The sequence below is a fragment of the Anaerocolumna jejuensis DSM 15929 genome (assembly GCF_900142215.1).
In the GTDB taxonomy this organism is placed as follows: domain Bacteria; phylum Bacillota; class Clostridia; order Lachnospirales; family Lachnospiraceae; genus Anaerocolumna; species Anaerocolumna jejuensis.
Genome location: NZ_FRAC01000023.1, coordinates 57672 through 115342, shown reverse-complemented (window position 1 = coordinate 115342; position 57671 = coordinate 57672). Strand labels below are relative to the sequence as shown.

Annotated in this window: 50 protein-coding genes (1 of these 50 only partly in view); 14 read left to right on the top strand and 36 right to left on the bottom strand. The window is 40.1% G+C overall.

The features are described from left to right. Window positions 1-556 precede the first annotated feature (556 nt). From BUB77_RS20655 to BUB77_RS20630, 6 genes are all read left to right on the top strand, one after another. Entirely contained in the window at window positions 557-1864 is a 1308-nt protein-coding gene (locus BUB77_RS20655; RefSeq protein WP_073278775.1) for a YcxB family protein, read from the top strand. A 202-nt stretch (window positions 1865-2066) separates the two neighbouring features. Beyond that, window positions 2067-2894, top strand: coding sequence for a polysaccharide deacetylase family protein (locus BUB77_RS20650; protein WP_073278773.1), 828 nt, complete (start codon window positions 2067-2069; stop codon window positions 2892-2894). A gap of 165 nt (window positions 2895-3059) precedes the next feature. Further along, entirely contained in the window at window positions 3060-3746 is a 687-nt protein-coding gene (locus BUB77_RS20645) for a response regulator transcription factor (protein WP_073278772.1), read from the top strand. Between the two features lie 13 nt (window positions 3747-3759). Beyond that, on the top strand, window positions 3760-4923 hold the full coding sequence (locus BUB77_RS20640; protein ID WP_073278770.1) for a HAMP domain-containing sensor histidine kinase: 1164 nt from the start codon (window positions 3760-3762) through the stop codon (window positions 4921-4923). Between the two features lie 70 nt (window positions 4924-4993). Next, on the top strand, window positions 4994-5755 hold the full coding sequence (locus BUB77_RS20635; protein ID WP_073278768.1) for an ABC transporter ATP-binding protein: 762 nt from the start codon (window positions 4994-4996) through the stop codon (window positions 5753-5755). Window positions 5756-5763: 8 nt separating this feature from the next. After that, window positions 5764-8121 (top strand): FtsX-like permease family protein, encoded by a 2358-nt coding sequence (locus tag BUB77_RS20630; protein ID WP_073278767.1) that lies wholly within the window; start codon window positions 5764-5766, stop codon window positions 8119-8121. Between the two features lie 7 nt (window positions 8122-8128). Here BUB77_RS20630 and BUB77_RS20625 read toward each other — a convergent pair whose 3' ends face one another. After that, on the bottom strand, window positions 8129-8722 hold the full coding sequence (locus BUB77_RS20625) for a TetR/AcrR family transcriptional regulator (protein ID WP_073278766.1): 594 nt from the start codon (window positions 8720-8722) through the stop codon (window positions 8129-8131). Window positions 8723-8842: 120 nt separating this feature from the next. Here BUB77_RS20625 and BUB77_RS20620 point away from each other — a divergent pair, with 120 nt between their 5' ends. Together BUB77_RS20620 and BUB77_RS20615 are read left to right on the top strand one after the other, a co-directional pair. Then, the gene (locus tag BUB77_RS20620) at window positions 8843-9571 is read left to right on the top strand and encodes an ABC transporter ATP-binding protein (protein ID WP_073278765.1); all 729 of its coding nucleotides are present in this window, start codon (window positions 8843-8845) and stop codon (window positions 9569-9571) included. Further along, on the top strand, window positions 9568-10590 hold the full coding sequence (locus BUB77_RS20615) for an ABC transporter permease (RefSeq protein WP_073278764.1): 1023 nt from the start codon (window positions 9568-9570) through the stop codon (window positions 10588-10590). The genes BUB77_RS20620 and BUB77_RS20615 overlap by 4 nt, the downstream gene beginning before the upstream one ends. 147 nt (window positions 10591-10737) lie before the next feature. Here BUB77_RS20615 and rhaM read toward each other — a convergent pair whose 3' ends face one another. The 14 genes from rhaM to BUB77_RS20535 all read right to left on the bottom strand — a co-directional run bounded on the left by rhaM (window position 10738) and on the right by BUB77_RS20535 (window position 26268). Then, window positions 10738-11049, bottom strand: coding sequence for an L-rhamnose mutarotase (rhaM, locus tag BUB77_RS20610; RefSeq protein ID WP_073278763.1), 312 nt, complete (start codon window positions 11047-11049; stop codon window positions 10738-10740). Window positions 11050-11249: 200 nt separating this feature from the next. Beyond that, window positions 11250-12197: a glycoside hydrolase family protein gene (locus tag BUB77_RS20605; RefSeq protein ID WP_073278762.1), complete on the bottom strand. Its 948-nt coding sequence runs from the start codon at window positions 12195-12197 to the stop codon at window positions 11250-11252. Continuing rightward, window positions 12194-14278, bottom strand: coding sequence for a beta-galactosidase (locus tag BUB77_RS20600; protein WP_073278761.1), 2085 nt, complete (start codon window positions 14276-14278; stop codon window positions 12194-12196). Before BUB77_RS20600 ends, BUB77_RS20605 begins: the two co-directional genes overlap by 4 nt. A 221-nt stretch (window positions 14279-14499) precedes the next feature. Next, window positions 14500-15129 (bottom strand): CatA-like O-acetyltransferase, encoded by a 630-nt coding sequence (locus BUB77_RS20595; protein ID WP_073278754.1) that lies wholly within the window; start codon window positions 15127-15129, stop codon window positions 14500-14502. Window positions 15130-15429: 300 nt separating this feature from the next. Beyond that, window positions 15430-15921, bottom strand: coding sequence for a pyridoxamine 5'-phosphate oxidase family protein (locus BUB77_RS20590; RefSeq protein ID WP_073278752.1), 492 nt, complete (start codon window positions 15919-15921; stop codon window positions 15430-15432). A 25-nt stretch (window positions 15922-15946) separates the two neighbouring features. Then, a complete protein-coding gene (locus BUB77_RS20585) occupies window positions 15947-16855 on the bottom strand; it encodes an AraC family transcriptional regulator (protein WP_073278750.1) in 909 nt (302 codons plus the stop codon). A gap of 1363 nt (window positions 16856-18218) precedes the next feature. Beyond that, a complete protein-coding gene (locus BUB77_RS20575; protein ID WP_073278746.1) occupies window positions 18219-19478 on the bottom strand; it encodes an HD-GYP domain-containing protein in 1260 nt (419 codons plus the stop codon). Window positions 19479-19849: 371 nt separating this feature from the next. Further along, window positions 19850-20494, bottom strand: coding sequence for a hypothetical protein (locus BUB77_RS20570; protein ID WP_073278744.1), 645 nt, complete (start codon window positions 20492-20494; stop codon window positions 19850-19852). A gap of 323 nt (window positions 20495-20817) precedes the next feature. After that, window positions 20818-22392, bottom strand: coding sequence for a DUF5050 domain-containing protein (locus BUB77_RS20565; protein WP_073278742.1), 1575 nt, complete (start codon window positions 22390-22392; stop codon window positions 20818-20820). Window positions 22393-22447: 55 nt separating this feature from the next. Continuing rightward, window positions 22448-23044, bottom strand: coding sequence for a recombination mediator RecR (gene recR, locus BUB77_RS20560; RefSeq protein WP_073278740.1), 597 nt, complete (start codon window positions 23042-23044; stop codon window positions 22448-22450). 277 nt (window positions 23045-23321) lie between these two features. Then, on the bottom strand, window positions 23322-23678 hold the full coding sequence (locus BUB77_RS20550) for a YbaB/EbfC family nucleoid-associated protein (RefSeq protein ID WP_073278736.1): 357 nt from the start codon (window positions 23676-23678) through the stop codon (window positions 23322-23324). Window positions 23679-23698: 20 nt separating this feature from the next. Then, window positions 23699-25261 (bottom strand): DNA polymerase III subunit gamma/tau, encoded by a 1563-nt coding sequence (gene dnaX / locus BUB77_RS20545; protein ID WP_073278735.1) that lies wholly within the window; start codon window positions 25259-25261, stop codon window positions 23699-23701. Window positions 25262-25361: 100 nt separating this feature from the next. Beyond that, a complete protein-coding gene (locus BUB77_RS20540) occupies window positions 25362-25895 on the bottom strand; it encodes a transcription repressor NadR (protein ID WP_073278733.1) in 534 nt (177 codons plus the stop codon). Between the two features lie 169 nt (window positions 25896-26064). Then, entirely contained in the window at window positions 26065-26268 is a 204-nt protein-coding gene (locus tag BUB77_RS20535; RefSeq protein WP_139241258.1) for a hypothetical protein, read from the bottom strand. A 439-nt stretch (window positions 26269-26707) separates the two neighbouring features. On the opposite strand from BUB77_RS20535, the gene BUB77_RS20530 reads away from it, so the two are divergent. Then, entirely contained in the window at window positions 26708-26977 is a 270-nt protein-coding gene (locus BUB77_RS20530) for a hypothetical protein (protein ID WP_073278730.1), read from the top strand. Window positions 26978-26996: 19 nt separating this feature from the next. Further along, window positions 26997-27794, top strand: coding sequence for a M15 family metallopeptidase (locus BUB77_RS20525; protein ID WP_084124522.1), 798 nt, complete (start codon window positions 26997-26999; stop codon window positions 27792-27794). A gap of 253 nt (window positions 27795-28047) precedes the next feature. Here BUB77_RS20525 and BUB77_RS20520 read toward each other — a convergent pair whose 3' ends face one another. From BUB77_RS20520 to BUB77_RS20500, 5 genes are all read right to left on the bottom strand, one after another. Then, window positions 28048-29397 carry a glucose-6-phosphate isomerase gene (locus BUB77_RS20520; protein ID WP_073278728.1) on the bottom strand — a complete coding sequence of 450 codons (1350 nt, stop codon included), beginning with the start codon at window positions 29395-29397 and terminating at the stop codon, window positions 28048-28050. Between the two features lie 252 nt (window positions 29398-29649). Next, window positions 29650-32904: a DUF5704 domain-containing protein gene (locus tag BUB77_RS20515; protein WP_073278720.1), complete on the bottom strand. Its 3255-nt coding sequence runs from the start codon at window positions 32902-32904 to the stop codon at window positions 29650-29652. A gap of 2 nt (window positions 32905-32906) precedes the next feature. Continuing rightward, a complete protein-coding gene (locus tag BUB77_RS20510; RefSeq protein ID WP_073278719.1) occupies window positions 32907-34157 on the bottom strand; it encodes a hypothetical protein in 1251 nt (416 codons plus the stop codon). A 727-nt stretch (window positions 34158-34884) separates the two neighbouring features. Next, window positions 34885-36480, bottom strand: a complete 1596-nt coding sequence (locus BUB77_RS20505) for a hypothetical protein (RefSeq protein ID WP_073278718.1) — start codon at window positions 36478-36480, stop codon at window positions 34885-34887. A gap of 214 nt (window positions 36481-36694) precedes the next feature. Then, on the bottom strand, window positions 36695-37393 hold the full coding sequence (locus BUB77_RS20500) for a 5'-methylthioadenosine/adenosylhomocysteine nucleosidase (RefSeq protein ID WP_073278797.1): 699 nt from the start codon (window positions 37391-37393) through the stop codon (window positions 36695-36697). 344 nt (window positions 37394-37737) lie between these two features. On the opposite strand from BUB77_RS20500, the gene BUB77_RS20495 reads away from it, so the two are divergent. Next, window positions 37738-37977 (top strand): TIGR03905 family TSCPD domain-containing protein, encoded by a 240-nt coding sequence (locus BUB77_RS20495; protein ID WP_073278717.1) that lies wholly within the window; start codon window positions 37738-37740, stop codon window positions 37975-37977. Window positions 37978-37979: 2 nt separating this feature from the next. Beyond that, window positions 37980-39053: an undecaprenyldiphospho-muramoylpentapeptide beta-N-acetylglucosaminyltransferase gene (locus BUB77_RS20490; protein ID WP_073278716.1), complete on the top strand. Its 1074-nt coding sequence runs from the start codon at window positions 37980-37982 to the stop codon at window positions 39051-39053. A gap of 114 nt (window positions 39054-39167) precedes the next feature. Here the strand turns inward: BUB77_RS20490 and BUB77_RS20485 are convergent, their stop codons facing one another. Then, entirely contained in the window at window positions 39168-39590 is a 423-nt protein-coding gene (locus BUB77_RS20485) for an HIT family protein (RefSeq protein WP_330392647.1), read from the bottom strand. A 163-nt stretch (window positions 39591-39753) separates the two neighbouring features. Here BUB77_RS20485 and BUB77_RS20480 point away from each other — a divergent pair, with 163 nt between their 5' ends. Beyond that, window positions 39754-40494 carry a sensor histidine kinase gene (locus BUB77_RS20480; protein ID WP_073278715.1) on the top strand — a complete coding sequence of 247 codons (741 nt, stop codon included), beginning with the start codon at window positions 39754-39756 and terminating at the stop codon, window positions 40492-40494. A 117-nt stretch (window positions 40495-40611) separates the two neighbouring features. On the opposite strand, the gene BUB77_RS20475 is transcribed toward BUB77_RS20480, so the two are convergent. The 15 genes from BUB77_RS20475 to BUB77_RS20405 form a co-directional block, all read right to left on the bottom strand. Continuing rightward, window positions 40612-41613, bottom strand: coding sequence for an SCP2 sterol-binding domain-containing protein (locus BUB77_RS20475; protein ID WP_073278714.1), 1002 nt, complete (start codon window positions 41611-41613; stop codon window positions 40612-40614). Window positions 41614-41788: 175 nt separating this feature from the next. Continuing rightward, window positions 41789-42853 carry a rhomboid family intramembrane serine protease gene (locus BUB77_RS30530; protein ID WP_242962556.1) on the bottom strand — a complete coding sequence of 355 codons (1065 nt, stop codon included), beginning with the start codon at window positions 42851-42853 and terminating at the stop codon, window positions 41789-41791. A 197-nt stretch (window positions 42854-43050) separates the two neighbouring features. Continuing rightward, window positions 43051-44544 (bottom strand): glycerol kinase GlpK, encoded by a 1494-nt coding sequence (gene glpK / locus BUB77_RS20465; RefSeq protein ID WP_073278713.1) that lies wholly within the window; start codon window positions 44542-44544, stop codon window positions 43051-43053. A 113-nt stretch (window positions 44545-44657) separates the two neighbouring features. Continuing rightward, on the bottom strand, window positions 44658-46589 hold the full coding sequence (locus BUB77_RS20460) for a DUF6382 domain-containing protein (RefSeq protein WP_139241257.1): 1932 nt from the start codon (window positions 46587-46589) through the stop codon (window positions 44658-44660). A 16-nt stretch (window positions 46590-46605) separates the two neighbouring features. Then, window positions 46606-47181 (bottom strand): TadE/TadG family type IV pilus assembly protein, encoded by a 576-nt coding sequence (locus BUB77_RS20455; protein ID WP_073278711.1) that lies wholly within the window; start codon window positions 47179-47181, stop codon window positions 46606-46608. After that, complete coding sequence (locus BUB77_RS20450; protein WP_073278709.1) at window positions 47178-47600, bottom strand: prepilin peptidase; 423 nt, start codon at window positions 47598-47600, stop codon at window positions 47178-47180. The genes BUB77_RS20455 and BUB77_RS20450 overlap by 4 nt, the downstream gene beginning before the upstream one ends. A 43-nt stretch (window positions 47601-47643) precedes the next feature. Continuing rightward, window positions 47644-48585 (bottom strand): TadE/TadG family type IV pilus assembly protein, encoded by a 942-nt coding sequence (locus BUB77_RS20445; RefSeq protein WP_170866701.1) that lies wholly within the window; start codon window positions 48583-48585, stop codon window positions 47644-47646. A 294-nt stretch (window positions 48586-48879) separates the two neighbouring features. Further along, entirely contained in the window at window positions 48880-51297 is a 2418-nt protein-coding gene (locus BUB77_RS20440) for a DUF5702 domain-containing protein (protein WP_073278706.1), read from the bottom strand. Between the two features lie 262 nt (window positions 51298-51559). Continuing rightward, the gene (locus tag BUB77_RS20435; RefSeq protein WP_073278793.1) at window positions 51560-51727 is read right to left on the bottom strand and encodes a Flp1 family type IVb pilin; all 168 of its coding nucleotides are present in this window, start codon (window positions 51725-51727) and stop codon (window positions 51560-51562) included. Between the two features lie 37 nt (window positions 51728-51764). After that, window positions 51765-53264, bottom strand: a complete 1500-nt coding sequence (locus BUB77_RS20430) for a type II secretion system F family protein (protein WP_073278704.1) — start codon at window positions 53262-53264, stop codon at window positions 51765-51767. Window positions 53265-53286: 22 nt separating this feature from the next. Then, window positions 53287-54030 carry a type II secretion system F family protein gene (locus BUB77_RS20425; protein WP_084124520.1) on the bottom strand — a complete coding sequence of 248 codons (744 nt, stop codon included), beginning with the start codon at window positions 54028-54030 and terminating at the stop codon, window positions 53287-53289. Between the two features lie 217 nt (window positions 54031-54247). Beyond that, the gene (locus BUB77_RS20420) at window positions 54248-55480 is read right to left on the bottom strand and encodes a TadA family conjugal transfer-associated ATPase (RefSeq protein WP_073278700.1); all 1233 of its coding nucleotides are present in this window, start codon (window positions 55478-55480) and stop codon (window positions 54248-54250) included. Further along, window positions 55477-56433, bottom strand: coding sequence for a P-loop NTPase family protein (locus BUB77_RS20415; RefSeq protein WP_073278698.1), 957 nt, complete (start codon window positions 56431-56433; stop codon window positions 55477-55479). The genes BUB77_RS20420 and BUB77_RS20415 overlap by 4 nt, the downstream gene beginning before the upstream one ends. A gap of 24 nt (window positions 56434-56457) precedes the next feature. Beyond that, window positions 56458-57039, bottom strand: a complete 582-nt coding sequence (locus tag BUB77_RS20410) for an A24 family peptidase (protein WP_073278697.1) — start codon at window positions 57037-57039, stop codon at window positions 56458-56460. Between the two features lie 177 nt (window positions 57040-57216). Next, on the bottom strand, window positions 57217-57495 hold the full coding sequence (locus tag BUB77_RS20405; protein WP_073278696.1) for a pro-sigmaK processing inhibitor BofA family protein: 279 nt from the start codon (window positions 57493-57495) through the stop codon (window positions 57217-57219). Between the two features lie 123 nt (window positions 57496-57618). On the opposite strand from BUB77_RS20405, the gene BUB77_RS20400 reads away from it, so the two are divergent. Further along, window positions 57619-57671: the 5' end (the start) of a YaaL family protein gene (locus BUB77_RS20400; RefSeq protein WP_073278695.1), read on the top strand. The gene runs 169 nt beyond the window's last position; only the first 53 of its 222 coding nucleotides appear in the window; it begins with the start codon at window positions 57619-57621; its stop codon lies off the right edge, out of view.

The following is a 57671-nucleotide window of genomic DNA, read 5'->3' as shown; positions in this document are numbered from 1 at the left end:
AGCATTGCTTTTCTACATTTTAACAGTTCATTACATGAAATACCATGTTAATCCTGCTTAATTTCCGTATAAATCCTGCTTTTTTATCCTTTTCAACTGAACATTGGGATGGAATTTTTAAACATAATTGGTTACCTATTTTTTGATATTATTAATAATTTTTCTAATCTCTTAAGTATTTTTCACTTATTCTTAATAGTTTATCCAAATTTAAGACACATTTATCCTTTATGATATATACAGAAGTCAAGGGAATCCCTCTCCCTTGTTCATATAGATAATGCTTTTTCATTAAGCCACAGTTTACTGTCCTTCCCCTCAAGCAGCAAACCTGTGGCTTTCCCCCTTTTTATGGGACATTCATTTATTTTTTATTTCGGTTCCTTTATCAGTTCCAAATATCCTGGCAGTCTGTTATGTCAGGTTTTTTTTGCAGCGGGCAGAAGGCTTATACATATCTTAAGAAGTTTATCCGCATATTAGTAAAAACCATAGAACTTTACATGGAATCGTGGTAAGATATTGATACAGATTTCTTCACAAGGAGATAAATTTCATGAAAAATAAGATTGTTAGTGCTCTTCTGATAGCAATTGTTTTTACCCTGGCTGTCATTCCATCCTCACAAGTCCAGGCAAAAGTACAGGATTTCTCTGATGTCAATATAGAGTTAACTCTTCCTGATGACACCATTGTGCTGACAAAGAATACCCCTGATACGGACAAGGGCTGGGTAAGTGCAGGTATTGCAGACATTAAAAGCGAAAAAGATAACATGAGTAAAATGGGGGTAAAGGCAGTTTTCTATGATCCTAAAACAAAATCTTTAATCAGGTTCCTCCAGAAACAGTCAAGCCAGACAAGCAAAATATTTAACCTGTCTTTGCTTTCGGAGAAAGAAAAGACGGATTTTTTTAACAGCCTTTTGGCTACAAAAGATGAAAATACAAAGACAGCAATTGAAGAATATCCGCAAAAGGAAGCTGTTTTTTTCCGTTATAGCCTTGAAGTGAATAAAGATAACAGCAATATGACGGAGTTAGTCTATGGAACAATCGTAAACGGATATACCTTTTCATTTGATATCTACCAGAGTACGAAATCCGCTCCCATTGACGAGACTTTTATGAAAACGCTGGTTGACGGCACTCATTTCACAAAATTTCTTGATAAAGCGGAAGTAGAAAAAGAAGTTAAAAATAGTATTATCCGTGCCTTGGTGGAATTTGCCGTATTTATCGTTCTGATTGTCATATGGATCATATACCGGAAAAGGAAGAATAAAAAGCAAAAGCTGCTAAAGGATGTAAAGGGAGCGGCTCTTTCCAAATTCTATGCTGCTAAAAAGGAAAGAGAAGAACAAAACATGAAAGAAGAAATTCTTTTTACCAACCGTACCAAATATACAGAACAGATTATTAAAGATTTTTGCTACTACAACCGGTTTTTAAAGAGAATCGTTACCTGGGCTATCATGGCGGTGCTCTCCCTGGTCGTTCTGGTACTGTTATCCCAGTCAAAAGTCGGATTTTTAGGCTGTATAATAGCAATCATCCTTATTTTTATCTTTGTATATTATCAGGGCGTCAGTGTTGAGAAAGTAGTTGAACGTACAGTGAAATCCTATGATAAAAGCAAGGGAATGGAGGCTGTATATACCTTTTATGAGGACTATTTCACCATATCCGGCATACAGTATATCTCTGCTTTCCCCTATCTGCAGATTACTGAAATGAAGCAATATAAGGACCTGATCTATATTTATCTCGGACCGGATAAAGCCTTCTATCTGAAAAAGGACGGCTTTGACAAGGGTTCAGAGGACTTTATAAAATTTATGGATACTGCTATAAAAGCAAATTAACCGGAAGGGAGTCTTGAGGCTCCCTTTTTTATTACTGATTCCATGCAGGAAGCTGTTCTGAAAGACACTCACTCCTATGAACAGATACCAGATATTGAAGCCAAAAATTCATTGCATTTTTCAAACCATACCTGCCATATTGTGGTATAATAAAAGGAACATTATTTAAGAGAAAGAAATTTTTATTAATCGAGGTTATCCTATGACAACAGCCAATAAATTACTATCACTGTTACTAGCCATTATTCTGCTGTTTACTGCTTTTCCTGGTAAAATCTATGCAGGTAATCTCAGTACGACAGCCAGGGACTGGTATTATACGAAAAGCCAAAACCGTAAAACCCCCGCTGTTTCTGATGAAGTCAAGGATTTGCTGAAGAAATACGATGCTTACTATGTTGGCAATACCAAAAAGAAGATAATATACCTGACCTTTGATCTTGGATATGAAAACGGATATACTGCTGATATTCTTGATGTGCTGAAGAAGCATGATATTAAAGCCTCTTTCTTTGTCTGTAAGGCATTTATCGACCAGAACCCAAAAGGCCTTAAGCGGATGATTAAGGAAGGGCATGTTGTAGGAAATCATACTGTTAACCATATTTCCTTCTATAAGCTGTCGGACAGTAAATTGAAAAGTGAACTAAACGGTGTGGAACAGGCTTATGAAAAGGTCATGGGAGAAAAGATGACTAAAATTGTACGGCCTCCTTCCGGCAGTTACAGTGAGAAATCCCTGGCAGCCCTCCAGAAGCTGGGATATAAGACCTTCTTTTGGAGCATTGCCCTGCCAAATGACTGGAACCTCTCCAATCAGCCTACCAGGGAAGCCACCCTGCAGCTATTTAAAGTACAGCGCCATAAAGGAGCCATTGTATTGCTTCATGGTGTATCTCCCGCGGTAGCCGGTAATCTGGATACCATGCTGTCCCAGCTGGAGGATGCCGGGTACCAGTTCGGACTTGTTACGGACATACCCGCAGCAGCTGATACTACTAAATCTGATACCACAGTATCTAAACCATAACATCTGACACCACAGCCTCTGTGCCCTTTCTGCTTATATTCTTTCTTCATAAAAGTGTCATGGTTTACTGCCTCTGCATACCATGACACTTTTATACCTTGTCGACTTCCATTCTGATATCTGATAAAATAGGTTTCATAAAAATCACATGAAGGATGGAGAAGGATGCAGAAAAAACAAATACTTGTTATTGATGATGACACCGATTTGTCCTATATTATCAGTGATATGCTGGAGGACTACGGATACAGCGTTACCTGTGCGGAGGATAGTGATACCGCCTTTTCCCTGCTTACAGACCACACCTATCATATCATTCTTATGGATATCAATCTGCCTGGAATGTCAGGCTTCGAGATATTAAGAGAGCTTCGGAAAGTGTCAAAGGTTCCGGTTCTCTTTGCCAGTGCCAGGACCAATGAAAGTGACCGGATTACCGGTTTTGACATGGGAGGGGATGACTATCTCCCAAAGCCCTATTCCTTAAAAGAGCTTTTAGTCCGGGTAAATGCCCTTATCCGGCGTACCTATGACTATAAAGAAGAAGAAAAAGTCTTGCAGTTCGGAACTGTTAAGGTCCATACTGCTGCCAGGCAGGTTAAGAAAAAGGAGGAAATCATATCCCTTTCCCTTAAGGAATTTGACCTCCTTGCTTTTCTACTAGAAAATAAGAACACCTCCCTGTCCAAGGAACGGCTGCTGTCAGAGGTATGGGGCGCTTTTACGGAGGTAGAACCCTCGACCTTAACAGTACATATCAGATGGCTCAGAGAAAAGCTGGAGGATGACCCGAAAAACCCTCAGTTTATCAAAACCGTCTGGGGATACGGCTATATGCTCCAAACACGTTGAAAGGAAAGATAGCATGAAAGGAAGATTATTGGCTGTCACCGCCTGCTTTGCAGGTGTTATACTCGTAATTTCTCTGCTGCTTGCATATACGATGAAAAAAGAATACGGCGTGGATAAAAAAGCAGAGAATATTGTTGCATTGAATGAAATCTCACAGTTGTCTCAAATGGCCGTCTCAAATAAGGATACCTCTTCCCAGAAGCTGCTTCAGGAAAAAATCGCTGCCCTGGACAGGGAACTCCGCCTGGAAACCTCCCCTGATAAAAACAGCCTTTATCAAACAATTCTAATTATCGGAGCAGGTGCCATCCTGTACCTGTTACTGATATTCCTTTATATTTACTTTTCCATTCTTCGCCCCTTTGATAAATTAAAGGGCTATGCCGAGAATATTTCCAGCGGTAACTTTGATGTTTCTCTTGATTATGAGCGTTCCAATTATTTTGGTGCCTTTACCTGGGCCTTTGACCAAATGCGCAGGGAAATTACCAGAGCCAGGGTCTGTGAGCAGGAAGCAATCGATAACAATAAAACCGTTATTGCAACTCTCTCCCATGATATCAAGACTCCTATTGCCTCCATCCGGGCCTATGCGGAGGGACTTGAAGCCAACATGGATACTACAGCCGAAAAACGTGTCCGGTACTTAAGTGTAATTATGAAAAAATGCGATGAGGTCACAAAGCTTACCAACGATTTATTTCTTCATTCCATCTCAGATCTGGTCAAGCTTAAGGTCGTTACGGAGAAGGCAGAGCTGGGCAGCTATCTTTCCGCTGTCCTGGATGAAATAAATGCAGGGCAGGGAGACGTGTTCTTTCCTATGCCATCCTTTGAGGTGTATGTGAACATTGACAAAAACAGATTCCTCCAACTGACAGAGAACCTGATCAATAACGCCAGGAAATATGCAAAAACAAAAATTGAAGTCACTTTGAAAAAAGAGGCTCACAACGTATCTGTCAGCTTCCGGGATTACGGAAGCGGCGTTGCCGGTGAAGATATTCCCTTCCTTTTTGAGAAGTTCTACCGGGGAAAAAATTGCGGAAAGGAACAGGGTTCAGGACTTGGCCTTTATATTGTCCGTTATATTGCAGAGCAGATGAAAGGAGAAGCAAGGCTAATCAACCACCGGGACGGATTGGAAGTGGTGGTAAGCCTGCCTCTTCTCTCTTAAATCCTTTAAGGATTTCTTAATAACTCCTCTGATAAAATGCTTTCATAACGAAAAGAAAGGACTTGAAGGTATGAAGGATAGTATTCTGTCTGCCAGGGGCCTGTGCAAAAGCTATGCCCACAACGGCGGACAAAACCACATATTAAACCATATTGACCTGGATATCTACCGGGGAGACTTTACTATAGTAATGGGAGCTTCCGGCTCCGGTAAATCGACCCTTTTGTACACAATGAGCGGTATGGACTCTGCTACGGCAGGAAAGGTAATTTATCAGGGAAACACCATAACAGACTTTAAGGAAGATAAGCTTGCCAAATTACGACGGGGGGATTTCGGGTTCGTATTCCAGCAGATGCATCTGGTTGGTAACTTAAGCTTATTCGAAAACGTCGCTGTGACCGGCTATCTGAATAAATCCCTCACTGCCTCAGAAGTTGATAAAAGAGCCAATGGACTCCTGGAAGAAATGGGCCTTTCCGGCATGTCAAAGCGGCTGCCCTCCCAGGTCTCAGGAGGAGAACAGCAAAGAGCTGCCATTGCAAGGGCCGTTATAAATAAACCCTGCCTTTTATTTGCCGATGAACCTACCGGTGCTCTTAACCGCAAAAATACCGTTGAGGTTCTGAATCTGCTGACCGGCCTTAACAGAGAGGGCCAAAGCATTCTTATGGTGACTCATGATATAAGGGCAGCCCTTAGAGCCACCCGATTATTGTATCTGGAGGATGGCAGGATTATTGGCGAGCTTACTCTTCCCCCCTATGAGCCCGAAGAAGAGAAAGCCCGTGAAACACAGGTGGATGTCTGGCTTTCCTCCATGGAATGGTGAGGCGGCCTATGGAAATCTTAACATTGTTAAAGGCAAATATCCGGTACAAAAAAGGAGCCTTAATCAGCGTTGCAGTTCTGATGCTTATTGTGACAGCAAGCCTTACGGCCGTTATTAGCGCCAATGATAACTTCGGCAGAAATTTAAGAGATGCCCAAAAGGAAGTTGATGCCGGTGACCTTATGCTTATGATTGAAGATAAATATACCACCAAGGAACTCCTTGATAAAATTAAAAATGACCCTGATGTAGGGCGGGTACGGGATGTGGAAGCTCTTACTTCCGTAGATTCAGCAATAAACGGAAAGGAGGTAACAAACCATATAATCTGTATACCCTTTCAGGAAAAGGAGCGGCAATTTTTCCTGTTCAATGGAAAGGGAAGCGAATTTGTTACCAAAATAGAAGCTCTCGGGCAGGGAGAAATATATGTTCCCTCCAGTTTTCAGCAATTATACGACTGTAAGACCGGCAGTACCGTTACATTAAAAACAAATCATGGGGATATGGAATTTCGCATTAAGGGGTTTATTGAAGAGCCTTTCCTGGGCGGTTATTTTATTGGAATGAAGCAGGTCTTCCTCTCAGGAACTGATTATAATAAGATGCTTGCCGGGAATGCAGATACGGTATCCGATACGGAGCCCAGGCTCACAAAGGACCATATGCTGCACATTTACCGGAAGGATGGCAGTTCTTTATCCCTCGGAGAATTCAAGAGGCAATTAAGTAAAAGCACCGGTATCTCCGATTATGGTACCACTCTTTCAAAAGAGGAGGCTATTGGGTATACTCTTATTTTCAATAACATAGGAGGGGGAATTCTCTATGTTTTCATCCTGCTTCTGTTCTTTATTGTATTAATTGTGATGGGACACAGTATCAGTACCAGTATCGAAATGGATTACGTCAATCTGGGCGTTTTAAAGTCCCAGGGCTTCACCAGCAAAAAGCTGCGGCTTTTGTTCCTGCTCCAATACCTGTTAGCAGAGGGCCTTGGTGCGGCAGCCGGCATATTCGTTTCCATCCCCTTTGTCAGGCTTCTTGGAAGAATCTTTCAACCCATTACCGGCATCCTTGCAACTGCAGAGCTTTCCCTTTTCAAATGCCTGCTTTTAATAGCCGGAATACTTTTAATTGAGGTCCTGTTCCTTCTGGTAAAAACCATACGGATCGGAAGGATATCACCGGTAAGGGCGATATCCGGCGGCCTGGCCAGCATCTACTTTGACAGCAGGTTAAGGTATCCGCTTGGAAAGCGGGCATTGACTTTACGAATTGCTCTCAGGCAGTTTACCTCTAATAAAAGGCAATATGCCGGTACCATTGCCATCGTTTCCATCCTTGCTTATTTTATGATATCCATGACCATACTTGCCAACTGCATGCTGCCGGAAACCGTACAGGAGAGCCTGGGAGGTATCGTTACTGATATAAATTTATCCTTAAACAATTCCTTTCAGATGGATAAAACAAAGGAAATCGAAACGGAAATTGAAAAGCTTTCCCCCATTAAGGAATTACTTTATGCGGATTACAAGTACATTGCCATAGACGGCAACGAATATAACTGTGTAATATACAATGACCCGGAGCAGTTTAAGAGTATTCTAAAGGGAAGAGCTCCCCTTTATCAGAATGAGATTATTATTACGAAAATACTGTCCGATGAAATCGGAAAGAACATCGGTGTTACCGTAACCTTATCCTACCACGGAAAAAAGGGAGAATACCTGATATCCGGGCTGTACCAATCCATGCGGGATGTGGGAAAATGCTTCTCCATGAGCCTTGCCGCAGAGCAGCAGCTAACAGACGAGCAGCCAAGTGACGGCTTTGTTAAGCTTGTAAAGAAAGAAAAAACAGCGGATGTGGTCTCCATGCTGAATGAAAAATTCCCTGCTCTTTTAAAAGCCAGGGCATCCGAGGAGGATAAAGGAATCGATAATATGATACAGCTTGCTTTAAATATGATTGCAATTACGATTTATACCGTATCCATCCTGGTTATCCTTGTTGTTGTAAATATGGTCTGCGGTAAGGTCTTCCTGAAGGAAAAGAAGGATATCGGAATTTACAAGGCTTTAGGCTTTACCACCAGAAGGCTGCGTCTGCAATTCTCCCTTCGGTTTCTCCTTGTTTCCGCCCTGGGAAGTGCCGCCGGTGTCTTACTATGTATACTGCTTAATAACCGGATGCTGAGTCTGCTTCTGCGTACTGTGGGTATCACGAATTTCATAACGGAATACAGTGCTTTCACCCTTCTGGTACCAATTGCATTAATCTGTTCCTGCTTCTTTCTCTTCTCCTACTTCACTTCAAAAAAGGTAAAAAATGTGGAGATAAGAGAACTTATAACAGAATAACCTGCTGTTACTCCGAGGACTTCAGCAGATTTTTCGGGGCACTTTCAAATAGGGCAGCAATTAAATTTGCCAGCTCCTCCGGTGTTTCCTTCATACCGCCCCTCAGCCATTCGCCTATGATACTTGTCTGGATACCGGCAATAATGGCGACCATATAGCGCTGAGGGGTCCTGAGATGTGTCTCCATATTATTTTGATTCATTAAATCCTTCATCATCTCAGTCATTTTATGAAGAAACCTGGGGTCTCCGCCTTCCTTTATCATAAGTGAAAAAAAGCGGGAATTGTCACTGATATACTGGTACACCGCAATAAGAATTGAAATTGGCTTGCTGTCGGCAAGCCCTTTTGTTCTCATAATTTCAAAGGGCATTTCCTTTACAATATCCTTTACTCCGAGTAAGGTTTCATCTTCGATACTATTGAGCAAATCAAATTTATCGGTATAATGCAGGTAAAAGGTATTTCTGCTGATAAATGCCTTCTTCGTAATTCCCTCTACGGTTATCTTTGCAAAACCAACCTCTTCCATCAGTTCTAAAAAGGCATTCTTAATCATCTGCCTGGTCCGTACTACTCTTAAATCCGTATGGTTACCCAAAATAATCACCTCCTGTAAATAATGAACAGATTCAATTAAAATGACTATTGCCAATTAATATACAGGTGTATTATAATTTGCCCAGAAAGAAAAATCAAATACTTTTGAAAAGAGGCGCTTATGGACATTACAGGCACAAATATTTGTAAAAGCTTTCACAATAAACCTATCATCAAAAATATATCTATCTCCATTTCATCAGGAGAGATTATCTGCCTGCTAGGTCCCAGCGGAGCGGGAAAGACCACTTTAATCCGCCTGCTTATCGGGGCCATACCGGCGGATGAAGGAGAAATCCGCTATGGAGAAACCTTAATACCCAGTCTGAAGCTCTTAAAGAAAATCGGTTTTATGCCTCAGAATGATGCAATTTATGACGATTTATCCGGCAAGGATAACCTTTCCTTCTTTGCCGAGCTTTATGGTATGGGAAAAAAGGAATATGCCGGACGCATTGAAGAGGTGTTACAGCTTGTCGACCTGAAGGGGGATTCCAATAAACCGGTCAGGGAATATTCCGGAGGGATGAAGAAAAGATTATCCCTGGCTGCCGCGCTGCTCCATGAGCCGAAAGTGCTTCTGTTGGACGAACCTACGGTAGGCATTGACCCAGTGCTGCGAAAGGCTGTCTGGATACAGCTTAAGAAGTTAAAGGAACAGGGGAAAACAATCATTGTGTCCACCCATGTCATGGACGAGGTGACAGAATGTGATAAGGCCGCACTTATCTATCAGGGAGAGCTTATACAGTATGACGCAGTCGCAAATCTTTTATCCCTGACTGAGTCCCATAAAATAGAGGAATTGTTCTTTATGGCGGCAGAAAAGAAAGGCGGTGAAGCATTATGATAAGCCTTGCCAAACGAGTGATACGCCAAATCCTGGGGGATAAGCGTACCTTGATGCTGATGATATTTGCCCCTTTATTGATTTTCACCCTTATTTACCTGCTGCTTGGAGATTCTGCCTATAAACCGACTATTGCTGTCAATGAAGATAAGCTGCCGAAAGCTCTGGTAACTGCCTTAAAGGAGCAGGATGCTGATATTATCAATGTAACAGACGCCGACTCCGACCCGGATAGCTATCTGAAAGAAAACAAAGAGGTGGATGCCCTGTTTACCATGTCAAAGTCCGGTTCAAGCATCACAATGTACGAAGCTTCCAGCAAGAGCGGAGAAGCAATGCTAGCCATCCGTTCGGCTCTGGAGACCCTTAACCCTGCTATGAAAATGGATACCCGTTATATTTACGGCGCAGAAAATGCATCCACCTTCCAGACCATGGGCTATATATTCCTGGGCGTGATTTCCTTTTTCTTTATTTTTATTATATCCGGCATGGCACTGGTAAGGGAGCGCAACAGCGGAACCCTGGAGCGGATGCTCATGACACCAATTAAGAGAAAAAGCATAATTTATGGTTATACCATGGGATACGGATTATTTGCCATCCTGCAAACGGTAATACTGGTCCTGTTCAGCCTTTATGTCCTTGGCCTGAACAGTGAAGGTAATACCCTTTGGGTAATTTCCATCATGCTGCTTCTTGCCATAGCGGCAGTGGCCTCCGGTGAATTTATCTCCATATTTGCCAATTCCGAATTCCAGGTAGTACAGTTTATTCCCATTATCATTATTCCCCAGATATTCTTTTCGGGGCTGATACCACTGGATACACTGCCTTACCATCTTGGTGTCCTAAGCTATATCATGCCTATATATTATGGCTGCTCTGCTATTAAAAAAGTAATGATATACGGAAGCGGATTAAGCGGAATCTGGCTGTTCCTGCTTGCTCTTATACTATATATCCTTCTGCTGAGTACCTTTAATACGATAGTATTGAAGAAATACAGACGGTTATAATAAAGGCTCTGGCAAATATCTACCGCTTAAGTGTAAGCCATTTCCGTAGAATATTTTATGAAAGAATAGGCTCAACGCTTTTTATATTAACTCCAGCAAAAAAACTGCCGCCAACAGCTCTTGTTTCAGACTGTTGGCGGCAGTTTTTTAATCCAAATGAAAAACCATATCTAAATCCGTGGTCACGGGGCTGTTATCTTCATTGGTTTCCATGATATCCGCCATGTAATCCCACCATTTACGGACTACTTCCGTATTTGCACTTTCATTCCATAAATCCTCGTTCTCGATTTCAAGCGTTCCGAATAGAGTTCCGGTTTCCCTGTCCAGAAATATCGTATAATTTTTGCCGCCATAAGCATGTATTGTTTCTACCATTTCCGGCCAGATTTCATTATGCCGTCTTTCATATTCCGCTTCCTGTCCCGGATATAATTTCATTTTAAATCCTTTTATCATCTAATTCTCCTCCTTTCGTTGCTTCTTTCGTGGATATCCAGTCTTTGATTTGATATCCTGCATCAGCCAACGTTTATAATTATTCCAATACTATCTGTTCAGGATATGCTTTGATTACTTCTTTCATGCTCTGACGAAGAGCATACTTTCATTGTCACTTGCAGAAACGGCTAACAGCTCTTTCAATTCTGCCTGTTCTGCTAACTGGATGTCAGCTTCCATTCAAAAAGCTCATTTCGGTCACAGTAGAGCCTTTCTCCGTCCGTCGTAAGCCTGGCGGCCTGGATTGCCGTGAGCATCTGCCTGGAATCCGGTGCCTCTCCTCTTATCTCATTTATCTCATTTTCATAAGGATGGCAGAAATAAAAAATATATGCTTCCTCTCCTGCTACCAAAACATCCCCATGATGTCCCAGTGCATGGTCACAGGCTCTGTTTCCCGGGGTATCCAGAAGGGTGCCGCATCTTGTCCATTCAGTAAAATCATCAGAGGAATATACGCCTAAGCCACTCCAAAAGTCGGTTATCATCCACTTCTTCCCGCCCAGCTCAAAAACATTGGGCCCCTCATGAGGGCAGTCTGAAACTTCACACCCTGCTGCTTCCCAGTCATATAAATTGGTGCTGAGTGCCGAGTAAGAGGCAGAGTTATTATTTTCATCCTTATACCACATCTTATATAATCCAGGTGCGATTTCATAAACACAGGCATCTATGACACGGTTGGAGGAAAGCTTTATCTCACCTTCATAATTCCAGTTCCACAGATTTTCTGAGGTGTAGTGCAGTATTTTACGCTCATATTCCCAATCGGTTGGTATTCCGGTTATATAGGATACATACATATGATAGCAGTCTCTGGCATAGATTACTTCAGGCGCCCAGAAGGTATTATGTCCGGGCTCAAAATCCAGATTGGAAAGAGTCCCTCGGTATAACCATTTCGTCCCATCCACGGAGGAAGCAATGCCTATTTTGGAGCCATGGATGGAGGAAACTCCAATCTGTACGGAGGTTGCCCTTCTTTGTGTATAAAACATATAATAGCAATGCTCCGCCCGGTTCCATATAACTGTGGGGTCAGATGCCCCGTCGTATATAGGATCCCGAAACAGGGGTGCCTCTACTGTTTTTGTATTTTCTCTCACAGGCCGGCCTCCTGGATGCTGGATTTTAAACACTCAAATACCCTGACCTCATAGGCTGCCAGGCTCATCTCACCCTTTGCCTCCGCCCCTCCCTTTAGATCAAGCATGGGCTGCTTAAGGACTATATTTACAGGGTTTTTTGAATAATTCAATACGAATAAAAATGCTTTTTCACCTTTTGTGCGTACAGATAATTCACATTCCTCCGGCAAATCGATTATGTTTCCATAAGGGGAAATGACTCCGGTATATTCTAATAAAGCCTTCACATTTTCTCTTGAAAAGGCCGCTCCATAATAAATTACCTTTCCTTTTCCAAAGGGATGCTCCACGACAGCCGGCCGGCCCTTGTAATAATTCCCAAGGTAGGTGCCAAGTACCCTGCTATTCTCTGCATTGACCTCAAGAATGTCATTAAATATAGGTGCCTCCTGACGTTTCCCTAAAAACTCCATATACACGTCCTCATCATTTGGCCCTACAAAGGTATGTTCCTCAACTGTCATACCGGCTAAATCCGATACCTTCCCCGGCATTACTGTCATCGGGCATTGTCCCGTTTCATCCTTCAAGCCGGTCCTGCAATTCAGTATCAGACAGCCTCCCTGCCTTACATACTCCTCTAACAGCTGTACGTTCCTGTCTGTTAAAATGAAAGCATGGGGGTAAAACAGTACCGGATATTTCAGCAGCTCCTCTGCCAGAGTATCCTCCTGAAGATAGAGATAATCCATTGGAGTATGGGTCAATTGGCAGGCCGCAAAAATCTCCATGCCGCTGTTTTTATCCAGACGCTGATGCCATTTATCCAGCTGGGAATCAAAGATATTATTGTAATCCCTCAGAACACCAATATTGGCACAGTATTCTGCTCCTGTTACCTTTGCAAGCTTTTCCGTCCATTCACTGATACCCTTTATTTCCTCCAGTTTACGGTTGTCCCGGTTATCGTAATCAAGGATACCATGCCAGTATATCTCCGTACCCATGGTACAGGTCCTCCATCGGAAAAAGCTGACATAATCAGCCCCATGGGAAATACTTTGCATTGCCCAAAGTGTCATCTGCCCTGGTTTCGGAGCCGGTGCTTCCATGCCGGTATTCCATCCGTTGGCCCCGCTCTGCTGCTCCATAATCCCGAAATGCGGACAGATGGAGCGTACCTCTGACAGATTATTGCTCCATTTCCGGTCATTTAAGTCAATACTGTTCTTGGGGTCAGCTCCCATTCCAAAAGCAAAGTTTGGGTAGGAATCATAGGTATACACATCCAGGCAATCCTTTTCCAGCCTGTGGTTATCCAAATTTCCGAACATGCCGTTTGTCGTTATAAATGCATCGGGGCGGATGTACCTGCGCAGAATACTGCTCTGTATTTTGCAGAAATTGATTGCGCTGTCAGAGATAAATCTATAATAATCCAATACTTCATGGGGATTTGTAGAATCACTGATGGTATGCCGGGGAACATAGATCTCCTCCCAGGCTGTATAGGTCTGATTCCAGAAGGTAGTCCCCCATGCCTTATTCAGCTTTTCCAAAGTGTGATATTTTACCTGCAGAAACCTGCGGAAGGACAGGGTGTCACTTTCCGAATAAAATTCGTTCATTTCACAGTTCAGCTCATTATCAACCTGCCAGCCAATTATATTAGGGTGCATGCCATAATGTATGGCCAGCTGCTCCACAATTCGGGAGCATAGCTCCTGGTACTTTGGTGAATTGTAATTATAGTGTCTTCTTGCACCATGACGGAGCAATATTTCATCCTTCGTACGGTTTAATACCTCCGGATATTTTTCTGTCAGCCAGATTGGCGGTGTAGCGGTGGGAGTGCCGAATATAACCTTCATTTCCGTTTCCTCCGCTGCTTTTAAAAAGCTGTCAAAAAAATCAAAGGTAAAATTACCTTCTGTTGGTTCAAACTTGCTCCACGCAAATTCTGCAATCCTGATGGTTCCGATACCAGCGGACTGCATCCTTTTTAAATCCTCCCGCCACAGCTTTTCATCCCAGTGTTCCGGATAATAGCACACTCCGAGAGATAACTTATCCCAATTATAGTTTTGCTTTTTCCCCATATTTACCTCGTTTCTGCTGATTTTGCCCTGTCATACTTGCACGCTCAAGGCTGGATTGACATGTCCTCTATAGTTTAAGACCATATTAATACCAAGTAAATGTCATTTCCAATCAATTATCATAGATTATTTTTCATTTTCAACTTAAATTGAAAAGGATGGCAGTAAAAATGATGTGCTTTCTTCGAAATTCAGGAAAAGGCCGGACTGCCGTTTATAGCTTAGAACTTGTCCAAATGGTTTTGTAAGGAATCTACCAATTTTCCGATATGTACTCCATCTACAAAGGAATGATGTACCTGAACGGAAAATGGAAGTATCTTCCTGACGTCCCTGTCAAAATATTTTCCCCAGTCAAATAAAGGCGTGGCATTATCTTTTTTGCCGGAGTTGGTGTGTGAAATATGCGTATACGATACCCACGGCATGGGCGAAAACTGAAATATGTCATTACCCAACGGTCCGGTAAAATACTCTTTTTGAGCTGCAGCCTTTTGAGTTGCCGCAGAAACATAACTTTCCAATGTATCTTGTAGCTCAACATTAACAACTTTAAAGAGTTCTGTATTCTTGTCCAGATAGGTAAAAGCTGTGTTTATTTTATCATAAAGTACAATCTGACCGTCAAGAAAGCGGTACCTGAATTCTTCAATATCATTTGCACATTTTGTGGTAATGAAGATAAGAGAAAAGGTAAAAGATAATTTCGCTGCTTTAATTTTTTCCAAGAAATTGGTTATATCCAATTCGAAGGTAACACAATAGGCAGGTTCTATACTATTTCTAAATATTTGACAGTGCAAAGCCCTTTTCCATTTGGTTTCATCAATTACCCTATATTTATTTTCCATAAAATTTATCGCCCTTTCTTGACCAGCTATATCAAGTAACCTGCACTATATTTCATAATTACATTATACAATATTTTCCTTGCTTTACAATCTAAATGCACTTCGGACCAACTTGAAGGCTGTTGACAAAGTCCACCTGCTAAAAACTAATGAATATCGGTGATTATTTATACAAAACAAAGAAGCAAGGCGTATGTCCTGCTTCTTTGTTAGTAGATTAATATTATATAGATAATGCGTTGCATAGATTAAATCTCATAGGGCCGCATTAATGGCGGATAGTTTGAAAGGTTTTACTGATTAAAAAATGCCCCCATTTTCCATATCAGTCTTATTCACAAAATCCATATGGTATAGTTTTTCCCAATGATTAATGTTTAATGTTCCTTTCGTGAGACGGATTGCTAAAATGCAACAGTTTTCATCCTTTTCATTATTTGCCATATCGTACCATTCGGCAAAAGCTGTACGGAGTTTGGACCTTATTTCGGCATTATTTGGAGCAAGCACCCAACCGAGGTTTTCACCTACTCCATTAGCGGTGAACATCTCTAAACAACCCGCGATGGAAACTTCCGAATTTTGTGAGATTTGCTGCATTTTGTTTGATTTTCCATGTGTTACAACATAAAATATGCCCTCTTCATAATAGGCGTCTACACTACGGACAACCGGGCGGGGCATTCCGTTAGCGCCCGGCTCCCGCGCAATCGTCGCGAGGGAAATAACATTGTCTTTGCCGTTTCCGAACTTTTCTTCGATTAATTTTAATCCTTCTTCGTAATTGCTCATTTGTTTTTCCTCCAGCATACATTATTTATTTTTCTCGTTTCTTAAAAGGAATCCACAATTCTACATAAGAGATGTCGGACGTACTTTTATAGTACATCTCAGGGAAGAAGCCATCGGCAATTAGATTGTGCTTTTTAAGCCAAAACCGAGTGTATTTCATTGCCTTACCCAAATCAATTATCATCTGTTCGTGATTTTCTGATTCAAAGCCACAGACGACATATTCTCGTATGGGCAGTTGCCAATCTGCAAATCCGGGGTTTTCCCCGCCTTTTTTCACTTCTGCACCAACAAAATAACTCGAATAACCGTCCGGTGCATCGCCGTGATAAGAAACACCAACCCAGCGCCCCTCTGAGATATGCGAGATATTCGGAAGAATCCTATAAAACCTGTCCCAAATCTCACCAACCGTGTCAACACCGGTTCTTTCGCCGACCATTTTACCATATTTGAATGGATAATATCCTGTAACACCAAGAAAGTTAATTGGTTCTTCAAGAAATTTACGGTTCATTTCCAAAACCAATCCATCACTAATCAGTGGTACACCTTCATCAATCACAATATAACCAAGCAATAAATCGGGTTTGTCAAAATTCTGTAAGCCAATCGGTTTATCCCGGTACTGCGAAGGGGTAATCCCATAGGTTTCTTCAAAAGCTCGCGTAAAGGTTACGTGACTGCCAAAACCGTATTCCATTGCAATGTCGATAATGCGGTTTTCTTTATCACGCAGCATCGTGAGAGACTTTGCCAATCGGCGTAGTTTAATATAATCTCGAACCGATGTTTTTACCAATCGTGTGAATAATCTCTGATAATAAAACAGTGAAAGTACGGCAATTTCTGCCAGTTCTTCTATTTGGATATCTTCACCAAGATGTTCTTCGATGTGGTTCAGAGTTTTTTGTATGGCTTCCCATGCGTGCATATAGATTCCTCTCTCTAAAACAATATACCATGGATGAAAAACAAATGCTTAACCGTGTCTGCTCTTTTTTATCTAATGTATAAGTATAAAATAATGTGCACCTGTTCATACCGAACTTCTATACAAGTTATAGCAATAATTGTCTATTGCAAATATTATATCAAGATTTATGACTTTTTGAAATAATGAAAAATTAATAGACAATATCCAATTGGAAAATATTTGATGGACTTTGTCAACACCTCGAACTTGGCCCGAAGTCCCGGAAAGGATTTTTCTATGGAAGAAATTATTAAATACGAAAATATTTCTACTCTCGCCGTTTCGGCCGCGGCTATCTGAAGTCGGTTTCTAACGGAAATCCTATTTTCCTAGAAAGGTATGTATTAATTGCGGTCAATGACGATGCGGACACCGGGTGCGGAGAAAATGATTTTTGCTGAAAATTACCGTAAGCAGGAAAAGGGAGCATGAAGGGATGAAGAAAATTCGATTGAGGAGAAATTATAATAAAATAGAGGAGTGGCCAGCAGGCTAGCCTGCTGGCCGATTTATGAAAAAGTTTATGTCAGCAAGGTGGGGAACCTTGTTGTTATCTTATGAACTAAGTATACCGTTCATATGTGTCCTGGATATGAAGGGTTATTGAAAAGATTGTGAACAGTGACAAAAGGAAGTTATTCCATTTTTTTAAATTTTAGGCGTCACTCGGGGTGCTTTTTCTATAAGTTAGGTTGCAGCCTATTTAAAATCATGATACTATATGGACATACAGGACATACTATTAGAGGGAGAGCCGATATGAATAAGTCAGTATTGCAGCAAATTACATTACAGATTTTTAGTGTGCTGCTGTTTTTTGGATTGATATACTTCTGGGTAGAAGATAAAGATCTCGGAAAGTCAATACATTCGACCATTGTTTATTTCATAATTGTTATCATAATCAATGCAGTCAGATATTTGAGAAAAAACAAAATATAAATTAACAGATAACTTTAAGGTACTTGTTCAAGTGCCTTTTTTTTATACATAAAATTACGCCAGCTAGGAAGGTGGGCGATTTGTATTTAAATCCAACTAAATACAACCTAAAAGGGTAAGGTTTTGATGGCTTTTCAGCTTTTGGTGAGTAATGTCAGGGCGCCTGATTGCTAAAATAAAAAATCAACCTGAGAAGGGATAATTCTCAGCCCATCCAGGTTTTTATTTTTGTGTTAGACACCAATTTCTCTATCAGCAGAGATAAAATTAAAATTTAGCAGAAAACAAGGCTTGGAATAAACAAGCCTTACCTCAGTCCCCAAACATTGCTCATTGACATGCCCTATTTATTCCAAGCCTTATTACAAATGGAGAAGCACTATATAATTTTACTGTAATTATCAGCTGATTTCTGGGCAGATTCCCTGCGTGCCTGGGAAATTGACTCATAGTTATCAATCAGCAAAGCACATATTTCCGGGGAAATTCCGCCATTTGCCGCCATCCCCTGAAGGACTGTTACTGCCCGTTCCTTGGGCATGCCCTTGCGGTAAGGCCTGTCCTCCGATATTGCCGCAAAAATATCCGCAACAGCCATAATCCTGGCTCCAAGCGAAAGGCTGTTTGCCTTAAGGTGAAAAGGATAACCCCGGCCATTTAATTTCTCATGATGATATGCTGCCCATTGGGCTATGGACTCAAATCCCTTTACCGGTTTTAAAAGGCGGTATGTATAAAAAGTATGGGCTCTGATAATATCAAACTCCCAAGGCTCCAGCTTATCCTGCTTTTCCAGTATTTCCTTGGGAATTGCCAGTTTTCCGATATCGTGGAGGTTACCGGCTATATTCATCATCTTACATTCATCCTCAGACAGTCCGGACAGTTCGGCAAGCTTGATTGCAACAGCGGCTACTCCGGCCGAGTGCATGGCAGTAAAGGGGCTTCGAAAGTCAATGATCTGTGAAAATATTTTTGTCAGACTGACCACTTCATCCAAAGTAAGCTTTATTGCTTCAAGGGATAAATCATTGGGAATATTGGAAATCATCGGCTGATAGTCAAAATCCAGCCACAGAGCCTCTTTATCACATATCTGCAGAAAAGCATCCACAAATTCCGGGACAAATGCCGAATCCTTCCTGCTCTTAATATATTCTTTGATTGAATTAGTCTGACTTAGTATAAACACATCCCTGTTTATATGAACAGCAATCCTGTCTGCCAGATGGATGATATGTGACAGTAACGGCACACTTTCTCCTTCATAGTATTTGCCTTCTCCATTGTTCCAGGGAATATGGTGAAATTTAATTATTGTTGCAATATTAGAAAGAATGGGCGAATCTGAAAACAGCCTTGCTCCCAGAAACGCATGTTCATTTATATTAGTATGCTCCTCTTCATTAAAGTCCAGCCTGTCCTGTAATGCAATGGCACCAACATCATGTAAAAGTGCGGCAATAACCAAGGAGCGCTTCTGTTCCAGTGGAAGCCGGAGCGCATCTGCTATATTATATGACAGATATGCAACCTGCTGATGGTGATCGGTAACGTTAGGGTTGACCAAATCAATTGCTTTCGTTATACAAACCAATAAATCGTTTAAATTAGAAAAATACTGATTGCCGTAGGGCATATTCTACCTCCATGCCATTCATTCGTACTAAAATTCCTAACATTTACCTGAAACTGCTGTAAGCCAATTGCTGGGATATTGCAAAGGGGAATATGTACTGGTCCTCTTTTATTGATATCCCTGTAAAGGCAGTAATAGACTATTGTGGATGGCAGTCTTGCCATGTATTATGATTGTTCGTCCAAAGGGAATCTCTTCCACCCAGCAGTTCATTTAACGAAATATTATTATACAGTAGAAATAGAAAAATGGCAATTTATCGTAGAAAACTTATTATTTTGTCTATAATAGTCGCAGGCGATTCTCTGAACCTGACTTTCTGGAATTCTTTCATTTCAAAGCTTTAGAAAAACCGGAGCACCTTTGACATTTCAATTACAATATTTTTGAATGTTATTACTGCTAATTACATGTAAATCCAATGTATCCTCATTACCATATTTTTTTATTAAATTTTTATATTTCAGCTTTGAGGTTACTTTCTTGTTGATATAGTATATATCTTTTTTTCCATTAAAGTCTTTACTTTCATAATAGCAGCTTTCAATTTTTTTCAACTTACCGTTTTTGATTTTATAATATGTCGTTCCATATGCTTTGGAATTGTCATCAAATACCATAATTCCAATTGCATTCTTTTTAGAATATGTGTTTAACATTAATATGACTCCGTAAGAAGCTGTCACCAATTTTACTTTTTTATTATAATAGGTGTATACTTCATATGCATCAAACCTCACATTCATATCCCGAACAATTAATTCCTTTATGCCGTCTCCATTTAAGTCCAGTAAGCAAAAGCGAATTGATTTATTCCCACTATAATCAATTCCTTCATCACCGTATTTTTCATACCATTCTTTTTCGATAGAATTAAGCTTTTTTGCATATAGTTTGATGTAGTCGGTTTTATATGCTGCGTATACATTTGATTCTGAGAATAATGTTATGAATATTACCATTACCATAAATAATGCTATCCCGGATCTTTTTCTCATTTTATTTGATATTCCCATAATGAAATCTCCTGTTTTTTATTTAATTTTAGCGAAATATCTGTTAAAAATCAACGTGCATTACTAAACCGTTAAAAACTATTCTCAGACAAAATGTGTAAAAAAACAGACCTGAGGCGGTGCACTTCACACTGTCTATGTCTGATTTCTTAATTATATTCGTATTTTCTTTTATATCTGTCTATGAGGATAATGTGGCTGGCACAACGATAAGATGGAGTGCCTTGGTACACAGTAGTATTGGACTAAAAATATCATATTAAGTCAAACAAGCTTTTGCAATAAAAATCAAAAATCATTCATTGTATCTTATCATATCTTTATTAAGATATATATCTTTCCGCTATCTTCTTTTTCATGGTCCCATCAAGGTTCATAATATACTCTTCTATCTTAAGTGTGTTTTCAACCCAAACAGAATAATATATACAGTTTTTATAAACACTTATGTTCGAAACATTCTTTTCAATTTTACAAACTGCTGAAGTTTTCTGCGTTTTTAAATTAATCCTGTATAAATTGTTATTGTTTATATAATACAAATATCCATCATAGATTGAAAAAGCAGTTGAAGACATTTTATCTACAACCTTTGACTTGTCTTTTCCTGTACTTTTCTGCCTGTAAATATAGTAGCTATCCTTCCCCGTATTGCCCACATAATAAAAATAATTATCATAAATAGCATCATAGCCGGAAACTATAATATCTGTAACTTTATAATATGGCTCTTGAGTTACGTAATCATTTTTACGATAGACCGATGAGCTACTGACTGTAAGTATTGCCTTCCCCACTTCAACAGCCTGGCTTTCTAAAGTATTTAAATTCAACTTACATTCTTGATTATTATCATAATCATAATAGTACATAATATCACCTACTATATATGTACCATTCCCTTTCAGTAATTCTTTTTTATTTGTACCATCTTTTTTAACCCTATAAATATAGGCATCCAATTCATCGGAACCATATGCTTTATCCCATACATAATAGATATAATCGCCTCTCTTGCTTATGCAATATATTCCATTACTTTGGTTTACTGATACAATTTTTTCTGTCTTATGAGTTTTTATATTTGTCTTATAAATTCCATCTTGACTGGCAATAAATAGATAAGTTCCATCACTACAGGAGAAGGGGCCGCCATCTCTGCTTAAATAGTTATTTGTTGTATTGCCCAACTCGACAGTCATTCCAAAAGCTTTTTTCAAATTATTTTTTGAATCAACATTATCCATTACAATTTTTGTCTTAAATTTTGTTATAGCCTTGTACACATCTTTATAATTTGCTGCTTTGCCATATAATCTGTTACCGGAGCTGGGTCCTCCATTTATTTTTTCATATTCTTTTATCTGACTGGCAGATAACGGAACCAATTCTCCTGTTTTATCATAGTCAAAATAGTATTTGTCATAACTAATGTAGCTTTCTTCTAAACCCTTGTCTAATGAAATTCTATCATACATTTGAGGAATACCCATCGTATCAGTACCTTGAACCGAATAAATACAATTGTTTCCTTTATAAAGACTATGAGATACTTCATCATCATCTTTGCAGACCAAATAAGCTTTCCCATTTTTATAGGAATATACTTTAGTCATGCCTCCTATATACGATATGGAATCCCTTTTGTTTATTACCAGTTCAGGTGCACCTGCTGAATCAATATTTACAATACTGTAATATGTCGATTGAGTATTATAGTCATGAGATTTATTATATTTCTCGTCCTCATTGTGCTCATTATTTATCAATTTCTCGTAGGCAGTATAAACATCCTTCTCATTATAAGCTTTTGCATGTATTGTTGTAAAAGGGAAGCCTAAAATACATATTAAGCTAATCAGGCAAAAATGTTTCATTTTATTTTTTCCATAGTACATTCCCATATTCTCCTTAATGTAATGATAACTCCCAATGACACAAAATTCACTTCAATTACAGCTCCACTCTGCCCTCTAAAGCTCGCAGCAACGTCACCTCGTCAATATACTCCAGGTCTCCGCCAACAGGCACTCCGCTGGCGATACGGCTTACCTTAATACCGGTAGGCTTAATCAGTTTACTGATATACATTGCGGTGGTTTCCCCTTCCAGGCTGGAATTGGTGGCAATGATAACCTCTTTGATATCCCCTTCCAGTCTGACAATCAGCTCTTTTAGCTTAATCTCGTCAGGTCCGATACCGAGCATGGGAGAAATAGCTCCGTGAAGGACATGGTATACTCCGTCATATCTTCCGGTTTTCTCATAGGCCGCCAAATCCCTTGGATTTTCAACCACCATTATGGTGTGGTGATCTCTTTTATCACTGGCGCAAATGGGGCAATATTCACTATCCGTCAGGGTATAGCACTCCTTGCAGTATCTTACATTGGCTTTGGCTGAGGTAATGGCCTGGGATAGGTTATTTACCTGATCCTGGGGCATATTTATGATGTAAAAGGCAAGCCTTTGGGCTGTTTTTGCTCCAATTCCGGGCAGCCTTGATAATTCTTCTATTAATTTGCTGATTTGACTGCTGTAATAATTCATATATCCTCTTTCTGGAAATTTTTCTTTTTTCTGCAGCTGATCTGCATACTATTATCATCATACTTGATTATTTTTCTGTTTTCAAGAATAAACTTCAAAGTAAAAATTAACCAAATAAAATGGCTGTTCAGGAAGCTTTTGGGTACAGTCTCTGCACCCCATGTGAAAAACCTTCTGTAACAGCCATTTTTTCTTTTCATTGTTTATTTCATAAAATAGATTGGAAATTTTGCAGGAAATTACTTTCTATAAAAGCAATGTGATTGAAAACCGCTCCTTAGAAAGGAAAACCGCCGCCAAGACCTCCCAGGCCTCCTGTTATCTGTCCCATTACTGACTGGGATTCTTCTTCCATCTTACGAAAAGCTTCGTTGGCAGCCGCCATAATTAGGTCCTGAAGCATTTCGATATCATCGGGGTCTACTACTTCCTTTGACAGGGTAACAGCTGTTATTTCCTTCTTACCGGATACCTTTACTGTTACTGCTCCGCCGCCGGCAGAGGCTTCCCACTCTTTTTCCTCTATTTCTTTGGTCTTTTCCTCCATCTGCTTTTGCATTCTCTGAGCCTGTTTCATTAAATTATTCATGTTGCCGGGCATTGCTCCTCCCGGAAATCCTCCGCGTTTTGCCATGTTAATGTTCTCCTTTTCTATTAATCTTCATATTCTATGTCAATGTTTTTTATAATCCTTCGTAAGTCAAAGGCTTCTTCTGCCGATTCCTTTTCAGCAGTTATGAGCTTTGTTGTAACCTCTACATCCTTTGGAACAAACCTTGCTATGGCACTTTTGAGCTCCTGCATATGGGCTTCCTTCTTCAGAGCTTCCAGGTCCCACTCATCGGTAAATACCAGAAGGAGTGTATTATTATTTCCCATACTTGGCCTGGCATTTCCCAAAGAAACCTTCGTGATGCCAGTGGTCGTGGCCACAATATTACTCCAGTTTTTTGCTACCAGCTTTAAGTCCTCCGGTATGGCCTTGGGTAATTCCACAGGAATTTCCTCCCTTTTTGCCGGCTCCCTTTCGGTTGTTTCTTTTTCTCTAACTGTTACTGTGACACCATTTTCAAGCTTTGCCTCTAACTGCCTTATCCTCTCTAAGATATCCTCGTAGCTCTTTTCCATCTGAGGCCTGCACAGCTTAATCAATGCTACCTCCACCATAACTCTTTTCTGGGAGGCATAACGGATCTGATTGGATAAATCAGAAAATATCCGTATATAGCGTATTAAGGTGTCCGTATTCCATACCTTTGCCTGCTCTTCCAACAAAGCGAGATTTTCTGTGGACACTTCAACGGCTTCACTGGCATCCTCCGAGGTCTTTACCAAAAGCAGATTCCTTAAATACCAGGTGAAATCCACCGTGAACTGGGTAAGCTCCCTGCCGCTTATAATCAATTCCTCCAGGATAGCCATGCATTGTCCTACATCATTTTGTGCAATAGCCTTTAGAAGTCTTGCAAATACTTCCACATCAACTGCGCCAAGTACCTCAAGTACCTTGTCGTAAGTTAAAAGCTGTCCATAATAAAAGGCAATACACTGGTCTAAGAGGCTTAAGGCATCTCTTAAGGAACCGTCACCCATCCTTGCAATGTAGCGGATGGCCTTTTCCTCTGCCTCAACCCCTTCTGCCTTTATCAGCTCTTTCAGCCTGTCTGAAATAGTGTCTATGGTTATCCGTTTAAAGTCATATCGCTGACATCTGGACAGGATGGTAATGGGAATCTTCTGGGCTTCTGTGGTCGCCAGTATAAAAATTACATAGGAGGGCGGCTCTTCCAGGGTTTTTAACAGTGCATTAAATGCTCCTGTGGAAAGCATATGGACCTCATCTATAATATAGACCTTATACTTTCCCTCCGTCGGAGAATACCTCACTTCCTCCACGATTTCTCTGATATTATCCACACCGTTATTGGATGCGGCATCTATTTCAATTACATTCATAGAGGTGCCGTTTTGAATGGAGCGGCATGTCTCACATTCATTGCAGGGATTACCGTCTATGGGATGTTCGCAGTTAACTGCTTTGCCAAGAATTTTGGCGATGGTTGTCTTTCCGGTTCCTCTGGTTCCGCAAAATAAATAGGCATGCCCTATCCGGTCTGATTTTATCTGATTTTTCAGAGTTGTAACAATGTGGTCCTGACCCTTTACATCATGAAAATCAGTGGGGCGGAATTTTCTGTAAAGCGCTGTATATGACATGCTTACACTTCCTCTTTTTATGTTTCTTTCAGCTTACATTCTGTTCCTTATCTGCTTCCTATCTATTTTACCAATGGTTAGAATAGTTGTCAAAGTATTCTTACTCTTTCCCAAAAGATGTGGTGCTCACAAGATAATTCTTTTCCCTGAGAGCCCGCTCTATCTGATCCAGAATCTCCTCTGAGTCAGCCTCCACCGTATGTAAATGGGTTCCATTGGTCAGGTCCTTTAAAGGTACCGTTCTTTTTGCTTTTACCTTTTCTACAAAGTCTGCAACATCTCTGCGGTTTTTAATTATTAAATCAACCGATATTTCACCATAAAGGTCATGCATAACGATAACATCCAGCACCTTGCCGCCGTTATCCACTATTGTATTTAACTCATCTTCTATTTCTTCCGTAGTGTGCCTTGTAGCAAAGCAACGGTTTACCTTCTGCTTTTCCTGTTTATAGATCAGATACCCCTTGGTTGTAGACAGGATATTCTTATTAACCGCCCTTAAAAGTGCAATATCCTGTACAATTACCTGGCGGCTGACCCCTAATCTTTTTGCTAATTCCGTACCGGATACCGGTTCCTTCGTCTCCTCCAGTATCCTAGTCAGTTCATTCCTTCTGTCCTGCCCCTCCATAAAAACACCTCACTTTTATAACCTTTCTCTGTTATTCATTTACAACAGCCCTTTTATACCGCTCCCTACTATATTTCTATTGTATTATAATAAAAGAACAAAAGCAACGGCAAACAGATGGGTTTGCCGTAACTTATGCCCTTTCAGCTTTCGTCTTTCCTTGATTTTACTAAAATTCTTTCACGTTGTTGTCACCAAATTCCGAAGGCTTGTCAATGGGAAGTGGTTCCTGATAGGACGGATACTCGTCTCCATCCGGAATATTATCTATATTGTCATAGCCTGGTTCAGGAATGAAGGAAGGATTGATAACCGGGAGCTCTTCCTTCATATAAGGTATCTTAGATTCGTCATTCTTATTCATTTTACTCATTTCAACACCATTTGCCATAGTGAAAACAGGCTGAAAGAATCACCATTGGGCATCCTTTCTTTTATTCATTTTTCCTTCAGCCTAAGGTTCATACATATCCCAGGCAAACCTGCGATACTGCCAAAAAAAGAATAGCTCTCTTTTTTATCTGATAGGATTTCCTATTTTTTAAGTTTTATGTAATGTCTGAAACCCGGCAAGTTTATGTTATAAAAATACACTCCGCTCCGTAAAAGTTACTTGGCCGCATTTTTATGCCACAAAGATGCATAGAGGAAAGCTTAGACCAACTTATGGCACACGAATCAATTTTAGGGATTTCAAAAAGCAAATGACCATGGTATACTTAAAACTAATCTTTCAGGGCACATTATAGTCCTATAGATATTTTATTCAATACTATCAAATTGAAAATTTGATAGCCGCGAAAGGGGTTATTATGTTTCGTTTATGGGCAAAAATATTCAAAGAAAACAGAATGCTATCCGATATGGTCATTGAAAATGATGATGCTTCCTTAAACCGCACAAGGAAGGTCTTTGCTGCGGTAGATGAAATATGCTATCAATTTGATTTATCCAAGCCGATATGGCTGGATTCCACAGTGGCTGAATTTAAAAAGCATGATAAGGCAAGATTCCATCAGGATAATTTCATTGACCCCATTGACTTTGATTATCTTGAAATTCATGTAATAGAGGAAGATTAAGAAAGAAGGAGGGATTCTTATGCTTTCCGGAACAAAACCCGGTAAAGGAAAATACTCTGGCAGACGGTTGTCCTATTTCACAGGCTTCCTGCTTCTTGCCCTTCTGATTTCCTTGGGCATCAAAACCTATGCCAAAAGCAGTGCAGAAGCTTCCGCCCTGTTAAACAGAAAATCCCTGGATACTTTAACAGCCGGCTCGATTCTGGACCCTGCCAGGGTAAAAGGCGGAACAGACAGCTGCTTCTATGCACAGCCAATTAAAGCTTCCGTGAAAAATAGAATTATGGATAAATCTTATAAGAAAGATGGGAAGGTGGCTCTTTCAGAATTACGGTATGTCAGGGTTTTATATTATGGATTTGATAAGGAAACCCACATAGGGGAGCTGATTGTGAACAAGAAGATCGCAAAGGATATTTTAGCCGTCTTCAAAGAACTTTACAATGCTAACTATCCCATCGAAAAAATGGTGCTGGTGGATGAATATGAGGCCGATGATGAAGCTTCCATGAAGGATGACAATACCTCCGCTTTTAATTACCGCACCATTGCAGGCTCTAATAATTTATCAAAGCATGCTCTGGGCCTTGCAATTGATATCAACCCTCTTTATAACCCCAGCGTTCAGAAATCAAATGGTAAAACTGTGGTTTCTCCGGCAGAGGGAAAGAAATATGCCAACAGAAGCCTTGAAAATCCCTATTATATTAAAAAGGATGACATCTGTTACCAGGCATTTATAAAGAGAGGCTTTACCTGGGGCGGCTCCTGGTCCTCTCTGAAGGACTATCAGCATTTTCAAAAGAGTATTAGGTGATAGCAATTCCGCTTAAGATACCTTATATCTACTTACATACCAGATAAAATACGGCCTGCTGCATAAACCTAAGCAGCAGGCCGTATTTTATTGACTTATTTATAAGTAAGTAATTGATTTGGATGTCTTTAGTCAATGTCAATTTTATTGAATGTATACTTAGAGTATAAAAATACATAGATAAAGCTAAGGTTAACTTATGACATCTTAATTATTTATTCCTGGAGTTCTCCCGGGGATTCTCTTAACTGTCTTAGAGTCTCTTTAAGAGTTCTTCTCTCTGCTTTTCAAAGCCAGGTTTTCCAAGGAGGGCGAACATATTCTTCTTATAGCTTTCAACACCCGGCTGGTCAAAAGGATTTACTCCTAAGAGATATCCGCTGATTCCACAGGCAAATTCAAAGAAATAGAACAGCTCTCCTAAAGATTCCTCATTCTGTTCCGGAAGGTTCACGATTAAGTTGGGAACATTTCCGTCCGTATGAGCTAAAAGAGTACCCTTCATAGCGCTCTTATTGATGAAATCCATGCTCTTTCCTGCCAGATAGTTAAGTCCATCCAAGTCCACTTCTTCTTCCTCTATATAAATTTCACAGGAAGGTGTCTCAAGGTTAATAACTGTCTCAAACATGGTTCTCTGGCCGTCCTGGATGAATTGCCCCATGGAATGAAGGTCAGTGGTCAAATCTACGGCTGCAGGGAAGATACCTTTCTTATCCTTTCCTTCACTTTCACCAAAGAGCTGTTTCCACCATTCTGATACATAGTGAAGGGAGGGCTCATAGTTGGCAAGAATTTCAATACTCTTGCCTTTTCTAAGAAGGATATTACGAATGGCGGCATAATGCAGGGAGTCATTGGTAGCGAAAGGCTGATTTAAGCATCTTTCTCTCATGGCTGCTGCTCCCTCCATAAGCTTTGTAATATCCGCACCGCTTACGGCTATGGGTAAAAGACCTACTGCTGTTAATACGGAGAAACGTCCTCCGATATCATCAGGAACTACAAAGCTTTCATAGCCTTCCTCGGTAGCAAGGTTCTTTAAAGCACCTTTTGCTTTATCCGTGGTAGCATAAATACGCTTTGCGGCTTCACCCTTTCCGTATTTCTCTATCAGAAGCTTTTTAAATACACGGAAGGCAATAGCAGGCTCTGTGGTCGTACCGGATTTACTGATAATGTTGATGGAAAAATTCCTGTCCCCAATTACTTCAATCAGATTGCTGATATAAGTACTGCTGATATTATTTCCCACATAATAGATTTCAGGTGTCTTTCTGATTTCCTTGGAAACAGAATTATAAAAGCTATGTCTTAAAAATTCAACTGCTGCACGGGCTCCAAGATAGGAACCGCCAATACCGATAACTAAAAGAACCTCGGAATCACTCTGGATTTTCTTTGCTGCATCTTTAATTCTTGCAAATTCCTCTTTGTCATAGTTAACCGGAAGGTCAATCCAGCCCAAGAAATCATTCCCGGCACCAGTTTTGCTTAATAAGGTCTCTTTTGCACCCTCTATTGCTTTTTCAATCATTTCTATTTCCGTATCTGCAATAAAGCTTTTCGCTGCTGAATAGTCAAATGTTACTTTAGCACTCATTTTTTTTACACTCCTTTTCATTGTTGTAAGGATAATAGATACCTTTTTATTCGCTCTTATTTTATCAAAGTAAGGAGTGTTATTCAATATGCATTTTCCATAGAATCAGGGTTAATCGTGTAAAAAATTTATTTTCTGACCCTCTTTTTCTGCATTTATCTTCCTATTCTGTTATTAACTACAATTTCTTTTACTGATATATCTTCAAAAAGGGCAACTGCAAGATTTTATTTGTAATATTAACAGCCGTACTTAATGGGTTCCGGAGGAAATGTAATCTTCCTGGACGCTGTGATTGGCATAATAGATTACATAATCTCCATCCTGGAAGTTAAAGCTGATTCCATGATAACTGGTCTTCCGGTATTGGTAGCCTTCCCTTTTCCACATATTGCAGTAGCCATTTTCACTGTTGGCAGCGTTGATGTAGCTTAGGTTCAACTCCCCGTCTTTTACGGTGGTGATATCAAAGTTCACAATAATATAGCCTTCCTTCAGCCAGAATTTCTCATGATAATCAAGTCCTCCGTGATGAAGTGCATAGTTTGATACATCATACCCCTTTGGTACGATATGGACCTCCGCCGGCAGATAATATTCTCCATACCAATGCTGGACGCTGGTGGCCGCCTGTTTTTCTGTAACTGTCTGCGGTATAGGGTCTACAAAGCCGATAAAGGTACGAAGGGTAAAGGGCAGCATGATATTCATGTAGTTATAGATCTTCTTTGTCTGGGATTTCCACTTTCTTAAGGGAACTCCTTCATAATAAGCCGTTCTTTGCAATTCACTTTCCGGTATTCCAAGATAGGGGTCTCCGGTCTTTATGGACTTATCGTTTTCCAGGTCAAGGTTCCCGCCCATTTTTACAAGGATATGTTCCTTTCCGTTAAAGCTTTCGGTATAATAGATGTCTGCCTCCCGGCGGTTCTTTCCGTCTTTGTCTGCGAAGTAGAACTTTGGCTTAATCCTGACATAATCATCACTATCTGCCATACTTCCTACTGTGGTGAGAGAAAATCTTGTCATATAACCGGTTTTTAGAATACCCTGGTTTTTGTAATTGGGATGACTGCCATTTACCATAGTGATTGTAAATTGAGGATTCTGTCCGCTGCTTTCTCCGTTCTGATTCTTCACCCCTACGGTATAATGAAAGCCTGTTAATTTCAGAGAATTGGGAAGACGAAATACTTTTTCCCATATTGGATAGTCTGTTACATCATAGATGTTTAGACCATAGATTCTTCCAGATATTTGTACGATTGAACTGTCTTCTGCCACATAGTTGGCAAGACTGATATTGGCTATATCTTCGCTCTTGCCGTATCCGTCATTGGCCGCCGCATTGATGGCGGTACTTCGGAATCTTATTTCATATCTTCCTTCCGTGACCCAGGCAGGAACATAAAAGAGAGTGTTTTCAGCCACGCCGGTCCAGGTATCCTTGGGGATAAAGGTTCCGGCAGTGGAACTGCCTTTATATGTATCAAAGGCAAACTTGACTTGCCTGCTTGCAATATATTTTCCATAATCCCGGTAGCCATAGCCCTGTATATCCCGATGCATTCCCGTTGTCGGCAATGTCACATAGAAAGGCCTGTCCAACACCAAGGAAGCCCTTCCGGCATCCGGGGTTATCATCTGATTGTCACTGCGGTTATCCTGCACCATACCGTCACAAACCACCGGGGTATGTACTACTACCGGATTAACATCATTTATTTCATAATCCGTATCCACCTCCAGGGCTTCCCTGTTGCAGATATTCACAATAGGCTTATAGGTAATAATTCCTGTGCTTTCATATGCCTCATTTGCCCTCGTACCCGGTATCACCAGATTTGACTTATATAATACGTTTTCCCCGATTTCCTCTGTACCTTCCGGGATGGCAATGGGCATATCTGCTGCTTCTTCTTTTCTGGTATCTGACATCATGGTTTGCCCATTGAAAAGAAGCTTATCATTCTTACAAAGTATTTTATCAACAGCAGCTTCTGCATAAGATTTCAAATTATCGTCCGGAACGGAAGGTTCTGAATATCCTCCATTAATGGATTGAGACAAAGCCGCAGGTGTCTTTATTTTAGGTTCTGTAATATGGTCCGATTCCGAAGTGGAATTGGTGTAGCTTACCGTTGGGGCCTTATATCCGGATGGTGTGAGGGTGATGCTTTTACCGGGTAAGGCGTCATTTTCTATAATTGCCTTGTCCAGCCCATATACCCCGAGAAAATCAATATACCAATAAGAATACTTTCGCTCGATGTAATAGGTTTTGGGAACCGTCCTGGTATCTGAATGAGGAAGGTCCGGCTTCCCCACCTCCCCTTTGTCCTTCCAGGTAAGAGTATACGTCTTTGTTACAGTTACCGGATATAATTTGGTTCCCTCTACTTTTTTGAAACGGTATCCGGATAGATATTTGCTTGTGATAGCATTGGCATAAAGGCTTTCTGTTCCCGGTATCCCCTCCAGGACATCATATGCTTCATTCCCTCTGGTATCCGCTTTGATAACAGCCGTAGGGTCTATGGTCTCAAATTCCCTCTCCATACTGTCTCCGCTTTCCGTTGGTTTCTCCGTAAATCTGCGGTACATGGCTGTTATTTTGAGCCCCTTATCTTTTATTGTATATTCACGGTCCCTTAAGTAACTAAGTGCATCCTTATATTCTGTTGGAGAAAGGTATGGATTTACACTGGTCTTACGGTTTCCTACGATTTTTTTCGGGTCGCGGAGGTTGGTATAATACAGACGGTAGAGATAGTATTCCTTTCCGTTGGTGTTAATCTTATTTGTTACATTATGCCAGGATGTTGAGAACGTGGTATTCTTTTTCTGTTTTGGGTAATCTGTATTGTCGTATAAGGTACTTGTACTATTACTGTAAATTCTGCGTTCTATTGTTATTGGGTATTTATTGTCACCATCATGAAATAGTACTGATAAATCAAAACGATCATCAAAGTCTTTCGTATCATTCCAGGGAGCAGCAGTAGCAATTCCGTAAGGTTTGCCCGAGAGATTATAGTATATATGTTCTTTATCTTCTGTACCATTATAAATAATATCAAAGACACCATTAAAATAAATAATGTCATTATCTTTAATTTCATCTAACTTAGTATTTTTAAATGCAGCATTTACCTGGTCTTTATCAAATTTAAAAGTTACTTTTACGTGTACACCATCTCCGTAAGGATATTGGTCTTTTTGCCCCTTTTTTATGTCAAAGTATGCCCAATCCTGTGTTTTGGAGTCTCCATCGGTATCTTTTCTGGGATATCCTTGTGTAGGTTCACGGCATACAGTAAAGCCTATGGTATTCCATCTAATATTAGTTGTTGCCTTTGTGTCTATCGTAGTAAAGGTAAACTCACCCGTTATTTTATCAAACGTTACTTCCGGCTTTTCTGCATGAGCTGCCCTTCCAGGTGCTATTAGACCAATTATCAAAAAAAAAGCTAAGAGAAATCCCTTTATTCTTCTTTTGCACTTCATCCTTACCATTTCCCCTTATAAAAATAATCATTTAATGAATCATCAAATACTGCATAATCACTACCATTACTATTTCCATTAGCTGTGGCAAGCTCTATATCGTAAACCCCTTCAAACCATTTATCTTTAGAGATATTCTTAAGTCTTATAAACTGTTGTACAAAGAAAAGTTTATCTTGAGGTTTTTTCTCTCCTTTAAAAGATATCTTAAATTTTACATAGACCCTTACACGATATGCATTATCAAAATATAATGTAGAAGGTTCCACTGATATCACTGAACTTTTGATGACAATATGATTCTTTTTTACATATGGCATATATTCTTTGATATCATCCGTAGTTTTTTTATCAGCTGATGCAATATCATATAAAAAATAGGTATTTCGCAGACCATTTAACCAATTATTATCTATAGCACGATAATCAACGTTCAGACGATATTTTAAATTATTTTCCACCTTTTTCATCCAATCATCTACATAAATGCATCTTCCATTTTTATCGGTTTCAAATATCTTCATTCTTTCATTTACTTTTATAGGCCTTGCATAATCTTTCCCTTCAACTCTTGTATAATTCGATTCTGCCCACTGATACATAAACTTCATTTCATAAAAAGAGTTAGGAAAAGCCGCCAGTATATAGGGATAATCCTTTGCATTCTTCGGAAGATTAGTTGTTCGAATCAACTGACCGTCAGGGCTCATTTTGGCTCTGCCTTTTGTATTCTTAAGCAATGCTATTAACTTCTTTGCATCGCCAGTCGTTAGAAGATCATATCCATTAAAGGAACGATTTTGTATGTACAAGCCATTGCTTTTTCCTACTATGAAGCCTTTTGTATATATCTTAGCAACAGCATTTCTTTTTCCTTCCGGTATCTTATTGATATCAGAAATGCGCTGCTCTAACACAATCTTTAAGAGCTTCCCATCCACTGTATCTCCATGCAGATATTCATCTGCTCTGTTAAGAAGTACAGCTGCATCCATTCGGGTTATATAGGCCTCATCATCCTTAAAATCCACCTCCTTTACAATACCTGCATCCATAGCGGCTTTCATATAGGGACTGGCTTGTGCCTTATCAATCTCAAGTTCTGTGGCTGATACCAGGATTTTAATAAAATTATAAATTTTAATATTACTGCTGGTTGCTGCTTCTGCGGATTTGGCAGGTATCATGCCACTTAATACCATAACAATAACCAGCAATAGGCTAATTCCTTTGCACATTATGTTTCTTCTCATTTTAGTGCTCCCTTCATCTTCTCTTTATTTTATTGTGTTACTATTTTCAGACTGCCTTATGTATGGTTTTTAACGTCACTAATACTATTATTCTATTTTTTATTGTAAGCCTGCTGCTATGAAAACAATACTATGACTGCCTTCAATAGCAGGATTCAACCTGATTATATCTGTTACAAGGTAACGGTTTATTTAATTTTATATACATGGATTTTTAATAGAAGATTGTTTACGAATTTTAATGGTGAATTGATCTTCATGAAATGAATTAAGACTAGCTATGAATCACTGTTTTGAATTTTTATTATAACGTTTTCTTTGATAATTATAAGATGAAATATGTAACTAAAGAATATTATCCCAATATAAACAGCCAGATAAAATAGGATAATCCTATGACTATGCATGAAAGCTCAGATACAAGCTCATTATATAACTTCCCCCTTGAAATACTTATTCCTCTTTCCCCCGATAAAATTCCTGCTCTTGCTCCCCTATTTAATCCAAACTATAACATGTTTTTCAGGAAAAATCAAGAATGTATTTCCTCTTAATTCCATCTTGTTTTTTATTTCTCATAAGGTTAGATAAAATTAATACCCTTTTCACACACATAAGAAGATACTATACCCTGTTCTATACAACCCAAATACAAACATAAATATAAGGTACCGTTTTAATTCAGGCAAATGCTATCAAATGCCTCAATTAAAACAGTACCTTCTTTTTAAGCGAATATATCTTTTAAGATGTCCTCAATAATCTTTTCTTCCTCTTCCGAGGTAGGTTTAACAATCTCGTACTCTTTATAATTGTAACCTCTTCCATCCTCAAGGGCAGCAGCAGTCCTATCATCGTGGTAAGTTATGTCTTGTTTTGCTGTTACCGGCTTTGTCGACACTGGTTTTGCTGCTACCGATTTTGCTGCTACGGGCTTTGTCTTGATATCCCGTACTTTTGCTGCACTGACCTCAGCCACCTTAACCTCAGCGGCATTTGCCTCCACGATCTTAATTTCTTTGCCTGTTTCTACCTGAACTTTTACCTCTTTTACCTCCTCTTTTTTATAGGACTTTGTCTCCTCTGCTTTCTTTGGCTCTCCCTCTTTAGCGGACACATGCTCTATTCTTTCCTTGCCTGAAGGATTCTCTTGACTGCTTTCTGCTTTACTTTCAGTTACTTCTTTTGAATTATCAACCTTTCTGCCAGAGAAATGGTTTGATGAAGCATTTACTGACTCCTGTTCATTCTCTGCTTCTCCAACCGTTTCAGCTGTTTTAGTCTCCCTATCTCTTCTGTTCTGGATTTCCTTCAGAAGATTCTCCTTCTTCTCCTGTGCCGTTGTCCTGGCACTATACCCCCTATGCTTCTTTTCCAGCTTTAATACCCTTTTCAATTCCTTTTGCTGCTGCTTTTCTTCCTTCTTTTTCTGCTCTATCTCTAAGGCCTCTGCCTTAAGCCTTGCTGCCTCCTGCTTTTTGGCTTCCTTTTGCTTCCTCGCATTTAGTTCTTTTTCCGTCCTTTCATTCTGCTTTGCTTCCTTTTCAATAGTTCTTTGTTTCTGCGATTCTGCTTTTTTATTTAGCTTTGAAAGCTTCTTATTCTCCTGCCTTTTTGCTGCTTCATCCTTCTGTCTGGCTTTCTGGTTCAGCTTTTCAAGGCGTTTTGCTTCCCTGCTCTTGTTTTTCTTTCTTTTTTGAAAGGGTCTGAGCTTGTCCCTTTCCTGCTGCTCTTTTGATACTGCTGTAAAGGAGGAAGGCTGATATGCCTTTTTATACTGCTCCATTAATTCCGGTTGGCTTTCTTCCTGTACCAGCCTGACTTTCAGCACATTCTCCAGATAATCTTTCATATTGAGCCTGATCATTTCCTTTTTTCCGGTGGGATTTACAACTCCCTCAAAAAATATCAACAGACCGCAGGATAAAATACCCACAGTAAATGTGGTTAATATCTGATTTTTTCCACATTCATAAATAAGCCCTAAAATAGTACTTATTGCACCTACTAAAAGGGACAGGACCAGAACTTGTCCACATAGGGTTTCCCAGGTTGATAAAAAAATTCCACAGAATTTATAGTGAAAAAAGTGTTTATCCACAAAGATATCCACATTATTCACACCCAGCTTAAGTTTATAGTAAGCTTCAAATTTTTTCTTCATGTTTTTTGCCAGTTTATTTTTTGAGGTACTCATGGTTTCAGAAGCCTTTAGCAGTCTGGCATACAGCACCTGTACCACAAGCTTCATAAGGATACCGCAGCCTGTCAGCGCCAGTAATATGTAGATAAAAACATGGTTATCAAATAAAGTCCGTATCACAAAACTCCCCGCCTTTCCATTTATTAACAGTTATTATACTTGATAATAACGGCTTTGAAAAGGCGGGGAAGCTTATATTTCATTGACACGGAAATCCTATCTTTGGTAAAAAGGCTAAAGTTTCCCGAAATAATTTATGAAATTCCCTTGTATTTTATTTTTATAAGGTGTTTCTTGTCGTCCCATGTATATCAAAAATTGGACAAGCACTCTGCTATAAAGCTGTTATCAAAGCCTTTACAAGCTTTACCGTATGCTCTATGGCTTTTGCCTCAAAGGCACCATAGTCCATATGGGCACTGTCATCGGCCTTATCGGAAATTGCACGTATGATAAGGAACGGCGTATTATTTAAATGTGCCGCCTGGGCAATTGCACCACCCTCCATCTCCGTGCACAGCCCGTGAAAATGCTCCGTAATCCATATTTTCTTTTCCCTGCCACTGATGAATTGGTCTCCGCTTACTACCCTGCCCGGAAAAACTCCGATATCCGGATTTACTTCCTTACATACCTTTACAGCCAGAGCGGTAAGGCTTTCCTCTGTCTGAAATACGGAGGTCTCCATTCTGGGTATCACACCAAAATCGTAGCCAAAACCCGTAGCATCCACATCATGCTGGAGAGCATCACTGGAAATTACCATGTCTCCAATATTGATTTCTGCCTTTAGTGAGCCTGCAACACCAGTATTGACAACTAAATCAACGCTGTAATCATCAATCAGTATTTGCGTGCAGACAGCCCCATTGACCTTACCGATACCGGAACGAACCACTACGCAGGGTCTTCCTTCAAGGGTGCCTTCCAGGAATTCCATGCCAGCCTTCTTCCTGCTGCTGACCCCTTCCATAATATTCTTTAGCTGATTTACCTCTTCTTCCATGGCTCCGATAATACCTGTTTTTTTCATTTCCTGCACCAATCCCCTCTGCTGCACTTGGGGGTATCCTTTCTACATTTAATCTGTTGTTATAACTCTGCCGAAGCATCATAAATAATACCAATTAAAATTATTATATCGGACTGTACCTTTTCCTGCAAGCTATAAAGAATTTTTGCTTCGGCTTAAAGAATTTTTTCTCCAGCAAAGCCGTAGCAAATACCTGGGAGCAATTTTATGGAATTGCTGCTTGCACTGCCTTAAAAAGATGCTATAATAAAAAAGTATGTTATTATTCATACCAGCTCAATGCTTATTGCAAATAACTTTTTAAATATCTAACGTAATGTTTTATTGAAAGGATTGGTGTACATATGATATATAAGACCAGCGGTGTATGCTGCAGCGATATAGATATCGAAATTGAAAATGATATTGTTAAAAAAGTAGTATTTAACGGAGGCTGTGCCGGAAATGCGGCGGGCCTGTCCAAACTGGTTGCAGGAATGAAAGTTGAGGACGTAATTGAAAAACTTGAAGGAACGAAATGCGGACGCAAGGCTACCTCATGTCCCGACCAGTTATCAAAAGCGTTAAAAGAATGGAGGAAATAGAAATGAAGCGCATTGTCTTAACCGGAGGCGGTACAGCAGGGCATGTTACACCTAATATTGCTCTTATGCCGGCATTAAAGGAAGCAGGTTACGATATTCAATATATCGGCTCCCATCAGGGAATAGAGCGTTCCCTGATAGAAGAACTTAAGATTCCCTATTATGGAATTTCCTCTGGAAAACTAAGGCGCTACTTTGACCCTAAAAATTTCAGTGACCCCTTTAAGGTATTAAAGGGTTATTTTGAAGCTTCCCAGCTAATGAAACAGCTAAAGCCGGATGTGGTGTTTTCAAAAGGCGGTTTTGTTTCCGTTCCTGTTGTATTTGCTGCCAAGAAAAGAGGCATTCCGGTAATTATCCATGAATCTGATATAACCCCAGGCCTGGCCAATAAGCTTAGTATTTCCTCCGCCAGTAAAGTATGTGCTAATTTTCCTGAGACAGTCAAATACCTTCCTGAGGGAAAGGCAATCCTTACCGGTACCCCCATCCGCCAGGAACTCTTTGCAGGCAATAAGCTGCTAGGCCTTGATTTCTGCGGCTTTACCAGGGAGAAGCCTGTTCTTTTGGTTGTAGGAGGAAGTACCGGGTCCGCAGCAGTCAACGGAGCCGTGCGGCAGGCATTACCGGAGCTGTTAAAGAAATACCAGGTTGTGCACCTGTGCGGCAAAGATAAGACGGATGAAAGCTTAAACGGTACAAAGGGATATGTCCAATTTGAATACATCAAGAAAGAGCTAAGTGATTTACTCGCTGCTGCCGACGTTGTTATCTCCAGAGCCGGTGCCAATGCTATCTGTGAGCTTCTCTCACTTAGAAAGCCCAATTTACTGATACCCCTTTCGGCTGCTTCCAGCAGAGGAGATCAGATATTAAATGCGGAATCCTTTAAAAAACAGGGCTTCAGCTATGTGATAAAGGAAGAGGAGCTTACTACGGATACCTTGTTAAAGGGCGTAGAGAACGTCTACGATACGCGCAGTGAATATATAAAAGCTATGAGCCAAAGTAAACTTAATGACTCTATTGATACGATCGTTAAATTAATCAAGGAATTGACAAAGCAGGGAAAGTAAACCGGAAAAATAAAGAAAGAATGTCATAAAAAGAAGGTTGCTGCAAAATAGCTTTATACGTAAATCAGCTATTTTGCAGCAGCCTTTTATATTTTTCACCATCCGCTTTCCGACTTAAAATTCTTTTACCTTCCTGGCCAGCGTCTCTGCTAAACCTTGCATCTCGCCCTCTTTATATTCTCCGGGAGTCCAGGTAAGCTTTATAGTATCATTATCATATCTGGGAATGATGTGGACATGAAGGTGAAACACTGTCTGGCCAGCCGCCTTGCCATTATTCTGCAGGATATTGATACCGTCACATTGAAGCTCTTCCTTTAAAACACCGGCAATCTTCTTTGCGACAGTAAAAATGTGAGCTGCATCTTCCTCCGGCAATTCAAAAATATCCTTACTGTGCTTTTTAGGTATCAATACCGTATGTCCTTTTGCAGAGGGCGCTATATCCAGTATGGCTATCACTTTTTCATCCTCATATATAGTAGCAGAAGGAATTTCGTGCCCAATAATACTACAAAATACACAATTATTAATCATAATTCTCTCTCCTTTTCCTTTCTTCCTACAGCTGTAGGACAAAAATGCATGCAATCCTTGATTTTACAAGGAATTTCTATGAATTAACTGTCGTTTCCTGTAAATTAGATTTTATTGTAAAAAAAAACATATTCTGATAATATAATCTCAGGAGGTGGACAATATGTTATTTTCCAACGAAGAGCAACATAAATTACAGGATTTAATGAGTTCCAATGATGATTTTGCTTATTTTATGACCAAAAGCCTTGATGGGTATAAAAGCATCTCCTCACAGATTTGTCATGAGCTGCGCAATCCCCTGACATTGATAAAAAGCACTTCCCAGCTTATTGAAGCCAATAATCCGGAAGTAATAAATATCAAATATTGGGAGCAGCTAAAAGATGATATCCATGAATTAGAGCTTTTATTGGAGGATTTTAGTACATATAATCACAGCAATGCTGTGAACCGGCAAGATCAAAATATCCTTCTACTATTAAAGTCCATACTAGCCAGTTTCCAGGCTGCTGCCAGTCAGAAGGGTGTGGAAGTATTACTTTCCATTGATAATGAAAATATCCCCTGCTACACCTTGTATTCTTTTGACCGCATTAAAATGAAACAGGTAATTATCAATATTCTTAAAAATGCTTTGGAAGCTACTGAAAAGGGCGATTACATCCGCATTGCCTGTAAATCAGAGGACCCATCCAATCTTCTGATTACCATAAGCAACAATGGAAGCCCAATTCCAGAGGATGTCCTCCCTACTATTTTTACTCCTTTTGTAACATATAAAGCGAACGGTACCGGGTTAGGCCTGGCTATATCATCCAATATAATCAATGCCCACGGCGGCTCCCTGACCGTAAAATCTGAAAGGGAAGAAACCTCCTTTTATATCAACCTTCCCTTGTAAGAGAGTAACTCCCTGTTAAAATAAACCTCCCCTTAAGGTTTATTTTCCACGGAACTTGAATGTATTTTATCCACTTTGTCTCAAAGGATTACCTGCCCCGGTAATCCTTTGACTCTCTTATGAAGCCTTTTTAAAGGGAAAAGCCTGGTCGAAGATCCGAAGCAGGCTGAAATTGCCTTTCGCCGTCAGCTCTCCTGACATAAAAGCCATCTGCATAGTAATATTCCCTGCTATGACTTTTTTCATAACACCTAAAGGCAGTTTTACTTCTACGTCCGCACTGCCGCTTCCCTTGCCATAATAACAGTTAAGTTTCCCGTTCTTTATCTCTGCCGTAATAATTTTATCGGAATCAGAAAATGTGATTTCATAAATTACGTCCGTATCCTTTATACTGTGGTAATTTTCAATAAGCTTTGGCAGAATCTCCTCATTTTCCTCGTCCTTGCCGCTTAACATTCCTTTAAATATCTGGGCCAATTCTTCAATATCTTCCTTTTGCTTCTTCACATAGGTATCATCCGACACATATACGGAAAGCTGCTCACTCTCCTGGGGTGTCAGGTCATTAATACTGCCCTTTAGTAATTGCCTGTTCAAGAGGAAATTGCTTCCCGGCAGCATCTTGGCTTTTTGATTTACAGCTTTATAAAGCTGTTCCGCATATTTTTCTATCATAAGTCCGTATGCCTTGTTGGTCTCAAAATCCACATGATCCTCCACATAAGCCCTTATGCCATCCAGAACATTGCCTTCCAATACTTCCCAGGCTTTAATAAGATAGCTTTCCGCTTCTCTTTCTCCCCCGGCAGTAGCTATAACCACAGGGAGCATGTAAAGCTTTCCGATATGCTCCTTGTCTGCATACAGCCAGCAGGCATCCAGGAATTGCTGCATAAAGCCGCCGATTCCAAACCATTCCACATTCACAGCAAGAATAATCCCGTCTGCCTCCTTTAATGTCTTTGGAAGCATGGCGATTCCATTCTTTTCTTCATAAAGGTTATATCTTGTTACATTGACCCTGAGCTCTTCCAATACTTCGGTCAACTTGTGGATTACATATATGGTAGAGTCTTCAATCAGTCCTCTTCCTCCGTAATAAATATTAATATTCATATTTACCTCTCATTCTGCCGCCCCTGGCGGCATATAATCTGATGAATGAAACCGCATGGCGGAATCTTTTAGAGTGAAAATGACATCTTCAACACTTATTCCATTGATTAGCGAAGGCTTGTCTTAGATTCCGCTATAAATAATGGGGTGAGAAAGTGCCTTTCTTTCACGTCTTTCATCCAATATGATTTTTCTTTTGTTTTCTATAAAGAAGTGCCGCCAGTAGAAAACCGCTTAAAAGCCCTCCGATATGGGCGGCATTGTCAACTCCCTGACTGGTCAGCCCTCCATAAAGACTGAATATTACAAACCATACAAGCTGCCTGGTGCTGATATTTTCAAGCCTTCCCCGGTTAACAGCTACAACATATGCCATTCCGCCTACTACTCCAAAAATGGCTCCCGAGGCACCAATTGATATAATATTATTAAATTTTATCATATTATAAAAAATAGAGACAGCCCCGGCTAAAATTCCGGAAGCCAAATATGCCGTCAGGTATCTCCACTTTCCCATGGCCCTTTCCAGATTATCTCCGATAAACAGCAGCACTATCATATTATTTGTCAAATGGCTTAATCCGGAATGTAAAAACATATAGGTGATCAACCGGTAATATTCCCCGTTCTCCAATATATCCCGCCAGGAGAGGGCTCCCTTATTTACATATATATCTCCTGTACTTTCAGGCAGCAGATTGTTTACAATAAGAAATACCAGTATATTTGAAAGAACAATCGCTGTATTAACCGGAGAAAAATACCTCGAAAGGTTACTTTTTTCCTTGTACCTTAAAGGTTCATGGGGCATCTCTTCCTCTTTTCCAGTCTCAAAGGGACTATACTCCCTTAATATGAAATCCTCCAGTCCTCTTCTTATACCGATAAAATTATAATTTTGGTTTTCATAAATAATCAGCCTGTAATTCCCTGTATCAATAATCCAGGATTCCGCTTCCTTGCCTGTAATCTGGCAGGCCCTGCTGACATCCCCGGTTACCAGAATCGTATGCATATAGACTCTTTTGGGGCTGCCTTGTGCCAGGCTGTCATAAATCTGCCTTTTGATATTTTGGTATTGCGAAGCAGTAAATTCTGCTCCCTCCGGGCAATCAAAAACTATAAGTGCATAACAGCCCTCTTCCCTATCCTGATAATAGAGAGAAATTCTGTCTGCATTTACCGCTATTGGTTTTAAATTACTTTCCGCAAAAAAACTTCTGATATCGTCAATAAACATACTAGCTCCCATTGCATGCCGCATCTGCCTGCAGCTGCGGCAATGTTATAAATCAGAGTGAGAAATATCTTTTATTTCACACTAAGCGCCATGCCTTCCCAACGCACCGCAAGACTGTGCTGAGGATTTCGCAGGCACTTGTGTGATAATTGCTTTTCAAATTTTCACACTGACTCTCATGCATAACCTATTTTACGCTACTCTTCTTCCCAGCCAAAGGATCTTCTTACGGCTCGGTTCCATCCATGAAGCTTTTTCTTTCTTAATTCCTCTTCCATGTCCGGTGAAAATACCCTTGACCCATCTCCGTGTTGTTTAATTTCCTCTTTGTTATTCCAATATCCCATAGCCAGGCCGGCAAGATAGGCTGCGCCCAGCGCAGTCGTTTCCACACAGGAAGGCCTTGACACCTCTATGTCAAGGATGTCCGCCTGAAACTGCATCAGAAAATTATTGGAGGAGGCTCCTCCGTCTACCTTTAAACTTTTAATTTCTACCTTTGCGTCCTGCTCCATTGCCTTTAAAACCTCATAGGTCTGATAGGCAATAGCTTCCAGGGTTGCTCTGATTAAATGATTCTTATGAAAGCCTCTTGTGATACCTACAATGGTCCCTCTGGCATACTGGTCCCAGTAAGGCGCCCCTAGCCCCGAAAAGGCCGGAACCACATAAACACCGTTGGTATCTTCTACTTCCATAGCCGCTTCTTCTGTTTCGGCAGCATTTCTGATTATCTGCAATTCGTCTCTTAACCATTGAACTGCTGCTCCGGCAACAAATACGCTTCCTTCCAGGGCATATTGTATTTTCCCTTTTTCCGAGGCTGCTATTGTAGTAAGCAGCCCGTTATTAGATGCTATCGGCATATTTCCGGTATTCATTAAGAGAAAGCATCCTGTGCCGTAGGTATTCTTAACATCACCCTTTTCAAAGCAGCATTGTCCAAATAGGGCTGCCTGCTGATCTCCTGCTACTCCGCAGATAGGAATCTTACCGCCAAGAAGTCCCTTTTCCGTATATCCAAATACATGGCTGGAGGGCTTTACCTCCGGCAGGATTTGTTTGGGTATATCAAGTGCCCTAAGAATTTCATCATCCCAACATAACTTATGGATATCATAGAGCATGGTTCTGGAAGCATTGGTGTAATCCGTAGCAAATACCTTTCCGCCGGTTAATTTCCACATAAGCCAGGTATCTACTGTCCCGAAGAGAATATTACCCTTTTCTGCCTCTTCCCTTACTCCCTTAACATTGTCAAGAATCCATTTAATCTTGGTGGCAGAAAAATAAGCATCCGGAATAAGCCCTGTGCGCATCTTTATCACCTGGTCTAATCCGTTTGCTTTTATTGTCTGTACCATATCCGAAGTTCTTCTGCACTGCCATACAATGGCATTATAAACCGGTTCCCCTGTATGTTTGTTCCACAAAACGGTCGTTTCTCTTTGATTTGTTATCCCAATGGCAGAGATATCCTCTGCTCCTACTCCCAGCTTTGCCATGGCTTCTGCTGCCACACTAATCTGAGAGGACCAGATTGCCATAGGATCCTGTTCTACCCAGCCTGCTGCCGGGTAAATCTGCTCAAATTCTTTTTGTGCTTTGCTTACAGCTTCTCCCTGATTATTAAATAGAATACATCTTGAACTGGTAGTTCCCTGATCAAGAGCCATGATATAGTCCTTCATACACCCTCCAAAATGACACTTACATTATAGTATACTCTGTCTGTGCCACCCTATAATGGTAGATTATACTATTAATCCATGACTTATACAAGCTTTCTGCATTTTTGATCAGCTTAAAATTCTTTTACCTTAAATAGAAAAACCTCTCTGGAAAAAGCCAGCTCATCGGAATTATTTATCAGGGCCGGATGATTCTTTTCCAGTTTCTGTCCATTCACAAAGGTTCCGTTGGTAGAACCAATGTCTGTTAAAAATACCTCTTCCTCTCTTATAGTCACTACTGCATGGAGCCTGCTTACACTGCTTTCCTTCAAAATCAGTTGGTTACGGTTCTTATCCTTTCCTATGTAGAAGGGAAAGCTTTTAATGGGAATATCAATGGGATTCTCTTTATTCTTAGCTACCAGACAGTAGGACGGTTTTGCAGCCTTGGCATATAAAATTTCTGTCTTGTCCTCCTCTGCTAAAATCTGTGTAACGTACTCTCCTTCTTCATCAATCATTTCATTTTCTTTCATTCCATTTTCCTTGATACTGTTTTCTTTTACAGCGTATCCTCTTTCGCAGTTTTCTCTTACATAGTTTTCCCTTCTATAGTTTTCTCTAACATAGTTTTTTCCAGTATAGTTTTCACCTGTATTGTTCTCTTCCGCATGGTTTTCTCTTCTATAGTTTTCACTAGTATTGTTTTCTCCTGCATAGTTTTCTTCTAAATAGCTTTCTCTTCTATCTGCTTTGTTAAAACGCTCTTCCTTCCCTGGATTGAATGGTCTATTTTCCCTAAGGCTATTTCCTTCCCCCTTTTTCTCCTGCTCTTCTTCATATACCACCTTTGTAACCATCCTGGTGCTCTTCATTTTAGGATCAAATAATTTGGAAAATACATATCCCACCAAACATACTATTACTGCAATTCCTGCTGCCACCTTTACTATATCCGGTTCTCCCATCTGGTTTGATAGTACACCGCTTTTATAAAGTATTATTGAAACACCTATTCCAACAGCCGCAACAGCTCCTGCTATTATATAGGTCTGTATTTCATAGTAGCTGATTTCTTCCTGTTTTTCATATTCGCCGGAAAGATTTACTTCGGCTTCGGCTTTTTCTTTTCCTTCTTTTAATTGGCTATCAGTTTCTCTTTTTAGGATGTTCGTTTTAAATAAAGTATTAGACTTCAGCAAGGCATTGGACTTTGAAAAAGCATTTGACTTAGATAAAGAATCGGACTTTTGGAAAGCATTTGGCTTTGATAAAGAATTGGACTTTGGAAAGATATTTGACTTCATTATGGTATTGGGCTTAAGTAAGTTATTGGACTTTAGTAAGTTATCAGACTTTGCTAAGATATTGGACTTGTCCCAAATATTGGTTTTTTGTAAAACACTGGGCTTTACAAAATTGTTTACTTCTTGTCCTACCGCTGCTTCGCTTTCAAGACTTTTTACCTCCTGGGGCGAAATCTTTTTAACTTTAATTTCCGGATGATTGTATGCCTTTAATATTTCCTTCAGCTTATAAAGGGTGGTATTATTCTCCCTGCTTTCTTTATAAAGGGCATATATTAAAAGCACCAGCGGCTCTTCCTTATAGTCTGCCTTATTCATTATAACCTCAAACAAAACTGCCAGCTGGTTCACGATATTTTCCCCATAGCCCGGGAAATAGCACAACTGAAGACTTTTCAGACCTTCTTTCACAAACAGATATTCCGGATGGAGGATAAAATCATCCTGCTCTAAAAAATATTCCTGACCGCTGTCAATTGTTTGAAAGATTCCTTCCAGAAGGTCCTTTACCTCTGAAAAATGAAAAATTCTATCTTTGCATATGGCTTCAACTGTTTTTAAATCCGTTATGTCATAATAAAAAAGCTCAATATTATCAATGCTTCTGATTTCTGTCCTTAATAGGCCTGGAATGGTATACTGTGCCAGCATTTTATTCTTATAACTTCTTTCAGAGCCCTCTCCCTTTAGAACCAGATAGTTGCTTTTCATATCCTTTATAAATTCTTTTTTCAGTCTGATGTCTGCACCTTCCATAAGCACCTCATTTCTCCTATTGCAGTACCTTAATTGATTTTTGCAGCATATTTAAAATGCTGTCCGCCCCCGGCAGTTCCTCCCCCGAATCCCTTGCTATCTGAAAAACTCTGATAAATTCCTCATTATTATCAAAGCTCTTTATCTCTTTATAACTAAATTCCGTACCTCCGCTTTTAAAGAATTCCCATATTCCTCTTATTGGCATATCAAATCCATAATTTACACAGACATTAGCTTCGTTTTTCTTTATTTCAACTGTAACATTTGATATATGGGCAATCCATACTTTTCCTGTTATGATATTTTGAAGCAATGTTTTCAGGGAAGCTTCCTCTTCCCTGTTGTCATATAACAGCCGAAGGATTCCTTCCTTTATATAACTTTCATAATTTATGGCCTCAGAAACCGGGTCCATACTCTTTTTGACCGTTTTTTCTCCCTCAAGAACAGTATGGTGTACAGCGCCTTCTATTGCCGCCTTATCATGGAAAAGAAAGCAGGTGTATAGAAGTGCGGTTATTATAAATAGAATCATCGGAAATAGAATTGCTGCTTCCAGGGTATAGCTGCCCTCCTGTTTCTTTTTCATAATAGGAATAGCCCTCCAAGATAGGAAAGAAAAATAAAAGGAATAAAGGGTATGGTATCCTTCTTCCCTGCCTTTTTAAGAAGCAGCAGTACTAATGACATAAAGGCTGCAATAGTCAGGCTGAAGACAAAAAGGCCCAAATTATCCCGAAAGCCAAGGCATAGTCCGGTTATACATATTACAATTCCGTCCCCTAAACCTATCTGTCCCTTTAGCAGCTTGCTTAAGAGTAACAGTAAAAGGCCTGTCCCCAGCCCCAAAAGACGGCTTGTAACAGATATCCCCCCTGCTGCCAGAAAAATCACCAATAAGCAGCTGCCTGCTGCTAACATGGCTATGGATATTTTTTTCTCTTTAAAGTCCTGCCACCCACATAAAAAAAGCCACAAACTCATTAATATCTCTGATAGTACCTTCATCTTCCCACCCTTTCTTTCCTATTTCTTTCTGTCCCTTTTCTCATTACTGCTTTGAGCCCTGCCGCTTTTGACACCTTTTGCACAAGCTTCTATTGCCCACTTCCGAAAGAGGTATTTTAAGTACAGTCCTTTTCAGCCCACTGCAATTAATATCACTATGGTAACGGTCACCTGTATCGGTAATGTAAACCGTTCCGGTAGGTTTTACTTCGTCACTGCACAATTCACAGGGGTAATATTTACCGCCATAAATATTGCGGAGATTCTTTATATTAGAAAAAGGTACATCCCTTATGGACAGCTTTAAATAGGAACAGTCCTCCCATAAATGATACACACTTCCGTTCTCCGTAATATAAACATATACGTTATCTTCCTCTCCTTCTCCCTCTTTTTCTCCGGTATCAGGCCGGTATCCGTTCCAGCCCCGTACACTGACTCTCTGAAGGATGAAAAAATCACCTTCCTTTGGCAGTGCAATAGGTGGTTTAATGAAGTAGGTAAGTATGATATCTATCCGGTCATCCTCTCCCATAAAATCAGATAGATAGGCAGATATACCATCCATTCCTCCCGCTATGATGGATTTATTAATATAGTCCTCATTGACATAATCATGAAGCTTAAAGTGAAAAAAGGCTGCGTTAATGCTTTTTGTTATAAGAAGGTCTTTGAGTGTATCTGATTTTCCGCAATCTTTCGATTCTTCATGGGTATCTATGCTGCCAGGTTCTTGCTTATTTTCGCCCTTCTCACCCAGATCTCCTTTTCCCTCATAATCCTTTATATACTGATATACATATCCATATCTGGCAAGGTTAAGGCCTTCTTTGGTAATTGCCTGCTGGAGCATATCGTGCAAATGATAGATCTGCAGGAAATACATGATTGCTAACATTGCATAGAGAAACAGCGGAAATACCAAAGTGCATTCTACTGTTAAGGACCCTCTGCAATTACGATTATTACTAGTATTTATGCCCATCTTATTTCCATTTCCATAAAGTAGACAAGGATATCCGCCCATGTATATAGTGGATGATGCTTCCCGGAGAGAGATTGCTTTTATATTGGTAAGACGGATATCCTTGTCCGCTTTATTTTGATATTATTTTGAAAAATGCAATGCATTTTTCAAATTTTATTTAAGCAGTATCACAAGTAAACTTGCGATATGCATGTGGATTAGTGTGAATTATTGAGAAGCATAATTCACACACAAGATCGTGCCTGGGAAATCCTCAGCCCAATCTTGCGGTGCGTTGGGAAGGCATGGCAATTAGTATGCATAGTCCTTCTTTATGTGGTAACTGTATACCCCATCTGCCAGCTCTTTGTCCTTTGTTATAAAAGGAAAATCAATGAACCTGCTCTCCATCTGAAATTCACCTTCTGCCCCAAAGCCTGCCAGACAATTTTTAATGGAAAAGCTACCCTCATATTCTGCCCGAAGATTTTCCTGAATCAGGTCCATAGAATGGTAAATCTTACTCTCTCTGTTCTTTAGGAATAAAAATATATTCAGACAGGTCTCGTAATCCACATAGCCAAGTCCTCCATCTGCTTTCATATGGGATGTTTTTTCTATAATTCTCGCTTTTGTCAGTCCCAATATATCCGTAAGTCCCAGTGAAAAGTCTTTCTTCTGCTTGATTACCGGCACGCTCTTTCCTGAAAAAAGAGCTGCCGTATCCACAAGTGCCTCGCAAAATCCCCAGGTTACAATAATTACGTACTTCACAGCTTCAATAATGGCAGGCATTCCGGTAAAGCCTACGAAGCCTGCTGCCATCACCTGCGCCTCTTCCCTGCTTTTTGTATCTGTAAGGAGCGTTATGGTATCCGTAAGGCTTCTTAAAAGTACAATTTTATTTATAATCTCTTTCAGATTCTCTTCATCCTTTTCCTCTTCCCCCAGGATATACTCCTTTTCATAGCTTAATACCTTTGTACCAGACTTCTGCCCTTGCAAATAATCACCAAAATGCTCTTTTACGTACTCTGAATATAAGGCATTGTTCAGGATATCAGTTCCTTCTTCCTTCAGATTCAGGGAATCCTTTAGGGAAGAAAACACCGGGGAATATACCTCCTTTTTGTTATCAAGGCCAAATTCTTTTCCAGGCGTATTCTTTTCCTTTTCTGCTACTCCTGAATTCATAATGCTTGTGGGAAGTTCTGAGGTGCTTATCTTGTTTTTTGAAACCCTGTCCGTATCCTCAATTACCAATTCCATTAAGCCATTGCCCAGGATTTTGTTTACTCCCTCAAAAAACGGATTACTGTCCTTTGGCTTCATGCAGCCAGAATAGGAAAACTTAAGAGGGCTAAAATCAAGGTTCCTGACGCATTCCTCATAGACCTGCAAATTTTTCTCATAGGTCTCCCAGGAAGTCTTATTGGAGGATAGTGATAAATCCTTCTGCTTAAGACAATTTTCTATCAATGATTTATTGGCAGAAAGGCAAGCCTTCATTCCCTCAAAGTCATATTGAAGCGCTCCCTCTGTACCAGGCTCAGCCATAGAAAGAGCTTCAGGTATATTTTCCGATACCCCTTCCTTCCTGTCTTCCTTGTATTTTTTTAATGCTTCTCCATACTTTGCTGTCTCTTCTTTAACCTTTTCACTTAAAGGCTTCATCTCACCTAATATCTTAAGAGCATTATTTATAGAATTTGTTTCATCATCCAAAATACCTGTCAGATAAGCTCCCTCCCTGTTAAGATTCTCTATTAATCGTTCTTCTTCCTCTCTGTAATTTTCTATATCCTCCTGTACTCCATCGATTTCATCAGCAAGGTTTTCCTTCTCTTCCCTGGTATATTGAGAGGTATCAACAGCTAACAGCTGCTGATATCTTCTGCTTGCTTCTTCCTGCATATTTACGCAGTCAGAAAGACTTGATAATTCTCCCCTTATTCCTTGTATATTCGTAAGAGGATTTTTATAATGACTTTGTACGGATTGAAACAGCCAGTCATTATCGATGCTAAGACTATTTCTGTCAACTGTCCCCGTCCATACCTTCTTTATAAAGCTGTCCTTTATTTTAGCCATATCCCCATTGGTTTTTACTCCGTGCTTCTTCATTTCAAAACCGTCAATAACCTCCATAAGCTTTAGTACCCTGCCTTCAAGCTCTGCTGCCCTTTCTTCCGCTTCCTGCCTTTGTTCTAAGATTTCCCCTGTTTGCTTTGCGCTTTCCGTAATTTTAAGATTTTCTAGCAGGCTTTTGATACCATCCTCCGGAATTCTGTACTTCATATATTCGCAGGCCTGCCTTGCAAACAGCTCCCCCTTTTTATCTAACAGGGTCTGGGTACTTGTGATATCAACCTTCTTTATTGTTATGCCATAGGGTTCAAAGGAGGAGGGCAGGCTAACAGGAAGCTCCTCCATGTCCTTTCTTGGATAAAAGGTATAATCCATATATTCCTTCAGCTTGTCTGTCAAAGCATTGTAATCTGCATCCTTCCCGCCAAATCCTGTATCAAGTCCGAATATATGATATTCCTCATACAGCGGAGAATAATACCCTGCAAATGCTGAATCCATGGCTGTATCAAAGGCCCTGTCTGACATGACATACCCACCGTTAAGCCTGACAGCTTCCACAGTTGTAAGAATAAGTGCCAGAACCGCAAGCAATATGATACTTAAAAGTACTGTAATAACACCGCTTTCCTTCTTTTTCATATACACCTCATATATATTTCGCAGGCACTTGTGTGAAAATTGCTTTTTAATTTTCACACTCTCCGCCATGCCTTTCCAACGCGCCGCAAGATTGAGCCGAGGATTTCGCAGGCTCAATCTTGTGTGTGAAAATTGCTTTTTAATTTTCACACTCTCCGCCATGCCTTTCCAACGCGCCGCAAGATTGAGCCGAGGATTTCGCAGGCTCAATCTTGTGTGTGAAAATTGCTTTTTAATTTTCACACTCTCCTTACATACTTCTTTAAACGCTGTCACTATCTGTTTTAATTCGTTTAATAATATTACTGAGGATTCCTGTAATACCGTCTCTGAAAATTATTACAAGTCCAATCAGTACCACCAGGATTAATACTACCTCTACTACACCTATGCCATCTTCTTCACTTAAAAATTCCTTTAATAGTTTCATACTCGCTTCCTTTCCTGTTCCGGTATTTATAAACATCCTATAGCTGAAAGGAGGACAAAGCCGGAACCAATATGATTGCCATAACTAAAACAAGCATTATCACCATGGGAATCAGCAGCTTGGTACCTGCTTCCTCTCCGGCCTTTTTGGCCGCTTCCTTTCTTTCCTCAAAGGCCTTAAGGGTCTCCTCCTCCAGTATTCTTATAAAATCCGGAGAACCCTTTTGGATATTTTGAGTTAAAAGGGTACTAAACCTGAGATAAGGCATCAGCTTAATCCGCCTTCCGAATTCTTCATAAGCCGTACTTTCTGATACTCCCATCTTAAGCTCCTTTACCGTAAATTCCATTTCTTCAAAGGCATACCGTTTATCTCCGTTCTTTTTCCGGTAATCCTCTGTGATTTTAACCCATGCATTGGATATGGACATTCCTGCATTTACAAGGAGTAAGAACTTATTGATTATTTCCGGATAATCAAGTAACAGTTCCCTTTTTCTTTTCTCTGCTTTTTGGGATACCTCCCTGTTTGTCAAAGGACTACTGAAACCTGCTGCCACCAGGCCAAGCAGGAACAATTTAATTGCCATACTATCCTTTTTTTCCTGCCAGCTGACAGCATAGCCGAAAATACTCCCCGGCAAATTAAAGCGTCTTTGGTTCCTGCTGGTTTCATCCTCATCCCTTAAGGTATTTTCCAGTTCTTTTACTGCCTTTTCTTCCTTTGTATAAATCTTTGGCTGTACCATATATGCCCTGGTAAAGGTCATACTCCTGTCCTGTAAGGCCAGTTTCGCTGTAACCTCTATAAGCTTCTTCCCTTCCAGCTCTTCGTTATGTACCGTTCCATCATTTTCAAGTATTTCCATATCACTGCTGGACCAGTTTACCTTGATCTTCGTATCTGGAATTTTCTTTGGAAATTCCAGGGAAGAATAGATAAGCTCAGCGGATTTGTTATTTTGAAGGGTATTCTTATCAAGATAAGCAATTGCCTTATCAAATTCCTTTTCTATCTCTTCTCCTGTAAGACATTCCGCAGAAACAGGCACTTTAAGCTCTTTTTGAAATAGTTTTCCGGCAGTATCCTTCATCAGGGCCGTTAACGTGGCAGAGGTGTCCTCTTCCTTCCAGGATGGCCTTTGAAGGTATTTCCCCTCGATTAGTTTACCGCCCTCCTGATTGAGTCCGCCAAGAAAAGCCATAGCATCAAACAGAATAAACATGAAAAGAGCCAGGGCAAGCTTTCTGCCTCTGTGTATGCGTACTGCTCTTTCCAGATTTTCTCCAATATGCAGGGATTTTAAATTTCCCTGTAATTTCTCATTTCCAAGGGATTTTATAGCCTTTGAGGGAATTATTTTGCTCTTTTTCAGAAAGCCGTCTGCTTTATCCATCAGAAAAAATGTTAAAGGGTATAAAAACAGCAGTGGGTGTTCTTTTTTTATAAGAGAGCTGACAAGCTCTTTTTCATAATTTCTTACTGATATCATCAGGAAGAGAAATAGGATGATTATTACACTCAGAATAATTACCATGACAACCTCCTTTCTAAAGCAGCTATACCCGTATGTCGGTCAGCTTCTTTGTGACCCGGGTAATTACATAATAAACAGCCAGTGCAGCTGTCATCATAAACACCCCCGCAATGTTTCCATAGAGAGGAGCAAGAAACCCCGGTGAAGTAATCCTTAAATAGCAGATAATCCCACAGGGCATGATATTCATAACCTTAGCTTCCAGCCGTTTTCCTGAAATCAGGGTCTGAATCTCCTTTTCAACCTCAATCTTATCACTTATGGTTTTTTCCGTACTCCGCATAATACGGATAATGTCACCGCCCGTTCGTTTCGCTGTACGAAATACCTCTGCAAAATTCTTAATATCCTCCACATTGCTCCTTTCTCCCAGGTCACTTAAAATATCCTCTGTGTTCTGATTCATATGCAGCTTTTTTAAAATTCCGCTGAACTCTCCCACAATCAAAGAATCCTCTCCATACATCTGTCTTAAGTCAACCACTGCCTGATAAAAGGCATTTTCAACCGAGTAGCCTGCATTTAAAGCTGCAATAAGACTTGAGAGCGCATCCTTAAACTCCGAGTTCAGCTGCCATTTCCTCTTACTGATAAAATCATCCTTTTTACCTTTCACAAAAACAATAATAAGTGGGAGAAGTATGAGAATTCCAATAAGACTGTTGTAAAAAAGAAATCCAAAGATGATACAAAGAAAAGTTCCCTGGAAAGTTAACGCAGAAAGCTCCTTTTTACTGTATTGATATTTATTATAGTCATCTATCACCCCGATACCTCTCCTTTTCATCCGGCCTGGCTGGCCTGTTTTGTCTGTCAGTATTGTTTATTTAACTCTTTTTTTACTTACCCCTTTTCCCTGCTGTTTTCCTTATCCTAATCTATTTCATTTTAATATTCATGCATATCCCAAGCCTGCTTGCGATACTGCTTAAATAAAAATATGAAAAATGTATCTCATTTTTCAATCTGTCTCTCCACTAGCTTTACTTTACTTGCATAGCAGCCCCATACGAAAGCCCGGCAGCTTTTAATTTATCCTGATTCTTAAGAGCATTACCGGTAGCTTTTAAGCCGCCAAGGACTCTTCCCCTTCCGTCTTCGCCGGTCTCCTCAAAAGCATAGAGCCTGTTTAACTGTATCTCTCCTTCTTTCATATTCAGCACCTCCGTAATCTCAAGAACCTTTCTGGACCTGTCTCTCAGTCTTCCAAGGTGTATCATAATATCAATTGCCGAGGCGGCCTGTTGCCTGACTGCCATGAGAGGGATATCCGCTCCCATTAATACCAGGGTTTCCAGTCTGCTTAGCATATCGGCTGTTGAATTAGCGTGCCCGGTAGAAAGGGAACCGTCATGTCCGCTGTTCATGGCCTGAAGCAGGTCAAGGGCTGCTCCGTCCCTTACTTCTCCCAAAATAATTCTATTTGGCCTCATACGAAGGCTGGTCTTAATAAGCTGTCGGATGCTTACCTCATTTTTTCCCTCTACATTGGCATTTCTTACCTCAAGCCTTACCAGATTGGGAATATTTTTAAGCTGCAGCTCCGCAGAATCCTCTATGGTAATCACTCTTTCATCAGAGGGAATATATCCGGACAATACATTTAAGAAAGTAGTCTTGCCGGAGCCGGTGCCTCCGCTGATAAAGATATTGTACCCGGCCTGTACAAGCTTCTTTAAAAACATAGCAGCTTCCTCCGTTACGGAACCAATCTGTATCAGCTGCTCCATGGTAATGGGCTTTTCGGGGAACTTACGGATGGTTATGACGGGGCCTTCCAGCGATATGGGCGGAAGTACGATATTTACTCTTGAGCCATCCTTCAGGCGGGTGTCCACAATAGGATTGGCCTCGTTCACAATACGATTTGTTTTCGCAACTATTTGCTGTACAATATCCTCCAGCTTTTTTTCAGAATCAAACTGCTTCTTCCAGGGAAAGATTGCTCCGGCCTTTTCCACGAAGATATTTTGATAACCATTGATCATGATTTCCGTAATCTGAGGGTCTTCTATCAGCTCCTGGAGTACATCCAGTCTTCGGATTGAGTTAAATACTTCCTTCCTTAGCTCATTTTTCTCCTTTAGGGTAATAAATTCCTCTCTGCCCTTCCGAAGGAGCAGTTCATCCACAGCCTCTAGAATTTCCTCATCCTCTATTTCTCTGGTTAAATCAATCCTGTTTCTTACTTCTTCTATGATCTCCTGTCTTTTCACTCTCCCTCCTTAAGTCCCATAAGAAGGCAGCCTTCAAAAGCGGTAATCTGCTCCCTGTCCGGCGTGACCCTTACAATCTTGTCAAGGAGATCTTCCCAGCCGGCCCATTTCAGCTGCTGTAAAAAGCTTTTAAGCTGTTCTTCCCATAGCCTGTCCTCCTCTGATACCAGGTAAATAACAGAGCTTTCCGCAAGTACCTTGAGGGAAGCCTGTGTAAGAGTACCAATCTCAAAAATAACCGTATCGTACTCCCACTGCAAAAGAATTGAAAACCAGCTGCTCACATCCTCTGCTGTCAATTCATTAAGGTCCGTGCCAAAGGAAACCCCTTTGATATATTCAAAGCCCTCCCTTCGCTGTACATATTCCTTTAATTTTTGGGGTAGTCCCGATGAATTCTGTTTCAGATAATAAATAAGTTCCGATAAGCCTGTTTCCCCCTCCTGAATTCTTAATTCCTTTAGAAGAGGATAGGCTAGAAGAGTAGTAAATAGAGTCCGATTTTCCCTGCATTTTTCATCCCACAGGGCTAAGGAAAAGCCTTGGCTTACTTTGCCAGGATTTAAAGACAGGATACTGATTATTTCCTTTTGAAAAGATTGCTGCCCTGTATTTCTTAAGGCATCTTCCGGCAGCCGCTTTCTTAATTCCTTAAGGATAGCCTCACCTGGCTGGTATTTATATATTGCATTGGGTGAAAGCTTTTTTTCCTGCTCAGGTGTCTGGACAAGGAGTATCAGATGGATACAGTACGCCGCCATACTATCAGCCTCCGGCGTTTCTTCCGCTAAAAGCAGAATATCTACCCCTTCCTCCTTTAAAAATTCCTTTAAGGCCTCCTCCTTTGTAAACAACTTAACCTGGAAGAGTCCGGGAGCCTTGGTTTTTAAATAATCTGCAAGATGTCTTAAATACTCTGCATCCTTGTCAAAGATTGCAAGTGTCTTATACAATTTGTCTCCTTCCCGAAAGAATGCCTACAAAAAAGTTGAGAAATAATAAATGCCCGGAAAATAGACCGCCAAGATATCCACTGCCACGAACCCGGTAAGGATGGAAACTGAAAAATGTATAATTCCCTCGCCTTTATCCGTATTCCTGTCATAATAATGATACCAATGAGGCTCCTTTTCTCTCATGTTTTTTGCCAGGTATAGTTTTAATATGTAGTTTTTTAATACAAGAAATCTCTTTTGGATTTGTTTTTTTCGAATAATATAGATAATAGAAAATACAGCTGCTGCCAGAAAGGATGAAAGGATTGTCCGGATAGCAAATTCCGCGCCATAAAAGCCTCCAATAACGCAAAACAGTTTAATATCACCGGCGCCTACCACTCGGATAACAAACAGGGGAAAAAGAAGAAGGAAGGGAAGAAAAATTCCCGGAACCCAGAATAAGATACTTAAGAAACCATGTTCTGCCATATGCAGCACAAAACTTGCTGTAATGCCTGTAACTATCAGGTAATTCGGTATCTTATAAGACTTAAAATCCTCTCTTACTGCTGCCAGGAGAAGAAAGATAATACAAAGGAACTTATAGTCGATAGACTTCACCTCTTTGCTTTATAAGATGTCCCCATCTTACACCAGCTTGTATTATTTTGTCAACTAAAGAAACCCAAAGAGAGGCAATTTCATTACTTTACATAAAATTCCTGCAAATCTTTGTAAGTTTTTACCTGTCTCTTCTCCTGACGCATTCAGATATCATATATTCATAGGGGCCAAAGGCTATGTAAAATAAAAGTATGCCGCTGTTCCATACAGCAATAAAAAGCCCGGCATTCCCAACAGCCCCACTACAAGTGCATTCAGGCTGTTAACCCCAACTCCCAGAGTAATATGGCTGCTTGCTAAAATTGTATTAAGAAGATAAATTCCAAGCAAGCCAAGGCATATCCTGAGAATAAAGTTTACCACAAGGTCATAGCGGCTTTTTAAAAAGCCAATTATCAGCAAAAAGACACAGACCGCCAAAATAGCCGCCAGAAAATACCACTTCGTCTCCATACAATTCCTTTCTGTAAATTAGCATATTTTTCTATCTAATGTAGTATATTCTGGTAATTCCCTGACTATACTATAAATAACCTATTTCTTATATAAGCCGTAAAAGGGCGGAATGGAGCAATTATGAAATTATTTGCAAAAAGAAAAAGGCAAGATTACGAAGCACTGTTAAATGA

Bases quoted from the DNA above. Each gene is read 5' to 3' on its own strand.
- BUB77_RS20520 (WP_073278728.1), bottom strand. From the start codon at position 29,397: ATGAGTGCTAAAGTAACATTTGACTATTCAGCAGCGAAAAGCTTTATT.
- BUB77_RS20440 (WP_073278706.1), bottom strand. From the start codon at position 51,297: ATGAAAAAGAAGGAAAGCGGTGTTATTACAGTACTTTTAAGTATCATA.
- BUB77_RS20485 (WP_330392647.1), bottom strand. From the start codon at position 39,590: ATGATTAATAATTGTGTATTTTGTAGTATTATTGGGCACGAAATTCCT.
- BUB77_RS20535 (WP_139241258.1), bottom strand. From the start codon at position 26,268: ATGAGTAAAATGAATAAGAATGACGAATCTAAGATACCTTATATGAAG.
- BUB77_RS20570 (WP_073278744.1), bottom strand. From the start codon at position 20,494: ATGGGAATATCAAATAAAATGAGAAAAAGATCCGGGATAGCATTATTT.
- BUB77_RS20490 (WP_073278716.1), top strand. From the start codon at position 37,980: ATGAAGCGCATTGTCTTAACCGGAGGCGGTACAGCAGGGCATGTTACA.
- glpK (WP_073278713.1), bottom strand. From the start codon at position 44,544: ATGAAGGACTATATCATGGCTCTTGATCAGGGAACTACCAGTTCAAGA.
- BUB77_RS20435 (WP_073278793.1), bottom strand. From the start codon at position 51,727: ATGAAACTATTAAAGGAATTTTTAAGTGAAGAAGATGGCATAGGTGTA.
- BUB77_RS20455 (WP_073278711.1), bottom strand. From the start codon at position 47,181: ATGAAAAAGAAACAGGAGGGCAGCTATACCCTGGAAGCAGCAATTCTA.
- BUB77_RS20590 (WP_073278752.1), bottom strand. From the start codon at position 15,921: ATGAGCAATTACGAAGAAGGATTAAAATTAATCGAAGAAAAGTTCGGA.
- BUB77_RS20530 (WP_073278730.1), top strand. From the start codon at position 26,708: ATGTTTCGTTTATGGGCAAAAATATTCAAAGAAAACAGAATGCTATCC.
- BUB77_RS20500 (WP_073278797.1), bottom strand. From the start codon at position 37,393: ATGAAAAAAACAGGTATTATCGGAGCCATGGAAGAAGAGGTAAATCAG.
- BUB77_RS20600 (WP_073278761.1), bottom strand. From the start codon at position 14,278: ATGGGGAAAAAGCAAAACTATAATTGGGATAAGTTATCTCTCGGAGTG.
- BUB77_RS20595 (WP_073278754.1), bottom strand. From the start codon at position 15,129: ATGGAAAATAAATATAGGGTAATTGATGAAACCAAATGGAAAAGGGCT.
- rhaM (WP_073278763.1), bottom strand. From the start codon at position 11,049: ATGATAAAAGGATTTAAAATGAAATTATATCCGGGACAGGAAGCGGAA.
- BUB77_RS20655 (WP_073278775.1), top strand. From the start codon at position 557: ATGAAAAATAAGATTGTTAGTGCTCTTCTGATAGCAATTGTTTTTACC.
- BUB77_RS20460 (WP_139241257.1), bottom strand. From the start codon at position 46,589: ATGGAAGGTGCAGACATCAGACTGAAAAAAGAATTTATAAAGGATATG.
- BUB77_RS20475 (WP_073278714.1), bottom strand. From the start codon at position 41,613: ATGAATATTAATATTTATTACGGAGGAAGAGGACTGATTGAAGACTCT.
- BUB77_RS20565 (WP_073278742.1), bottom strand. From the start codon at position 22,392: ATGTACTATGGAAAAAATAAAATGAAACATTTTTGCCTGATTAGCTTA.
- BUB77_RS20510 (WP_073278719.1), bottom strand. From the start codon at position 34,157: ATGAGAAGAAACATAATGTGCAAAGGAATTAGCCTATTGCTGGTTATT.
- BUB77_RS20630 (WP_073278767.1), top strand. From the start codon at position 5,764: ATGGAAATCTTAACATTGTTAAAGGCAAATATCCGGTACAAAAAAGGA.
- recR (WP_073278740.1), bottom strand. From the start codon at position 23,044: ATGAATTATTACAGCAGTCAAATCAGCAAATTAATAGAAGAATTATCA.
- BUB77_RS20575 (WP_073278746.1), bottom strand. From the start codon at position 19,478: ATGCCCTACGGCAATCAGTATTTTTCTAATTTAAACGATTTATTGGTT.
- dnaX (WP_073278735.1), bottom strand. From the start codon at position 25,261: ATGTCATATACAGCGCTTTACAGAAAATTCCGCCCCACTGATTTTCAT.
- BUB77_RS20650 (WP_073278773.1), top strand. From the start codon at position 2,067: ATGACAACAGCCAATAAATTACTATCACTGTTACTAGCCATTATTCTG.
- BUB77_RS20495 (WP_073278717.1), top strand. From the start codon at position 37,738: ATGATATATAAGACCAGCGGTGTATGCTGCAGCGATATAGATATCGAA.
- BUB77_RS20450 (WP_073278709.1), bottom strand. From the start codon at position 47,600: ATGAAGGTACTATCAGAGATATTAATGAGTTTGTGGCTTTTTTTATGT.
- BUB77_RS20615 (WP_073278764.1), top strand. From the start codon at position 9,568: ATGATAAGCCTTGCCAAACGAGTGATACGCCAAATCCTGGGGGATAAG.
- BUB77_RS20480 (WP_073278715.1), top strand. From the start codon at position 39,754: ATGTTATTTTCCAACGAAGAGCAACATAAATTACAGGATTTAATGAGT.
- BUB77_RS20635 (WP_073278768.1), top strand. From the start codon at position 4,994: ATGAAGGATAGTATTCTGTCTGCCAGGGGCCTGTGCAAAAGCTATGCC.
- BUB77_RS20445 (WP_170866701.1), bottom strand. From the start codon at position 48,585: ATGGGCATAAATACTAGTAATAATCGTAATTGCAGAGGGTCCTTAACA.
- BUB77_RS20640 (WP_073278770.1), top strand. From the start codon at position 3,760: ATGAAAGGAAGATTATTGGCTGTCACCGCCTGCTTTGCAGGTGTTATA.
- BUB77_RS20525 (WP_084124522.1), top strand. From the start codon at position 26,997: ATGCTTTCCGGAACAAAACCCGGTAAAGGAAAATACTCTGGCAGACGG.
- BUB77_RS20585 (WP_073278750.1), bottom strand. From the start codon at position 16,855: ATGCACGCATGGGAAGCCATACAAAAAACTCTGAACCACATCGAAGAA.
- BUB77_RS20430 (WP_073278704.1), bottom strand. From the start codon at position 53,264: ATGGTAATTATTCTGAGTGTAATAATCATCCTATTTCTCTTCCTGATG.
- BUB77_RS20645 (WP_073278772.1), top strand. From the start codon at position 3,060: ATGCAGAAAAAACAAATACTTGTTATTGATGATGACACCGATTTGTCC.
- BUB77_RS20515 (WP_073278720.1), bottom strand. From the start codon at position 32,904: ATGAAGTGCAAAAGAAGAATAAAGGGATTTCTCTTAGCTTTTTTTTTG.
- BUB77_RS20550 (WP_073278736.1), bottom strand. From the start codon at position 23,678: ATGGCAAAACGCGGAGGATTTCCGGGAGGAGCAATGCCCGGCAACATG.
- BUB77_RS20620 (WP_073278765.1), top strand. From the start codon at position 8,843: ATGGACATTACAGGCACAAATATTTGTAAAAGCTTTCACAATAAACCT.
- BUB77_RS20540 (WP_073278733.1), bottom strand. From the start codon at position 25,895: ATGGAGGGGCAGGACAGAAGGAATGAACTGACTAGGATACTGGAGGAG.
- BUB77_RS20405 (WP_073278696.1), bottom strand. From the start codon at position 57,495: ATGGAGACGAAGTGGTATTTTCTGGCGGCTATTTTGGCGGTCTGTGTC.
- BUB77_RS30530 (WP_242962556.1), bottom strand. From the start codon at position 42,853: ATGTTTATTGACGATATCAGAAGTTTTTTTGCGGAAAGTAATTTAAAA.